Here is a 57404-nt window from a genome sequence, read left to right as displayed (position 1 = left end):
GGAACTTGCCGGTCTTACGCTCGACGGCCAGCCGATTGCGGATCGTGAACGGATGCCGCTTCATCGTTGCCTGGAACTGCTCGTAGCGGTCGTTGGCCAGGCGTACCGGATGGCCGTCAGCATAATAGGCGGCCAGCATGCCGTAGTAGGGAAAGATCGAGTTGTCCTTCGAACCGTAGCCCACGGTATAGGTCGGGTGCAGGAAAAAACGATGGCTGGCGAACGTGCTCGCCGAATGCAGTGCGGCCATGCGCTCGACCAGTTCGCTGGGCGACTGGCTTCCGCAGACCACGTGCATGTCGCCGGCCGACGCATCGAACCAGCAGTTGGCGTTGTCGGCCTCCATGGCGAAATGGTCGATATAGGGGGTGTGATACTCGCCCTCGAAGACCAGCCAGTCGTCGGGCGGGTTATCCAGCTGTTGCGCCAGCGCATCGGCGTGATACATCGCGCGCTCGCTGTCTTTGCCATTTTCCAGCGCCTGCGGCCAGACCGGGTGGCGCTTGCGGAAATCCGGGTACAGCACCGTCTCCTGGAGTGCCGAGAACCGATCTGTGTCGTACGGCGTATCGCCGCCGACGCGGATATATCGGAACGCGCCGTAGGGCGGTTTGTCCGGCAGGTCCGTGGTATCGCCGTAGACCACTACGTTCTCGGCCGCACGCACGCGGCTCTTGGCAATGCTGAAACGATCGAAATCGTGGTAGATCAGCATCGCCACGGGATAGCCCAGATAAAGCGGCGTGCGTCCCTTGGGCAGGAAGAACTCGGGCCCGTAGTAGTCGGGTACCTGGATGTTGTCGCGGGCCATGTCCTCGGCGGTGACCACGCGCTCGGGCGCCAGCCCGGCCTGCTCGAGCGCCGACAGGTCGATACCCTCGAACCGACGGTCGCAGCATGTGGCGCGCACGATGAAGGCATGTGCCTGCGTATCCGGCCAGTGGGGCATGTCGCGTGCGCGGATATCGCGCGCGAACACCTTGCTACCGGTGACCTTGGCCACGCCGTCGAGGCGGAACTGCATCCCGGCCCCCGGTTTCCAGACCCGATCGGTCGGCGTGAGCACCTGCTGTTCGAACAGGGACGCGAACGCGGGACTGGCGAGGTTGGCGACGTAGACGCTCACGCCGGCGACGATCGAGCGCTTGAGAAACTGCCGCCGCGAAGCATTGAAAGTGTGCATGAAGGCTCCCCCGGAGCGATGGATCACGAATTGTTACCGGCGCGAAGGCCCGGCGGTGTTCAGCCGTTGACCAGCGCCGTGGCGATGGCGTTGTGACGCTTGACCAACGACGGAACATCGACGCCGAGCAGTTCGCCCCGATGCACCCGCAACCGGCCGTTGATCAGGCTCAGATCGACCTGGGGCGGCCAGCAGAAGACCAGCGCAGCGAGCGGATCGTGTACCGCCGCGCCCGCCAGCGGCAGGCTGTCAAGACGATAACCGACGATGTCGGCGGCCATCCCCGGTGCCAGATGGCCGATATCGTCGCGGCCGAGTACTTCAGCGCCGCCGCGGGTGGCCAGACGCAGCGCCTGGCGCGCGCTCAAGCCGTCCGGGCCGTTGGCCAAACGTTGCAACAACATGGCCTGACGGGCTTCGCCAAGCATGTGCGAACAGTCGTTGGATGCCGAGCCGTCCACACCGAGCCCGACCCGCGCACCCGCGTCCTGAAGCGCACGGATCGGCGCGACCCCCGAGGCTAGCCGCATGTTGGAACTCGGACAATGGGCGACACCGCAACGATGCTCACCGAGCCGGCCGATTTCGGCCTCGTGCGGGTGCACCATGTGCGCGAACCACACGTCGTCGCCGACCCAGCCGTTGGCCTCGGCATACTCGACGGGCGTCTGGCCGAACAGTTCCCGGCAGTAATTCTCCTCGTCAAGCGTCTCGGCCAGATGGGTATGCAGATGCACGCGATGCGTGCGCGCGAGCGCCGCTGTTTCGCGCATCAGATCGGTGGAAACCGAAAACGGCGAACACGGGGCGAGCACGATACGCGTCATCGCACCGTGGCTGTCGTCATGATAGGTCTCGATCACCCGCTGCGAATCGGTGAGGATGAAATCCTCGTCTTCGACGGCGTGATCCGGCGGTAGTCCCCCACGCGACTGCCCGACCGACATCGACCCGCGCGCGGCATGGAAGCGGAACCCCATCTCGGCGGCGGCGTGAATCTGGTCGTCGACGCGTGCGTCATTGGGCCAGATATAGGTATGGTCAGCGGCCGTGGTACAGCCAGACAACATCAGTTCGGCAATCGCGATGCGGGTGCTCGCATCGATCGCGCGGGCGTCCATGCGGGCCCATATCGGGTAATGGGCGACCAGCCAGTTGAACAGGTCGCTGTCCTGGCCGGCCGGCACGTTACGCGTCAGCGTCTGATAGAAATGATGATGGGTGTTCACCAGGCCGGGTATCAGGATATGGCCGCTCGCATCGATCGTTTCGTCGGCGCCGCCGGTGATCTCGTCGGCCGGACCGATCGCCTCGATGCGGTTGTCCACGATACGGATGCTGGCGTTGTGCAGCAGCGTGTCGCTGTCGTCCATGGTGGCGATGACCGCCGCATTGCGTAGCAGTGTGCTCGTCATGCTGTGCTCCTTGAGAAGGCGTGGGGCCCGAACGGCGGTTCAGCTGCCACGGTAAGTGCTGTAGCCATAGGGCGAGACCAGCAGCGGCACGTGATAGTGCTGATCAGCGTGAGCGACGCCGAAGCGGATGACCACCTCGTCGATGAACGCCGGGCTGTCCAGTGATTCGCGTCGGTCGGCGAAATAGGCCCCCACGTCGAACACGATCTCGTACTGGCCTGCGGTGAACGCGTCGTCTTCGATCAGCGGCCGATCGCATCGGCCGTCGTCGTTGGTCTGTGTCTGAGCAAGCGTGGTGGCCTGCCCGGCTTCGAGACGTCGCACAACGACGGGAATGCCCACGCCCGGGCAGCCGTTGGCAGTATCGAGTACGTGTGTCGTCAGATAACCCATGAATAATCCGTTGTTAGATTCGTGATTCAGACAATCGGCGCCCGACGGCGTCCGTTACGACTTGGCCGGCCCCGCGGCCCGGCTCTGGCGACGTGCCGCCGATTCGAGTTCTTCCTCGGTATCGGACTCGTCGGCCACCGCATCGCCGCCGTTGAGCAGCAGGTTGGTGATCACTGCGGCCACGGCGGTCAACAGGATGCCGCTATGCACGATCGGCGCCGTCCAGTCGGGGAAGATGGCGAAGAAGTCGGGCGCGGCCAGCGGAATCATGCCGAAACCGATGGACACGGCGAACACCAGCTGATTGGTGCGCTGTGACATGTCGGCCTTGTTCATGATGTTGATACCGGCCGAAGCGACCATGCCGAACATCACGAGCCCGGCCCCGCCAAGGACCGGCTTGGGAATGGATGCCACCACGAACGCGGCCTGCGGGAACAGGCTGAGCACGATCAGCACGAAGCCGGAGACCACCGTGACATACCGGCTGGTCACTCCGGTCATGCCCACCAGCCCTACGTTCTGTGAAAACGAGGTATGCGGAAAGCCGTTCAGAAAGCCCGCGATCGCGGTGGCGATGCCGTCGCCGTAAAGCCCGCGGTTGAGCAGACGCCGGTCGACGGGTTTGCCCACCATCTCGCCCAGCGCCAGGCACATGCCGGTGGATTCGACGAGTGTGACGACCATGATGATGCACATGGCAATGATGCCCGAGATGGGAAATTCGAGCATCCCGAAATGCAGCGGTGTGACCACGCCCACCACCGGCTGCGATGCCAGACCATCGAGACTGACCACCCCGAGCGGCAGGGCCACCAGATAGCCGATCAGCAGGCCGATCAGCACCGAGATGTTCACCCAAATGCCGCGTCCGATCCGGTTGATGGTCAGAATACAGGCCAGTACGAACACCGCGAGCCCGACGTTGACGGGCGCGCCGAAATCGCTTGCACCCACGCCCCCGGCGGCCCAGTTGATACCCACGGGAATCAGCGATATGCCGATCGATGCGATCACGGTGCCTGTGACCAGCGGCGGGAAGAACTTGAGCAAGCGGGTGAAAAACGGCACCAGGGCAATGCCGAACACCCCGGAGACCACGGTCGCGCCAAAGATGCCGGCGATACCGACATGGCCGCTGGTCGCCATGGCCACCATGGGCCCGACGGTCACGAAGCTCGAGCCCATCACGATCGGCATGCGGATGCCGAAGATCCAGATCCCGAGCGACTGGATGAGGGTCCCGATCCCGCAGCACAACAGATCCGCCATGATCAGATAGGAAATATCCTCGCGCGGCAGATCGAGCGCGCCGCCCACGATCAGGGCCACCGCAATGGTGCCGGCATACATCACCAATACGTGCTGCACCCCCATTGGCAGCAGCTGCCCGATCGGCAGTTTCCGGTCCGCCGCACAGACGTGCGTGTCGGTGGTCATGGTCTGGTTGTCCTGCATCTAGCTATCTCCTCGTACGCCGGTGGCCAGCGATGGCTCCGAGCGTTTTGCTTTGGTTGACGCCTTCGCCATCTGATGCGGCGATGAGTGCGGGTTCATGACCGTCCGAACTCGGGCGGCCAGTTGACAAAGGTCTTGGGACGCGCCGGGGCGTAGGTGCGCAATTTCGAGGTACTCAGGTTCTGTCGAACCAGGGACTCGGCCAGCGTGACCGCCGCCGCCACCCCGTCGACGACCGGCGCGCCGGTGCGTTCGATCACGCGTGCGCGCAGCTCCGCCATGCCGCCACAGCCGAGACAGATCACCTCGGCGCGATCGTGCTCGACGGCGCTCACGCACTGAGCGGCGATGGCCTCGACGGCGGCGGCCGGATCACGTTCGAGTTCGAGCACGCCCAGGCCGCTGGCACGAACCGATGCACAGCGCGTATCGAGCCCCGCCAGCTTGAGCCGGTCCTCGATCAGCGGCACCGTTCGGTCCAGCGTGGTGACCACCGAATACTTGTGGCCGAGAAACATCGCCGTGGTGGCTGCGGCTTCGGTGATATCCACCACGGGGACCTCAAGCAGTTCCTGCAGGCCTTCCCGGCCGTGTTCGCCGTAGCCGGCTTGAATGACCGCATCGAACGGCTCGCGATAGGCCCGAACCGTTTCCATGACAGCGATGGCCGCCAGATAGCTCTCGTAGTTGCCCTCGACCGAATCGGCGCCGAACAAGGGCGTCAGCGGCACGATCTCGGTATCGGGCCCAGCCACGGCCGCGGCCTGACGACCGATGGCCGCCGTCATGGTTTCGGTGGTATTGACGTTGACAACGAGTATGCGCATTGAAGAGCTCGGCTCCGGAAGATGAAAGGTCAGACGGCTACTCACTGGCCACCGCGATCGACTCGCCGTCGATATCGCGCGGCTGCTGTGATCGGTCGGCGATCAGGGTGTAGATCAATCCGGCCAGACCGGCACCGAAGAACCACGAGAACCCGGCGAGCGCGGCGAACGGCGGCGCCAGTGCCACGGCAAGCGAGATCAGTGCAGCGGGAATACCGGCCGCAAAGGCCCGCGGATTGAAGCCGTGCCGGTAGTGATAGTCGCCGTGCGCGGCCTCGGTATAGAGATCCGGAACATTGATGCACGCGCGGCGCACCAGCCAGTAGTCGGCGATCAGCACGCCGAACACCGGGCCCAGCAGACAGCCGAGCGCGCCGAGGAAATACTCGATCACGATCGGCGAGTTGTAGAGGTTCCAGGGCAGTATCGCCACGCCCAGCAGCGCGCTGACCAGGCCGGCACGCCGGAAGTTCAGATAGCGCGGAAACAGGTTGGCCAGCATATAGATCGGTGCAACGAAATTGGCCACCAGATTGACCGCGATGGTGAGCACGATCAGCGCGCCGGCGGCCAGCGCTAGCAGGCCCGTATCGGGAATGGTCTGAACGATATCGGCCGGGCTTTCGATGATGCGGCCGTCGATACGGAACTGCGCGCCGGCGAGCACGACCACGATCACCGCAAAGAACAGCATGTTCAGCGGAATGCCGAACAGATTGCCCAGCACGATCGACCGGCGGTCCGCCACCGAGCGCGTGAAGTCGCAGAAATTGAGCGCAAAGGTGCCGTAGATGACGACCCACAGCGCAGCGGCCGAAAGGATTTCCCGCCACATCGGCCAGCCGGTCAGGCTTTCGCCGGTCGACCACGCGATGCTTGCCCCGGCTCGGACGAACACCCAGACCGCCAATGCGAGCATGGTCACCAGTATCACCGGCCCGGCAACGGACACATAGCGACGCACCATGCCCATTCCATAGCTCACGATCACGACCTGCACAGCCCACAGGGCGGCAAACGCGCACCAGCCCAGTAATGACAAACCCAGGACATGGTCGCCATCCAGGCGTGCGAGCGCCGGAAATACGGCGAGCAACAGGCCGCGCAGTACGACCGAGGCCAGATACGTCTGGATGCCGAACCACACGATCGCGACCCCGCCGCGTACGACGGCCGCGACCTGTGCCCCCTTGATACCGAAGGCGATGCGACTCAACACCGGGAATGGCACGCCGGTCTTCTGGCCCATGAACCCGGACAGCGTCAACAGCCCGAACAGAACGGCGGCACCGATCGCGAACGCAGCGAGGATCTGCCATACACCCAGGCCCAGCGCGAACAGACCGATGGCGAACGTATAGTTGCCCAGGCTGTGAACGTCGTTGGCCCACACCGTGAACACATGATAGGCCGTCCATTGACGCCCGGCGGCAAGCGTGGGCGCCAGATCCCGGTTGTATAGCCGACGACTGACCCCGGCCGGGCCGGCGCGTCGATTCTCGACCCGGGCCGGTGCGGCACCTGTCGATGAACGGCGGTGGGCGAGGGATTCGCTGTACATCACGGCGGGCCGGCTAGAGCCGCACCTCGACTTCGCCGCCCGGGATCGAGCGCTCGTCGCAGTTATGGCCCGGCCCACCCCGGTCGATGACGATGAAGTCGCTCGCTGCGTCCAGGGCGATCATCGGGTGGTGCCAGACACCCTTGCGATAGTTCACGCCCTGCCGGCCGTTGCTGACAAACGCCTCCAGTCGCTCCCGCCCGGGCAGCTCGCCGCTCGGACCGACCACCACCAGGAAGCGGTGTCCGTTCAGCGGCATGAATATCTGACTGCCCAGCGGATGACGCTCGAGTAGTCGCAGGCCAACCGGCGCCGTATCGGCACGCGAGTGCACCCAACTGATGCTCACCCGGCCATTCTGATCGGCTACATCGATATCCGCGATATCGCGGAATCGCTCGGCCCATCCCTGGTTCATCGCTTCGGATGAATGACCTTGTGTTTCCAGCACATCCCCGTAGGGGGCGAACGCGGCCGCCGTCAGCGGACGGGCCTGCAGTATCAATGGATCGGCCATTGCGGTGGGTCTCCTCCGATAGACACAGCGGCCGCATGAGAACGTTGAATGTCTCATAACGGCTCTTATATTGAATACAATTCGTATCGTGTTTATACCGGACAGTCAATCGAATATTAGATACAATCGTGTCAAGTTCACGTATCGAACGGATCCCGCTGTCTGTATTCGAAGCAAAAATCGGATACAAAGCGCCCGCTCGACGAGTCACACAGGGAGCCCGAACCGATGTCCGACACACCTGCCCTGCCGGGCCACGCGCTTGGCAACATGAACGAAGACCGGTTCGTAGAGGCCTTCGGCGGCGTCTACGAACACTCGCCGTGGGTGGCCCGCGGCGTATGGCAACGACACACGCGCAACCAGATCGCAAGCGCAGACGCGCTGGCCGAAGCCATGCGCACCGAAGTCGAGACAGCGGATGCGGCCACACAGATGGCCCTTATCCGCGCGCATCCTGACCTCGGCGGCAAACTCGCCCTGGCCGGTGGGCTCACCGCCGAATCCGCCCGCGAACAGGCCGGCGCAGGGCTTGCCGGCTGCAGCCCCGAAGAATACGAGCGGCTACAGGCGCTCAATAGCGCCTATACCGAGAAATTCGGTTTTCCATTCATCGTTGCCGTCAAAGGCCTCCAGCGGGAGGACATTCTGGCCGCCATGAGCGCACGCCTGGATAACGACCCCGCTGTCGAACAGCGCCGGGCGCTCGACGAGATCCACAAGATCGCGCGTTTCCGCCTGAACGAGATGTTCTAGGAGGCACCGGCTCGGCGACGCCCGGCATTTGCCTCGAGGGCGCACCGTGGCCGCGCACGTAGCGGCCACGGTGTGACGGCCCTCAGTGAGACGCGTCGTGAGGATGGACCTCGCGCCAGTGACGTGCGATATCGATACGCCGGCAGACCCATACCTGGTCATGCGAGCCGACGTAGTCCATGAACCGGGCCAGCGCTGCGGCGCGGCCCGGGTGGCCGGCCACCCGGCAGTGCAAGCCGACCGACAACATCTTGGGCGCCGTTTCGCCTTCGGCATAGAGCACGTCGAAGGCGTCCTTCAGATAACTGTAGAACTGATCGCCCGAGTTGAATCCCTGGGGCGCGACGAACCGCATGTCGTTCACGTCCAGCGTATAGGGCACGATCAGCTGCGGCTGGCCTGCCACACGCTCCCAGTACGGCAGATCGTCGGCATAAGAGTCCGCGTCGTATAGGAAGCCGCCGTGTTCGGCGACCAGTCGCCGCGTGTTCGGCCCGCAGCGCCCGGTATACCAGCCCAGCGGGCGCTGGCCGGTCATTCGTTCGATCGCTTCGACGGCCAGGCGGATGTGTTCGCGCTCGGTCGATTCGTCGACATACTGGTAGTCGATCCAGCGCCAACCGTGCGAGGCGATCTCGAAGCCCGCATCGACCATGGCGCGCGCGGCTTCCGGGTTGCGCTCCAGCGCCATACCGACCGCGAACACGGTAGCCGGCATGTTGCGCTCGGCGAACAGACGATAAAGCCGCCAGAACCCGGCCCGGCTGCCGTATTCGTACAGCCATTCCATACTCATGTGGCGTACGCCTTCCCGGGCGTCGGTGCCCACCATCTCCGACAGAAAGCTCTCGGACGCGGGATCACCGTGGAGCACGTTGTTCTCGGACCCCTCTTCGTAGTTGATCACGAACTGCACCGCGATCCGAGCGCCGTTCGGCCAGCGGGCGTGGGGCGGATTCGCCCCGTAGCCGACCATGTCGCGAGGGTAATCGTCGTCGTTCGAGTGCGCTCGGCTCATTCCTGCTTGTTCCTTTTCGTCGTTGTATCCTCGGCCGGGCGGACATAAGCCCGGTCGATCGCGGCCAGCCGCGCGTCAGTCGGCCGGGTCGTCGCCGGCGGCAAAGATGTCGCGCAGATCGATCTCGCGATCGCGACGCTCCAGGCCCAGGCGCTCCTCGCACTCGGTCAGGTGGTCGACCATGGTCTTCACACCGAGCGCGATATCGTCGCCGGTCATCGCCTCGAGCAGCACCTCGTGTTCGTCATAGGTACACACAGTGCGCTGCATCGGCTCGTACAGGCCGATGATCAACGAGGTCCGACCGATCAATTCCTTGAGAAACGCCTTGAGCACCTGGTTGCCGGCGATCTCCGCGATCTCCAGATGGAAGGCGCCGGAGTAGCGGATCCAGTGTCGTCGCGAACGCTCCTGATGGGCAGCGTGGTCTTTATGAACGAGCCGGGCCAGACGTTCGCGGCTATCGGGCGTCATGCGTTTCATGGCGGCTTCGACACTCGCCGCCTCGATGATCCGCCGGGCCTGGAACACGTCCCGTGCCTCCTCGACGCTCGGGCTGGCAACCATCGCGCCGCGATTGGGACGAATATCCACCAGTTTCTCACTGGCCAGACGAAACAGAGCCTTGCGTACGACCGTACGGCTGACGGCGAAGATGTCGCCGAGATTGTCTTCCGGCAGTTTCGTGCCGGACGGCAGCCGCTGCTCGAAGATCGCGTTGGCAATGGCCCGGTAGATATCCTGATCGGACCGGCGGGCGCCGTCCGGCGCGGCCACATCGGGCTCCAGCAACGGATTGTCGGACTTGAGGGATTGATTCATCAGCGGTGCATCCTGTTCAGGCCGGGCCGGCTACGAAGGCTGAAGACTACGGCGTGATTCAATTTGTATCAATAATTGCTGTGTTTTGTATACGTTTGATCGACCGATCGGCAGCCAGCGGCCGATCATGGCCGCTCGCGGGTCGGCGACGGTCGCCGGCCGCCGATACGGCGCGTGACCTCCTCGGCGCCTGCAACCACTTCTACGGCCTTGTGCGCCAGATGATCGACAGGCAGGCGATCGATCGGTGCCGATATCGACAGGCCGGCGATCGGTTCGGCGTATTCATTGAATATGGGGGCGGCGATACATCGCATGCCGACATAGCGTTCTTGATCGTCGACGGCCCAACCGCGTGCGCGCACGCGATCAAGTTCGAGCGCCAACTCAGCCGCATCGGTATAAGTGTGGTCGGTGAAAGCCGGCGGAGGCACCCGCGTCAGTTCGGCGCGCAGTGCGTCGTCCATATAGGCCAACAGCACTTTACCGATGCCCGATGCCTGAGGATCGCCGCGCGTACCGGTTGGAATGAACGCCCGGATCGGTGCGCTGGTCTCGATCTGCGCCACATAGACCAGCTCGCCGGTCTCGATCACGGCCATGTTGGCCGTCTCCCCGGTCTGCTCCGACAGGCGACGCATCACCGCGCGTCCGGCCGCCAGGTAATGCGTATGGCGCGCATAGCGCTGGCCCACCCGGAATGCCTCGACCCCGATCGACCAGGTCTGAGTATGAGTATCGAAGGCAACCAATTCGTGGTGGCGCAGCGTCTCCAGCATCCGGTAGGCCGTCGAACAGGCCATGTCCGCGGTGGCCGCCAGTGCGGTCAACGTCTGATGTTCGTAGCGCGCGACCACCGACAACATGTGAAGCCCTCGATCGAGCACCTGTACCGGCGGCGCACCGGCACGGGCGGCGCCCGTGCTCCGAGGACGACCCCGACCGCGTCCGGCTCGGGTGGTGATCACGAGCCTCGCGAGGGGCTGTCGAGTCCGACCTGAGGCGTTGAACCGAGCAGAAAATTTTTCATCGGCGATCGGTAATCCATCACGGGCCATCTCCTTCCCTTTCAAAACAACGTCTTATTGTTTTTCACCTCTCTTTGTACCGTTTATTTGATCATATTGAATCCAATTTGGGTAGCGTTTAGTCTTGACTCCAACGATAGGAGGAGAGACATGGCGACACAGAATCCCGTTTTCATTCCCGGGCCGACCAACATGCCCGACCGTATCCGTCGGGCCATGGATGTACAGACGGTAGACCACCGGGCGTCCGATTTCGCCGATCAGTTCGTGCCGTTGCTGGACGATCTCAAACGTGTGTTCAAGACCACGGTCGGCGAAGTGCTGCTGTTTCCGTCCACAGGCACTGGCGGCTGGGAAGCCGCCGTCACCAACACCCTGTCGCCGGGCGATGAAGTCCTGGCAGCGCGATACGGCATGTTCTCCCAGCGCTGGATCAAGCTGTGTCGCGATCAGGGTCTGTACGTGCATGCGGTGGAAAGCGAATGGGGCGACGGCGTACCGGCCGACGAGTACGAACGTATCCTCAAGGCCGATACCCAGCATCGAATCAAGGCGGTACTGGCCTGCCACAACGAAACCGCAACCGGTGTGACCAGCGATATCGCATCGGTACGGCGGGCGCTCGACAATGCGCAGCATCCGGCCATGCTGTTCGTCGACGGCGTGAGTTCCATCGCATCGATGGACTTCCGCATGGACGACTGGGGCGTGGACATCGCGGTCACCGGTTCACAGAAAGGCTTCATGCTAGGCGCCGGGCTGGCGATCCTCGCGATCAGCCCTAAGGCCATCGCGGCCTGTGCCAACGCTCGGTGCCCGCGCGCCTATTTCGATCTGCAGGCCATGCGCGAAGCCAACCGCAAGGGCAGCTTCCCCTATACCCCGCCGCTGGGCCTGATCCGCGGGCTGCGCGAGAGCGTGACCATGCTAGAGGAAGAAGGCCTGACCAGGGTGTTCGCGCGTCATCACCGCATCGCCGAAGGTGTCCGCCGTGCGGTGGCCGCCTGGTCGCTGCCACTGGTCGCACGCCGCCCCGAACTCTATTCGGACACGGTCACGGCGGTGCGCGTTCCCGAGGGCTTCGACGCCACCGAGCTGGTCAACCACGCCTACGAGCACTACGGGGTCTCCTATGGCATCGGGCTTGGCGATATCGCCGGCAAGGCGTTTCGCATCGGTCATCTCGGCGACATGACCGATGTCATGGCACTGGCGGGAATCGCGACCATAGAAATGGCCATGGCCAACCTCGACTACCCCATCGAACTGGGTCGTGGCGTGGCGGCTGCTCAGGCTTACTACAGCGCGACCCGCAACCGCTGGAAGCAGAGGGTCGCGTGATGACAGGACAAGCCGAACAACCGGAACAAGACATGACGATTCCGACCTATGACGACGTGTGTGCCGCCCACGAACGCATCGCACCTTGGATTCACCGCACGCCGGTGCTGACCAGCCGCACCTTCGACGACCTGAGCGGCGCCACGCTGCTGTTCAAGTGCGAGAACTTCCAGAAAGCCGGCGCGTTCAAGGTACGGGGCGCGACCAACGCCGTGTTCAGCCTCACCGATGACCAGGCCCGACGCGGTGTGGCCACGCATTCGAGTGGCAACCATGCCCTGTCGCTGTCGCGCGCGGCCCAGTGCCGCGGCATCCCGTGCACCGTGGTCATGCCGCATACCGCACCCCAAGCCAAGATGGACGCCGTGCGCGGCTACGGCGGGCAGATCGTGACCTGCGAGCCGAGTCTGGAGGCCCGCGAGCGCACGCTGGAATCGATCACTCAGAAATCCGGCGCGCACTTCGTCCATCCGTACAACGATCCGCGGGTAATCGCCGGTCAGGGCACCTGTGCCCGCGAGCTACTCGAGCAGGCCGGGCCTCTGGACGCGCTGGTCGCGCCCATCGGCGGCGGCGGCATGATCAGCGGCAGTTCGCTGACCTGTGCGAACGTCTCTCCGGCGACGCGTATCTACGCCGCAGAGCCCGAACAGGCCGACGATGCCTACCGCTCGTTCAAGGCGGGCCACATCATCGAAGACGACGCGCCCGACACGATCGCAGACGGCCTGCGTGTCTCGTTACGCCCGCTGACGTGGCATTTCGTATCCCGCCACGTCACCGACGTGCTGCTGGCCAGCGAACGCGAGATCGTCGATGCCATGCGCCTGGTCTGGCAGCGCATGAAGATCGTGATCGAGCCGTCCTGCGCGGTGACGCTGGCGACCATTCTCAAAAACCGCCCGATCTTCGAAAACCGGCGCGTCGGCGTGATTCTGACCGGCGGCAACGTCGATCTGAGCAAACTGCCCTGGATGAGCGTTGGTTGAGGGCGTCGCCGGGTCGTCCCACGCGGCTTGCTCGGCTGTTCCACCCATTGCAATGACAAACAACACAATTCGAGGAGAGACCATGGTCCTGAATATTCCGGCCCAGATCGGCACGCGTATCGAGGATATCGACACGCCCTGTCTGCTGATCGATCTGGACGCCTACGAGCGCAACATTCGCCGTATGGCCGATTTCATCGATGCGCACGGGCTGCGCCATCGCGCGCATGCCAAGACCCACAAATCCGCGGATATCTCGCTCGACCAGATGGCCGCAGGCGCGGTGGGCGTGTGCTGTCAGAAAACCAGCGAGGCCGAAGCGCTGGTGCACGGCGGCGTGCGTGACGTGCTCGTCTCCAACGAAGTGATCAACCCCAATATGATCGAACGTCTGGCCGCCATGGCCACACAGGCCCGGGTCATGGTGTGCGTTGATGATATCGACAATATCGACGATCTGTCGGCGGCCGCGGCACGTTACAACGTCGAACTCGGCGTACTGGTCGAGATCGACGTCGGCGCCGGACGGTGTGGCGTCGCCCCGGGCGAGGCCGCCGTCCCCCTGGCGAAAAAGATCCACGCCGCGCCGAATCTGGTGTTCAAGGGCCTTCAGGCCTATCAGGGCAAAGCCCAGCACGTGCACGACTACGACGAGCGCAAGGCCAGGATCGACGAGGCCGTGGCGGCCACCCGCCGCACCGTCGAACAGATAGCGCAGGCCGGTCTGAGTTGCGAACTGGTGGCCGGTGCCGGCACCGGCACCTACGCCTTCGAGGGCAAGAGCGGCGTCTACAACGAGCTGCAGTGCGGCTCGTACGTGTTCATGGACGCCGATTATCAGCGGATCGCCATGGCTGACGGGCAGCCCATCGACGACTTCGAGAACAGCCTGTTCATCTACACGACCGTGATGAGCAAGACCAAGGCCGACAAGGCGATCTGCGATGCGGGCCTCAAGGCACAGAGCGTGGACTCGGGCGTGGCCGTGGTCTACGGCCGCGACGATATCGAGTATGTCGGCGCCTCGGACGAACACGGCGTGATCGCCGACCCGGACAACGTACTCGCCCTGGGCGAAAAGCTCAGGCTGGTACCGGGCCACTGCGACCCGACCGTGAATATCTACGACTGGTACATCGGCGTGCGCAACGGCGTGGTCGAACGCATTCTGCCCGTCACCGCCCGTGGCATGTGCCTGTAGCAACCGCGATGACGCGGCCGCCGGCCGCGATCGAACCCGGCGCTGATGCGCAACGACCCTATCCATCGACACGCCTGAACCGCTCCGCTCACCGGGCGGCCGCTGCGCGTCGAACCGACACGAGAACCCCATGCTTATAGTGACCGAAACGATGGCGAAATCGCTGATCGGCATGCCCGAAGCATTCGATGCCGTCGAAAACGTATTCTCAGCCATGGCCCGCGGCGAAGCGCGCAACTTCCCCGTGGTCCGGGAGGCGCTCGGCCATGCCGACGCCTTGTACGGCTTCAAGTCCGGCTTCGACGCCAGCGCGCCGGCGCTCGGCCTGAAGGCCGGCGGCTACTGGCCGGGCAACTCGGACAAGGGCCTGACCAACCATCAATCGACGGTCATGCTGGTCGATGCCGATACCGGCCAGCCAACCGCCCTGGTGGCCGGCAATTATCTGACCGCGGCCCGAACCGCGGCGGCCTCGTCGGTGTCCATCCAACATCTCGCCCGCCCGGACGCGCGCGTGCTGGGCATGCTCGGGGCGGGCTTTCAGTCGATGTTCCAGATGCGTGCAGCGCTTCGCCAGCGCGACTTCGAGCGCGTCATCGGCTGGAACCTGCACCCCGAAATGCTTGCCAATCTGGAACGCACCGCCGCCGAGGAAGGCGTGCCCTTCAAAGCGGTGAGCCTGGACCGGCTGGGAGCCGAAGCCGACGTCATCATCACCATCACCTCGAGCTTCGAGGCGATGCTCAAGGCCGAACACGTCAGCCCCGGCACCCACATCGCCTGCATGGGCACCGATACCGTCGGCAAGCAGGAAGTCGACCCGCGGCTGGTCGCCGCGGCACGCCTGTTCGCCGATGAGCCGGCTCAGGCGGTACAACTGGGCGAATGTCAGCATGCCGCTCGTGCCGGGCTGATCGCCGAACACGAGATCACACCGATCGGCGCGGTGATCAACGGCGACGCCATCGGCCGTCGCGACGCGGACGAAATCACCCTGTTCGACGGCACCGGCGTCGGCCTTCAGGACCTGGCCGTGGCCTGCCGGGCCGTCGAGCTCGCCGGTGAACGTGGCATGGCCCGGCATGTCGATCTGGAGAGCTGACATGGACCGGCGCGATCCGAACCGAACCCGACTGCGCGCGGCCGTGCTTTTGGCCGGGCTGGCGGCCGCAACCGCGGCATGGGCCGCACCGACCGCCCGCGCATCCGCCAAACACAACGGCGACGCCGCCGCCGCGCTACCCGACGATGCCGACGCACAGGACAACGACACGGCCGCCGACGCACAGCGCGCCGATGGCGAGGCCTCGACCCTTCGGCAGATGTTTGCGCTGGGCGAGGTCGACGGCAATCTGCGCACGCTCTATTACGCCAATCACAACGCGTTCTTTCTGGATTCGGTGGCCGGCGATCACGATCGTCATACGGCATCGATCGGCGGCAAGCTGGGATTCACCACGGCCGAGCTCCACGGCATCTCGATACGGCTGAGCACTTACGCGCAGCGCAACTTCGCCCGCTCGAGCGATTCCAATGATCTCGACGAAACCGGCTACAACCGGGATCTGGGCCGCGATATCGCCACCCTCGGCGAGGCCTACCTGCAGTATGACGATCACGAGCTGCGTCTGCGCGCGGGCAATCAGGCGCTCTCCGACGTGCCTTTCACTGCGACCTATGACTATCGCATCATTCCCCAGCTCTACCAGGGAGTATCCGCTCGATACGGAGGCCCGGACCGCTACCTGAGTGCGATGCGGATCTATCGCTACAAGTCGCGTATCGCCGATTCCTACGACCGGACCACCAACTACAACGCCGACGCCTTCGAAGCCGCCCCGCCCAACACCCGCAGCGAAACCGACGGTTTCTGGGCGGTAGGCGGCGCCGACAAGGCCACGTTCGGCGCGAGCCAACTCAGCGGCAAGGCCTGGTTCGTCAACTATCTCGACTACGCCGACATGACATATGTCGAGGGCAAGATCGCAGATGGCAACGGCACGATTCGGCCGTTTTTCGGCGCCCAGTTCATTCGCGAGACCGACGATGGCCGTGCATTGCTCGGACGCATCGATCACCACACCTATGGCGCCCAGCTCGGTATCGAGCGCCGTTCGCTGACCGCGACGCTCAATTACGACTATATCCCTCGCGAGCGCGACAGCGTGCTGAACGGCGCGCTGGTCACGCCCTACGCCCACAACGAAGCATCCGGGCCACTGTTCGCCCAACCGTATCTGACCAGCACTCAGGATCTGGGGGCCGGCAACGCCTATGCCGCGGCGATCAAGGGCGCGCCCAGCGAACACACGCTGCTGGGTGCGCGCTACTCGTATATGGATCTCATCCCCGAGTCCGGCGGTGAATCCATAGGCCAGTCCGAGTATCTGGTCTATGCGATTTATAACCTGTCCGGCGCGTTCGAGGGGCTGAGCGTATCCGATTTTTTCGCCTACCAGACACAGAAGACGCAGGATCGCGATTTCTGGGAAAACCGGCTGGCGATCGAGTACGCCTTCTGACCATGTGCAGCGATTGACCTCTGGACAGCGGCGTCATACCGACCCAGACCGACTACCGCAGTCTTTTGATACCTATTTCAGCTCGTTTTGTATACATATTGATATTCGAGTTGTATTCTAAATTCGAACGGACGGGACAATAAGACGTCGGGCATGCCGTATGCGGACACGCCCGCGAACAGCGCGCCCGAGTGACGAACCCGTAGAGGTGAAGTGGATGCAGGCTTATCTGATCGAATTCGGCAACATGCTGCTGCGCTGGCTGCACGTCATTGCAGCCATCGCCTGGATTGGCGAATCGTTTTATTTCGTCATGCTCGACAACGGCTTGAAGAAGCCCGCCGATGCCGAGGACGAACGCCGCGGCGTGGCCGGCGAAATGTGGGCCGTGCATGGCGGCGGCTTCTATCACAACCAGAAATACGCCACCGCTCCGGACAAGCTGCCCGACGATCTGCACTGGTCGTACCTGAAAGCCTATACGACCTGGCTATCCGGTTTTGCTCTGTTCGTGCTGCTGTATCTGACCCAGCCCGAGATCTACCTGGTCAACAACAACAGTCCCTGGTCATGGGCGGCCCAGATGACCGGCTGGCAGGCCAATATCGCCGCGCTGGCGTTTCTGGGCCTGGGCTGGTTCGTCTATAACGAGCTGTGCAAACGCATCAGCCCCACCATGGAACGCGACGGCGTGCTGGGCATCGCGGTCGCGCTGATGATGGTGGTGGTCGCGTATCTGGCCACGCATATCTTCGCCGGGCGTGCAGCGTTTCTGCTGGCCGGCGCGGTGATGGCCACGGCCATGGCGGCGAATGTGTACTACTGGATCATCCCCGGTCAGCGACGCATGGTTGCGGCGATGACCAGCGGCCAGATACCCGATCCGCTGGACGGCAAGCGGGGCAAGCAGCGCTCGGTGCACAACACCTATTTCACGCTGCCGGTGGTTCTGTTGATGCTCAGCAACCACTACGCGTTCATGTATACCGACGCATATGCCTGGGTCGTGATCGTGCTGTTCATCGTCGCCGGCGCACTGATCCGACAGTTCTTCGTATCCATGCATGCCGGCCAGATCCGACCGGTATTCCCGATCGCCGGCGTGGCGTTCATCCTCGCAGCCTTCTGGCTCACGGCGCCGGCCTTCGGCCCCCAAACCGACGACACGTCGGCAAGCGATGCGCCGGTGGCCGGCGCCGGCCACGACCGGTCGCAGGCATCGAGGACGCCCTTTGCCCGCGTCCACCAGATCATCGACACGCGCTGTGTGGAATGCCATGCACAGAACCCGAGCAGCGACAGCTTTGCCGCGCCTCCGGCCGGCATCATGCTGGACAACGAACAGCGCATCCGCGCTCACCGGGCCAAGATCAAGGAAGTCGTCGCCAGCCGATACATGCCGCTGGGCAACATTACCGGCATGACCGACGACGAACGCCAGGCGATCGCCGACTGGATCGACAAGACCGCGCCGTGAGCCTCGTCACGTCAGCAAGCCGGGCGATCGCCCGTCGTGCCTGCCGGCGTACACCCGACGCGCCGCGTAGGCGTGTATTCGATCGAGGATCGCCATCTGCCACCATGGAGAAGCCGTGAGCCAACCCAGCTACTACGCACCCCCGGGCGGCCTGCCGCCGCAGACCCAGAAGCTGACCGACCGAGCGGTTTTCACACCCGCCTACGCGGTACTGCCACGCGGGGTAATGCAGGATATCGTCACCAGCGCGCTGCCTTTCTGGCATGCGACCCGGCTGTGGGTGCTGGCACGCCCGATGACCGGCTTTGCCGAGACGTTTTCGCAATACCTCATGGAAGTTGCCCCCGGCGGCGGCAGCGAACGCCCGGAACTCGATCCGGCCGCCGAGGGCGTGCTGTTCGTGGTCGACGGCGAGTTGTCACTGACGATGGACGACACGGTCCACGTACTCGGCCCGGGCGGGTATGCCTATCTCGCCCCCGGCAGCACCTGGCAGGCGCATAATCACGGCGACGTACCGGTGCGTTTTCACTGGATCCGCAAGGCATACGCCTTTGTCGAGGGCCTCGATATACCGCCGAGCTTCGTGACCAACGAAAACGATATCGACCCCACACCCATGCCGGACTGCGACGGCGTATGGGCAACCACCCGCTTCGTCCCGCCGTCCGATCTGCGTCACGATATGCATGTGACGATTGTCACCCTGCAACCCGGCGCGGTGATTCCGTTTGCCGAAACCCATGTGATGGAACACGGGCTGTACGTGCTGCAGGGCAAGGCGGTCTACCATCTAAACCAGGATTGGGTGGAGGTCGAAGCCGGCGATTTCATGTGGCTGCGCGCCTTCTGCCCGCAAGCCTGCTATGCCGGCGGCCCGGGCCCGTTTAGGTATCTGCTGTACAAGGACGTCAATCGCCACATGCCGCTTCGGCCGTGATGCCGCCAAGCCGCCGTCGGCTTCAGATCGGAAACCGCAGATAGGACCGGAAACTCCCGTGGCGGGCGACGAAGCGCTGGAATTCGCGATCGGCAGTCCTGGCCTGCGATGTGTGGTCGTTGTCCTGCTGGGTGCTTTTCGGCTGTGAACGACGCTCGGTCGTGACTGCGTCGGCCAGACCCTGGGTAAAGAACATGGGCGATCTCCTGTTTCAATGAAGCCGCTGTCGTATCAACGGTGTATGTCCACAAGAGTAGGCGTTCAACCGAGGCTTATCATCCGTCATACGGTCCATACGCCTGTGACACACAGGCATCAATCGGCATACGAGCATGGACAAGGCGACTGAAATGACGATCTTCGTGCATGCGGTGGAAGCCGGAAGCTTCTCGGCTGCCGCACGCCTGCTCGATCTGACGCCATCGGCGGTGAGCAAACAGATACGGCGCCTGGAAGACCGCCTGCGCACGCGTCTGTTTCACCGTACGACACGCCGAATCCGCCTCACCGAAGCCGGGCAGAACTACTATCAGCGCTGCAGCCGGATCCTGCGCGATATCGACGAGGCCGAGGATACCGTCAGTTCCCTGACCGCCGACCCCTGGGGCACGCTGCGAATCGCGGCCACGGTCTCGTTCGGCCGTGTCGAGGTCTTGCCGCTGATCAACGATTTCATGGCCCGGTATCCACAGATCAACGTGACCTTCGAACTCACCGATCGCCATGTCGATCTCGTCAACGAGGGTATCGATGTCGCGATCCAGTGGCGTGAACAGATCGAGGACCCGAACATCGTCGCGCGTCGGTTGTGCGTGAATCGCCGCATCATCTGTGCCGCGCCGGCCTATCTGGAACGCCACGGGGTGCCCCACCGGCCGGAAGACCTGCTGAGCCACAACTGTCTGACGCTGTCCACGCTCGATCAGTTCAACGACTGGGCGTTCGAGGACGCCGAGGTCGGCCACCGCGTGCTGCGTGTCCACGGCAGTTTCCGCAGCAACACCGCCGACGGACTCCACGAAGCCGTACGCGCGGGCGTTGGGCTCGCGCGGCTGTCCAACTGGCTGGTTGCACCCGATATCCGGGCCCGGCGGCTAGTCCCGGTACTGGCCGAGTATCCACACGATTATTCGGCGTTCTACGTGCTCTACCCGCATCGACGCCATCTGTCGCGCAAGGTGCGGGCCTTCGTGGATTTTCTAATCGAGAAATTCACTCCGGTCCCGTACTGGGAACGCACCCAGGCCGCTGGGGGCGACGCCTGATCGCAGCGACCGACTCGTGTTATAAAAAAAGCCAAATCTTATCGCGAAGGATTTCCATGCCGATCAAGACCACCGCCGCGACACTCGTCGCACGAGCCAACGAACGCGTGACTACACTCTCGCCCGAAGAAGTCGCCCGACGCCGGGGCGAGCCGGGGGTGCTCGTCGTGGACCTTCGCGACGTGCGTGAGCGAAAACGCGAGGGCTATATACCGGGCGCCCTGCACGTGCCCCGCGGCATGCTCGAATTCTGGATCGACCCCGAAAGCCCTTACCACAAGCCGGAACTGGCCAACGCGGATTCGCTGATCCTGCATTGCAACAAGGGCTGGCGGTCGGCGCTCGCCGCGGCAACGCTCATGGACATGGGGCTGGAAGACGTGGCACATATGGATGGCGGCTTCGATCGCTGGCAACGCGAGGGATACGAGACGGCCGAACCATGAAGGCCGTCGGCCATCGACGGGTCGCCTCGATCGACGAGCCCGGATATCTCGAAGACATCGAGATCGAAAAACCCACCCCCGGAGCACACGATCTGCTCGTTCGGGTAAAGGCCGTGGCGGTCAACCCGATCGATCTGAAAGTCTATCGGCGGCCGCCCGTCGAAGGCCGGCCTTCCATACTCGGCTTCGACTGTGCGGGCGTGGTCGAAGCCGTTGGCGCGGACGTCGACCGATTCGCCATCGGTGAGGCCGTCTACTATGCCGGCTCGGTGACACGGCCGGGGTGTAATGCCCAGTGGCACTGCGTGGACGAACGTCTGGTCGGGCATAAGCCCGCGCAGCTGGCATTCAGCGATGCAGCCGCCATCGCGCTCACCGGCCTGACCGCTTACGAACTGCTGTTCGATCTGATGCGTATCGACGACCGCGACGCCGCCGGTCAGGGCGTGCTTGTCGTTGGCGGCTCGGGCGGCGTGGCATCGATGGCGATTCAGCTGATCGCGGCGCTGACCGAGCGCCCGATCGTGGCGACGGCCTCGCGCCCGGACAGCGCTGCCTGGGTGCGGCGTCTGGGGGCGCATTACGTGATCGATCATCACGCCGACTTCGCTGAGCAGCTCGATGCCGCCGGCGCGCCGCCCATCGGCCGGGTGATATCCATGCATACCAGCGAAACCACCTGGGCCCGTATCGGCCGCATCATCACCCCCTTCGGCCGGATCGGCTATATCGACGATCCGCACACCCTGGATATACGCGTACTCAAGCAGAAGAGTGTCGCGCTGTACGGCGAGGGCATGTTCAATCGCAGTGTGTTCTGCACGGCCGACATGCAGCGCCAACACGATATACTCGAGCGTATCGCTGAGCTGGTCGAGGCCGGCCAGCTGTCCAGTACCGCCGAACGCCATTTCGGGGCGCTCAGCGCAGAGAATCTGACCGCTGCGCATCGATATCTGGCCGCCGGCCACACGACCGGCAAGGCAGTCCTCGACGGCATCGCTTGAACCTTGCCCGTCTATCGTCGCCAGGCTGCGGCGACAGCGTTTATGATCGCGCAGTCTCAACCGCTGTCGATCGAGTGCCCATGACCCGCTGCCGTCATCCTGTCGCCCTGTCCCCTGTTGCCGCGATATCCGCGCGCGCGGTCGCACCATGAGCGCAGGCGCACTCATCACGCTGCTGGTACTGGCCGGCGCGCTCATCACCCTGGCCAGCACCCGCCTGGCCGCCGATCTGGTACTCATGGGGTCGCTGGTGGTCCTGTTGCTGGCCGGCGTCGTCTCGCCGACCGATGCGCTCGCCGGTTTTTCCAATCCGGGCGTGGTCACCATCGCCGCGCTTTACGTGGTGGTGGCCGGCCTGCGCGATACCGGCGCCACACAACTCATGGCCGGCGCCGTGTTGCGGCGGCCGCGTTCGACCCGACACGCCCAGGCACAGCTCATGCTGCCGACTACCGTCATGAGCGCGTTCTTGAACAACACACCGGTCATCGCGGCCTTGATTCCGGTCGTCTCCGATTGGTGTCGCAAGTATCGACTGCCGGTCTCGCAACTGATGATGCCGCTGAGCTTCGCTGCGATCCTGGGTGGCACCTGTACGCTCATCGGCACGAGTACGAACCTCGTCATCAACGGTTTGCTGGTCCAGCAGGGCATCGGCGGGCTCGGCATGTTCGATCTGGCCTGGGTGGGCCTGCCGGTCGCCATCGCCGGCATCGCACTCATCCTGTTGACCAGCCGCTGGCTACTGCCGGCGCGCGAAGCTGCGCTTACCGAGCTGGACAACCCCCGCGAATACAGTGTGGAGATGCTCGTGGCCGCCGATGGCCCCCTGCCCGGCCAGACCATCGAAGGCGCCGGGCTGCGTCAGTTGCCCGGCATGTATCTGGCCGAAATCGAACGCGACGGTCATATACTGCCGGCGGTCTCGCCGCGCGAGCCGCTGCAGGCCGATGACCGTCTCGTGTTCGTGGGCATCGTCGATTCGGTGGTGGATCTACAACGCATCCGCGGCCTGCTTCCGGCCACCGAGCAGATCTTCAAGCTCGACACGCCGCGACGCGCCCGCGTGCTCATCGAGGCGGTGGTCTCCCACAGCTGCCCGATGCTGGGGCGTACGATTCGGGCCGGCGGTTTCCGCAGCCAGTACAACGCGGTCGTGCTGGCGGTCGCCCGCGACGGTGAACGTATCAATCGCAAGATCGGTGACATCGTGCTCCAGCCGGGCGACACGCTGCTGCTCGAGGCACGGCCCTCGTTCGTCACCCAGCAACGCCATTCGCGGGATTTCTTCCTGGTCAGCCAGATCGAGGACTCGCAACCGCCTCAGCACAACAAGGCCTATGCCGCCCTGGGCGTGGTCGGGCTGCTGGTCACGAGTGTCGCGGTCGGCGTGATCGATATTCTGCAGGCGGCACTGGCCAGTGCCGCCGTCATGCTGCTGCTGGGGTGCTGCACGGCGGCCTCTGCCCGCAAGACGCTGGACTGGTCGTTGCTGGTGGCTATCGGCGCGGCCATCGGCCTGGGCGCGGCCGTTCAGCAGACCGGCCTGGCGAGCACGCTGGCCAGCTATATGGTCGGACTGGCCGGCTCGACACCGACCGCTGCACTGACAGCGCTGTTCTTCGCGACCGTGCTCATCAGCGCGGTCGTCACCAATAACGCCGCCGCGGTGATCATGTTCCCCATCGCCGCATCGCTGGCACAGACGTTCGATGCCGCCGCCATGCCGTTCGCGGTTGTCGTGATCTTTGGCGCCTCGGCCAGTTTTCTAACGCCGATCGGTTACCAGACCAACCTGATGGTGTACGGGCCGGGTGGCTACCGGTTCACCGATTTCATGCGTCTCGGCCTGCCGCTGACGCTCCTGGTCGGCTTGCTCGTAGTCTGGCTGGTGCCCTGGGTCTGGCCGCTGGGACACTAGCCAGCGGGCCGGCAAGCGCCGGACTCGTCCGGACGAAATCCGGCCCGCCCGACGGACGGCTGTCCGCGACAGCGACCTGTCGGTTGTCGCGGTTATGCACACCTTGGCTGTACAAGGATGTGGACAACCTCAGGACAATGGCCCGGATCGCCTGTCGGACAAGGCTTGGGACGGGCCTGGTCAGATACGCACCAGTCGGGCTGCGGGTCGCACGTGTAGCGCTGCGTCGAGCCCCCGGCGCAACGTCGGCGGCCGGCTTGACCAGACATCGCACCGACCACCCGGCCCCTGAAGTGCGACACCCTACGCTGCCTAAAAGCCGCGCGCGCCACCGACGGGGTGAGTGGCGTATCGCATGTCGTCAGGTCAACCCCGGTTGCATCGACGGCGGTTTTGCGCTGCGTCCTGGACGTCCGAATTTCTGCACACAGGCCTTGAGTAACCCTGTGTATAACCACGTTTACAGAGCGGCCGGGCGTTGTATCCGAGCGGCTTACAAGCGTAGTGGTCAGTTAGTGTTCAATGCGCGCCTGCCGACCCCCAGGTTGCGCAAATCGTCCCCTCAACCGTGGGGCGGCCCAGAATTTTCAGAGCTTCTTTGCGCAAAGGCCGGCGAGCCTGCGAGTATCGAGTCAATCTTTTCAGCAACTTGCACGGTCCGCGTGGATAGACGCCATCGAACTCGCGACACGACGAAATCGGCGGACGCGTCACACGCAGGCACGAGCGCCGCCCCTCGGATAGTGATGGGGCCGCGGTCTGTTTGCCGCACTGGACTATGCACAGCAACACGGTATAAGTCTGTGGATAACCGATGATCAGATCGCCTAACCGGTTGCCACGGCTGGGCCGGCCCATCGGTGACGATTTCTTGACCGTTATATGACAGTGCGACCTTCGCAAGCCAGCTGTCCAAAAAAAACCCCGCGGTCGCCTGAGGCAACCGCGAGGTCGAAGCGCAGAAGCGCCTCGGGCGCTTAGGCCGGCGCGTCGCCGGTTTCGCTGGGCGCCGAATCATCGCCCCGGCGACGCTCCTTCAGCTGCTGCGAAGCGCCATCGTGGTCTGCCGAGGCTTCGATGATCCGCAGATTCGCCGCCGGTGCCTTGCCGTCGCGATCCTCGCCGAAGTACACGGTCGAGTGTGGGAACGGAATCTCGATACCGGCGCGGTCGAAGTGGTACTTGACCAACCGGTTGAAGGCTCGGCCGACGCCCCACTGCGTGCCCGGCTTGGTCTTGATCATGATACGGATGTTGACCGAGCTGTCGGCCAGCGCGGTCACCCCCGGCACGGTCATGTCCTCGAGAATATTGCCACCGGCGACCGGATCGGCCTTGAGCTCGGCAAACGCTTCGCGCAGGTAGTAGATGGCGTTGTCGATATCCTCGCGATAGGCAATGCCGTACTCGGTACGGAAGTAGGCCCAGTCACGCATGTAGTTCGACACGACGGTGGCCGAGGAGAACGGCACGATATGGTAGGCACCGTCGATATCGCGAATCGACACCGAACGGATCGTCAGCCGTTCCGCCGTGCCGGTGATCCCGCCTACGGTCACCACGTCGCCCGTGTTCATCGCATTCTCGAGCTGGATGAACACGCCGGTAATAATATCCTTGACCAGGCTCTGGGCACCGAAGCCGATGGCCAGACCGAGCACACCGGCGCCGGCGATGAGGGGGCCGATGTCTACGCCGATCTGTGACAAGGAAATCATCAGCGTCATGGTGATGATCACGATCGCCAGTGCATTCCGGAACAGCTCGAGCAAGGTCTCCTGACGCGCGGTCGGCTTGCCCGTGCCCGTGTTGGGATTGAGCCGGTGTTCGATGACGCTCGCCGCCACCAGCCAGATCAGCGCCGCCGCGACCAGCACGATCAGTACACGCGTAACGGTCGAAACGACGGCCAGCCCGGCATCGGACGCCAGCCAGGCGCCAAGATCGAAAAGCTGCCAGGCGTTGGCCACCACGAGTGCGAAGACCAGCAGGATCAGCAGCCGAATCACCTTCAGCGCGTTCGGCACATAGGAGTTGACCCGCGCCTCGAGCATGGGCAGCTTCTCTCGGACGCCGTCCGAGAACGTGACCCGCTTTCCGATCGCCTTGGACAACAGGCCCGAAATACCGAAGCCGACCGCTGCGGCAAGCAGGGTCTGCAGCGTGGCCGAAATCATGAACGGCAGCGCATCGGTCGGATCGATCTGGCTGGAGACGAACAGCGTGGTGAAGTAAGCGATCGCCAGCAGGATCCAGACCTTGGCCATGATCCTGAACAGGACCGCGAAGAAGCCGACGGACGCGGCTTCCGCGCTCCGGTTGAGCCGCTGGCTGAACAGGCGGCGGTTCTTGAAGATCACGCCGAGCGCATAGACGTACGCCCCGCCCATGACCAGGAAGCTCACGATCGCGCCCATGAAGAACGACAGCTGGGCGTTGACGATGGGCACGAGCACCAGCGTCGAATAGCCGATGATGCCCACGAACCAGCGCAGACGGATGCTCCACCAGCCGGCAACCGAGCTGGGAATATTGAGCAGACGCAGGTTCTCGTAGCGAGCGGCAAATACCGCTCGGATCGCAACCTTGGTGAGCTCGATCAGCACGAACGCATTGATGAACAGCGACTCGCGCGTGCCCATGCTGCCGGACTCGCCAAAGGCATACAGCCCGGCCAGATAGCCGGCGCCGCCGGCCAGCAGCACTACGGCCACGTCCACGATCAGTGCCATCAGAATCGCGCTGCCGCGACGCACGATGACCCCGACCCCGGTTTCCGCCCGCTGGGAAAACCGGCCGATCATCGCAAACAGGCTCGCTGCCAGGATGCGGAGCACGAAGAACGCGACGACGGTCGATACCGCCACCAGTGCAAACGTGATGACCGCGTTGAAGAAGGCGGTCGCGTCGAACGTCGGGCCGGGACCGCTGTCTTCGTTGATCGTGGTGATCATGCCCCAGGTGGTGGCCAGCCGTGTGCCGATCGTCTCGGCCCAGTCCGAGGTCGTCTGGGCAAAGCGTCGGGCGAACGACACCCGCTGTTCGCTCGCCGCGGCCTGCTCGACCGCTGCCGTGGGCGCATCTTCCGGCGGCGCCTTGTCGAGTGCAGCGTCGTCTTTGGCGTCTGCCGGCGCCGGCGCGCCGGCGTTTTCGGCAGACGCCTTGTCGCCCTGGGCTTGCGGTGCAGCCTGGCGCAGCTGCTTGACCAACTGCTCGCGGGTCGCCTCGTTTTCGATCAGGTCGGCGAGGCGATCCAGCTCAAGTGGCTTGGTGCTCGCCTGACTACCGCCACCACCGGCCGAGTCGGCGGACTGTGCCACGGCCAGCGGCGAACAGACGAGCAGCGCCAGACAGGCTGTGAGAACGAAGGCACGCAGAGCGTTGAACGGATCTCGCGGTGTTCGCGCTCGATTCATGATGCGTTTTCCTTGACGGTATGCTTGGTTACCAGCCGACGAGCTCACTCGAAGCCGGTCCTGCGGGATTCGATGACCGCACATGATGCCGGCACAGAGCGCGAGTGACAAACCAGTGGTGCCGGGATCGGCCGCGCCCTGTTTCACGCAGGGTTCAGCCAGCGGCGCGGATAGTCGTTGTATCACCCACCCGGCCGAGGCGTGTCATGCGTATCACCCTGTTGTGTCTGCTGGCGATTGCCGCGCTGCTTTCGGGCTGCGCGAGCAGCGGCTACGGCCCCGGTTACGGCCGGGTCTATGCCAGCGATGATGCTTATCGCGGTTACCCCGCCTACGGCTACCATCGTTACGATCGACGCTCCGGTCGGATCTACGACGAACGCGCCTATATCGAACGCCAGCGCTATCAGGAGCGCGCCTACCGCGCACGGCTGGAAGCCGAACGCAGGCGGCATTCGAACCACGATGGCGACCGGCGCTGGGCACATGACAAGCACGACCGGCATACCGACCGCCGGCATTACGATCGTCGTCGTGCCGACGATCGCCACAGCTCCAGGCGCGAGCCTCATGGTCGTCGAGTCTCGCATGGCGAGTTCGAAAGCCCGCGTGGTTCATCCCATCGCGAGCGGGCCCGCCCCGATCACGGCCGCGGCGACCGGCGCGCGCGACGCCGGGATTGATGGAGCACACACGCGGTCGAATCGAGGCTCCACGCGGCGCCCGGCACGACGCGCTATTCGCCGAGTCCTGCCTCTGGCCGACATAAAAAAGCCGCTGCCCGTCGGACAGCGGCCGGGAGGTCTCGGCGAGTACCGATCAGGCCGTGGCGTCGAGCGCCTTGGCGAAGATGTCCACGCCCTCGTCGATCTGTTCGCGGCTGACCACCAACGGCGGCAACCAACGCACTACCTGCTTGTCGGCGCCACAGCGCAGCAGTAGCAGACCGTGTTTTTCACATGCCTTGGCGACCTTGTCGGCGCGGCTGCCGTCCGGCTGGCCATCCTTCTGGAACTCGGCGCCGATCATCAGGCCCTTGCCGCGCACATCGCCGATACAGGCATGCTTGTCGGCAAGCATGTCCAGCCGCTCCTTGAGATGCGCGCCCTGGGCGCCGGCATTCTCGACCAGCCCTTCCTCTTCGATCACGTCGAGGGTGGCCAGCGCCGCCGCACAGGCGACGACATTGCCGCCATAGGTGCCGCCCTGCGAACCCGGCAGACCTTTTTCCATGATCTTGCGCGGCGCCGCACAGGCCGACAGCGGGAAGCCGCTGGCCAGGCCCTTTGCCGTGACGACGATATCCGGCTTGACGTCGTAGTGGCTGTGCGACCAGAACTTGCCGGTACGGCCGTAGCCGGCCTGCACTTCATCGGCGCCCAGCAGCATGCCGTGCTTGTCGCAGCGCTCGCGCAGGCCCTGCATGAACCGGGTGTTGGCCGGCACGAAACCGCCCTCGCCCTGGATCGGCTCGATCAGCATGCCGGCGGTGTCGCCGGGGGCACTGATGGTCTGCAGGATATAGTCGAGTTCACGCAGGCAGAAATCGGTGGCCTGCTCTTCCGACCAGCCGTAGCGGAAGGCATTGGGAAACGGTGCGACCACGACGCCGCCCATCAGCGGCTGCAGGCCGGCGGTATAGGCCGTACCCGAGGTGGTCATCGATGCCGAACCCATGGTGCGGCCATGAAAACCACCGTGGAAGACCACGATATTGGGCCGCCCGGTGGCGTGCCGCATCAGGCGCATCGCCGACTCGGCGGCTTCTGTGCCGGCGCTGGCATAGAAGATGGAGTCGATATCCCCCGGCATCTTGTCGGCCAGACGCGCCGACAGTTCCTGGATGGGCTTGTGCATGATGGTCGTGTACTGACCGTGAATCAGCTTGCCGACCTGCTCCTGGGCGGCGGCGACCACCTTCGGGTGACAGTGGCCGGTGCTGGTCACGCCGATGCCGGCGGTGAAGTCGAGATATTTCTTGCCGTCGGTATCGAACAGGTAGCAGCCTTCGCCGCGATCGACATGCACGTCGGTGGCCTGCTTGAGCAGGGGCGACAGATTGCTCTTGCTGCTTCCCATCATGACGGGTCTCCTGGGGCTATCGGTTGGAATTGCGCGCGAGCCTAGACGCGATGGCCGCGCGTTTCAATGCACAGGGCGATGACGCCGGCCAACTGCCGTACGCCACACGAAAAGATCACAGTGCGGCGACGATCGCGTCGCCGATCGCATCGGTTGCGCGCCGATCGCGGCCGTGCTCGGCCAGATCGGCGGCGACCACCTCGCGCAGCGTCTGGCCGGCACGGGCCGCGGCCGGGTCTTCGACGCCCATCCATTCCAGCATCATGGCCGTGGTCAGCAGCATGGCGGCCGGGCCAGCCAGATTCTGGCCGGCGATATCCGGCGCGCTGCCATGGGTGGGTTCGAACATCGGCGGACGCGAACGATCCGACGGGTTGATGTTGCACGACGGCGACACGCCCATGCCACCGTTGAGCACCGCCGCCAGGTCGGTGAGGATATCGCCGTGCAGGTTCGATGCCACCACCACGTCGAACATCCAGGGGTGGCTGACGAACTTCATGCAGGCCGCGTCCACCAGTTCGTGGTGGGTGTCGACGTCGGGGTAGTCCTTGGCGATGGTCGCGAACATGTCGGTATACATGTCGCCCCAGAAACGCTGGGCGTTGCGCTTGGTGACCAGACACACCTGACTGGCCTTGTCGTGCTGCCCGAAGGTCCGGGGCCGCGCTTCGGCTGCGCGGTCCTCGGCGCGGGCGCGCGCCTGCTCGAAGGCATGCCGGATGATGCGGTCGGTCGCTCGATGAGTGAACAACGCCACCTGGGTGGCGATCTCGTTGGGCGTGCCCACCGCCAGCCGGCCGCCCTGGTTGACGTACTCGCCCTCGCTGTTTTCACGGATCACGAGCATGTCGATATCGCCTGCCCGCTCGTCGGCCAGATACTGCGGCGCCCCCGCCATCGGCCGACACGGGCGCTCGCAGCACCATTGGTCGAACCCCTTGCGGATCTCGAGCAACGGGCCGAGCGATTCGGCGTCGGACAACAAATAACGGTCGGGATCGCTGCTCGGGCCTGGATCACCGAGCGCGCCCAGCAAAATCGCATCGAACCCGGCCAGCTGATCGAGATAGTCGGCCGGTGCGCTTTCGCCGTGCGCCTGGTGCCAGGCATGCGAGGGCCAGTCGAAGGTGGTGCACTCGATCGACAACGCCGGATCGGCGGCCACCAGCGCCTCCAGCGCCCGACTTGCCTGGGCGACCACTTCCGGGCCGATACCGTCGCCGGGCAGAACCGCGACGCGCCATTGCTTGGTTTGTTCGTTCATGACGCAGAGGCTACCACCGCAACGTCGCCGGGCCTACAGCGGCCGCCGATCCGGTGCGCGCGGCCCATGTTCGTGCCCGAATGGCGCCGAGACAAGGCGCTGATTTGAGCGGCCGGCACATCGCCGGATCCGGCCGGCCAACGGTAGAGCCAGTTGTGCACGTCCGGCATTTTGCGCCCGATCAGCCGCGCAGCACGCCGGCGCCGCCGTCACGACCGGACCCGAGGGCGCCATACGGCCGGCACGCGGCGCGCCGACGTGTTCAACTCGCCGGACGACCGCTACATTGACAGGCCCGCGAACCGGAGAGACCCGATGAATCACAAGTACGTGCTCGCCATCGACCAGGGCACGACCAGTTCCCGTGCGATGCTGTTCGACCATGCCGGCGCAATCGCCGGCGTCGCCCAGCGCGAGTTCGAACAGATATTCCCGCAGCCCGGCTGGGTCGAACACAATCCGCGCGACATCATGACCAGCGTGCTCACCACGCTCACCGAACTGATCAACAACAGCCAGGTCGATGTCGGGGACATCGCGGCCATCGGTATCACCAACCAGCGTGAGACCACCGTCGTCTGGGACCGCGCCACCGGCCAGCCGGTCCACAACGCGATCGTATGGCAATCGCGCCATTCCGCCGAAATCTGCGACGCGATGCGCGCGGCCGGCCATGCCGATCTGATCCACGCACGCACCGGGCTGGTGCTGGACGCCTATTTCTCGGCGACCAAGCTCAAGTGGCTGTTCGAGCACGTGGACGGACTGCACGAGCGCGCCGTCGCCGGCGAGCTGGCCTTCGGCACCATCGACAGCTGGCTGGTATGGAATCTCACCGGCGGCGACGTCCATGTCACCGATGTCACCAACGCCTCGCGCACGCTGCTGTTCGATATTCGCAAACGCGCCTGGGATCCGGAGCTGCTGGCCCTGTTCGGCGTGCCCGAGTCGATGCTGCCCGAGGTGCGTTCGTGCAGCGAGATCTATGGCCACGTCCAGCCCAAGTATCTGTTCGGCCACGAGGTACCGATCGCCGGCATTGCCGGTGACCAGCAGGCGGCGCTGTTCGGCCAGGCCTGCTTCGAACCGGGCATGGCCAAGAACACCTACGGCACCGGTTGTTTCACCCTCATGAACACCGGCAGCGAGGCCACCGATTCCGCCAACGGGCTGCTCACCACCATTGCCTGGGAACTGGACGGCGATCTCGAGTACGCGCTCGAAGGCAGCATCTTCGTGGCGGGCTCGGTGGTGCAATGGCTGCGCGACGGGCTGCGCATGCTGGGCAAGTCGAGCGACTCCGAAGCGTATGCCGAACGGGCTCGCGACAACGACGGTGTCTATCTGGTGCCAGCGTTCACCGGCCTGGGCGCGCCCTACTGGGACAGCCATGTACGCGGCGCCATGTTCGGGCTGTCGCGCGGCACGACCAAGGAACACCTGATCCGTGCGGCCATCGAGGCCATCGCCTACCAGAGCTGCGATGTATTGATCGCGATGCAGGCCGACGCCGGCCTGGCGCTGAGCGAGCTGCGCGCCGACGGCGGCGCCATCGCCAACGATTTCCTGGCCCAGTTCCAGGCCGACATGCTCGGCGTCGATCTGTTGCGTCCGCAAATCAACGAGACCACGGCCCTGGGCGCGGCTTACCTGGCCGGGCTGGCGGTCGGTTTCTGGAAATCCCGCGACGAAATCGCCGACCTGTGGGCGATCGAACACCGCTTCACCCCGGCCATGCCCGTCTCCGAACGCGAACGCCTGTATGCCGACTGGCAGCGCGCGGTGAAGGCGACCGTGGGCTTCCGGGTGGACTGACCGCGGCCCCGGTCGTGTCAGCGTCGGCGTGCGCGGAAGAACGCGCGCAGCAGCTCGGCGCTTTCGCCGGCCAGCACACCGCCGTGATGGATCACCCGGTGATTCAGACGTGGCTCGTCGAACACGGAGAAGATCGAATGCACCGCACCCGCCCGAAAGTCGTCGGCGCCGTAGACTACGCGCGCGACACGCGCATGCCCGATGGCACCGGCGCACATCGCACAGGGTTCCAGCGTCACGTATAGACACGCCCCGGGCAGACGATAGTTTCCGGCATGCGCACACGCGTCGCGGATCGCCTGGATCTCGGCGTGTGCGGTCGCATCGGCCGCACCGATCGGCCGGTTCCAGCCCCGGCCGATCACCACTTCGTCGCGGACCACCAGCGCGCCGACGGGCACTTCGCCCTCGGCGTTGGCGCGCCGGGCAAGCGTCAGCGCCTCGGCCATCCAGGCCCGGTCGATTTCATCGGTGGTGATCAAGACAATGCCCTGTCCCGGGTTGGCCGGTATGTCATATCGCGTGTGTTGCGTGTCATCAGAGCCCACCCGCAGCGCCGAGACAAGGCCCGGCATGTCACCGATCGTCGGCCGTCGTCGAGCATGCCGCCGGCCCAGCGGCACATCGGGCATGCGTGTGCCAGTCAGGGGGACGTGCCGCCAGCTTCAAGCGCTGCATGACCTGGCGGCGTACCGGCCATCCTCGCCACGTTGTGCCCGGCATGGAACACCTATCGTTTCGCCAGCGCTGTGCATTCCCAGGAAACAAGGTGTCGACCCATGACAGTGAGACCATATATGCACCGCGTCGAGACGCAATACATGCCCGCGCATGGACGGCTTTGAGGATCGAAACCTTAAATCATCCTTTAGTCGCAAGCCGCGAATGGTTTGAAGTTTCGCCCTGCAAAACATAACTTGTCTTTGTATACCGTTTAACAAGCCAACTTATTGGAAGCACGACAAATTACCCGCTTATTTAGCGTGTCATACGCATGCAAACTGATAGCTCTACGACCCAACATACTGACTGGTATAGCAATAAATAGTATACAAGGTATTAACAGATGCTTGACATCATGTCGGGTGCTGCCTATAAGCCTTGTGCTCGGCCCGCAATTTTCGGTCGCATCGTCATACCGGCATGTATCGATATCGCAGGTCGAGAAGGGGAGTTTTCTATCCACGGGGTCGTCATTGGTGATGGGCCCGCACCGTCTGGCTCAACCAATCGACGAGTACCGGCGGCACCATTCTTGGGGAGTACATCTCATGAACAGTTTTGGTCCTCGAATCGTTCTCGGTTCGACGCTGTCTGCCGCCACGCTGCTGGGCTTCGCCCTGCCGGCACAGGCAATCGACTTCAAGATCTCCGGTCAGGTCGACCGTGCCATGATCGCCGCCGACAATGGCGAGGATTCGGACATCGGCTTCGTCGACAACGTCGGCTCGAACTCCCGTTTCCGCTTCACGGGCGATCAGGCGCTCGACAACGGCATGACGCTCGGCTTCGCCTACGAAATCGGCCTCAACGAAAATACTTCGACATCGTTCGATGTCAACAACGGCGGCGGCGACAACGGCGACTTCCTCGACAATCGTCTGGCCAACATCTACCTCGAAGGCAACTTCGGTCGTCTGACGTTCGGCAAGCTCGACGGCGCGGGCAACGGCTCCTCCGAGCTGAACTATTCCGGCGCTATGTATCTGGGCGGCGGCAACGCTGCCTCCTTTTACCATGCCGGCATCAGCTTTCTGGACAATGACGGCAACACGATTACCAACCTGAGCGGCGCGCTCAATCCATTCGATTCCCTGTCGCGCCAGAATGCCGTGCGCTACGACACGCCGAGCATCGGCGGCGCGGTTTTGTCGGCCAGCCTAGATAATGGCCACGCCTATGAACTCGCCGGTCGCTATGAGAGCGATTTCGCTAATGGGGGCAAGTTTGGCTTAGTCGGTGTCTATCTCGACAGTCAGTCGCAAAGCCGCGATATCGAACCCGACGGCACCGTTATCAACGACGGCGCGCGTTTCCAGGAGGCCGGCGGATCGGCTTCGCTGCTGCTGCCCTCGGGCCTGAACTTCACCGGCTCCTACAAGCACCGGAACTACAAGAACGGCGACCCGAGTGCCGACAACTACTATGCCAGCGTCGGCTATATCATCGACAAGCATCACTTCGAACTGAGCTATAATCAGACCAACGATCTGCTCAACGACGGCAGTGAAGCGAGCGGCTACGGTCTGGCCTATGTATACAACTGGATGAAGAGCGTCGAGCTGTACGCTTCGTACCACTTGTACACGCTGGATAATGCTGACTTCACGAATAAGGACGACGCTGGCAATGTTGTTTCAAGTGGGTCCGACGTCGACGCCCAGGACATCAATGCCCTGTACCTCGGCACCCGCCTGAAATTCCTCTAAAAGCTGGAACGATCCGAGTATGAAACAACGCGTGACCCGAACCACATCACGCCTTGCCGCGGGCAGCATCGCATCTGCGATGCTGCTCGTCGGTTGTGCGGGCGTGCATACCCAACCCGCCGATTACGACAACCTGGCGGGCTCCGGCGACCGCATGGCCGAAGGCCCCGGTCTTCTGGCGCCCGACGATCAGGGCTCGTATGACGACGGGGTCCGCGTCTATTCGTCCGATCGTTCCCAGCCGGCGCTGATCAACCGCGGCAATACCCAAACGGCCGACTCGTCGGCCACCCCGGTGGCGGCTCAGCCGCAGCCGATGCCCGAGCCGTCGGCAGCCCAGCGTCAGGACTTTCAGGATTTCCAGGACTACAAGCGTTTCCGGAACATGTCCAAGGACTCCCCGGAATACCAACGCTTCAAGGACTGGCAGGAATGGAAACAGTATCAACAATGGCAACAGAGCCAGCCCGACCGCTAGGTTTACGCTGAACCTGCCGTTATCTGTTCAGGCCCGGCATGCATGCCGGGCCTTTTTTTGTCTTTTTTAGTCAGGAATTGTGGCGATCGCGCGTACCGGGGTAACCCAGGGCCATAATGGCGGCACGCGCGTGATCGATCGGATGTCCGCAGCGTGCCCCATTTCCGATTCCCCGGCGTGCTGCTGCACTTGCGACCAGGCAAACTTCCAGCCCCCGGTTGAGGGCTGTCGACACAGCGTCGACTAGGCCGCTTCACGCAGATGCCCGTGCCGACGAGATGCGGCTCCAGAACGATTTCAGGTTCGGATCGTTCGGGCCGGTCTCAGACAAGCTGCCCGGGCCGGCGCGGTACGCCGGTCACCCCCCTCGCCGACGTGCGTCCATGTCGCCGCGCGACGGGGCGAATACGCACGAGCATGACCTGACCCTCGAGATTCCCGAACCAAGTTCTGTACTTGATCGAGTTCCGGTCTGTGCGTCGGATTGCGCGATCCAGCCACCCCGCGGTGCGCCCCTCGCCCGGCACGCTCGTCGATTGTCTCTTCTGGCGCAGCCGGCGAAAGGGCCTTCCCGACACGCGCGCTGAAGCATCGCACGCGGGCTCGCACGCGACGATCGACCACGACGGGAGCCGCTCAGCTGGCCGGCCGACACGACCGACCACGCCCGTTGACCGACGTGCCATGAGCCGTAACAACAACACCCCGGCGGCGGTTGGGACTGCGGGGAGCGACGCCATACCGACAGCCACCCGATCTTCGAGCCGACCGGGCCGACTTCCCGTGCCGCGACCGGGACCGCGGCCGTCACGCCGTCCCGGCGACCGTCCCCGGATCGTTGCCGGCCCGATACCGATGAAAGAACACGACCGCGGCCATGAGCGCGATGCCCAGGGCATCGGTCCAGCCGCCCGGCTTGATCATCAGGAGCGCGCCGGCCAGCATCACCAGCCGCTCGGACCAGTACATGCGGATCTGCAGGTAGCCCTGGGTGGCGGCGACGAAACCGAGCATGCCGGCCAGCGCGGTGGCGATCACCCACGCGCCGTTGTACCAGCTGCCCACATCGATGAGCAGCAGCTGCGGGTTGAAAAAGAACATGAACGGCAGAATCGCCGTACGCAGGTCATAGATGAATCCCTGAACACCGGTGGCGATCGGGTCCGCGCGCGATATGGCGGCGGCCGCATACGCGGCCAGGCCCACCGGCGGCGTGTCGTCGGCCAGGATGCCGAAATAGAACACGAACAGGTGCACGGCCACCAGCGGCACGTCCATGCCCGCGGCTTGCGACAGATTCACGATCACCGGGGCGACCAGTGCGGCCATAACGATATAGTTGGCGGTAGTGGGCAGGCCGATGCCCAGAATCAGCGAGGTGATCGCCGACAGAATCAGCACGATCCAGACATTGCCGCCTGAGAGCACGTCCAGCACCTGGGTGAGCCCGTAGCCCAGATTGGTCATCGTGACCATGCCCACGATGATGCCGGCGGCCGCTGTGGCGATGGCGATGGTGGTCATGTTGCGGGCGCCGAGTTCCAGACCTTCGACCACCAGGCGCACGCCCTGCCAGAGACCGCGGGCGATTCCGCCCTTGCCACGCAGACCCTTGACGGCCTCCTGCACCAGAATCAGGCCCATGAGCGCGAAGGTGGCGTTGAGTGCACTGCGTTCGGGCGTCAGCTGCACCCACATCAACTCGTAGAGCAAGAAGGCCACCGGCAGCAGATAATGCACGCCCCTGATGAAGGTCGGCCAGAACGGGGGCAGCTCGGCGCGCGGCATGCCCTTGAGACCGAGCTTGAGGGCTTCCAGATGCACCACGTACAACAGGCCCAGATAGGTCAGCACCGCCGGTACGATCGCGTGAATGACCAGCTGTGAATAGGGCATGTTGATGAAGGTGGCCATGATGAAGGCCGCCGCCCCCATGATCGGTGGCATGAGCTGACCGTTGACCGACGCCGCGACCTCGGTCGCGCCCGCCTTGACCGGCGGATAACCGATCTTCTTCATCAGGGGAATGGTGAACGTGCCGGTGGTCACGGTATTGGCGGTGGACGAACCCGAGATCACGCCGGTGAGCAGGCTGGCCACGACCGACGCCTTGGCCGGGCCGCCGCGGAAGGTGCCCAGACCGCTGTAGGCCAGATCGACGAAGTACTGACCGGCGCCGGCCTTGTCCAGCAGTGCGCCGAACAGCACGAACAGGAACACGAACGTCGCCGACACCTGGATCGGGGTGCCCCAGATGCCCTCCGTGGTGATATAGAGCTGCTGGATGACCTGCGGCCAGTCGTAGCCGTTGTGCAGATACAACACATCCGGCGGCGTCAGCGGGATGATGCCGGCCGGGCCGGTGATGCCGTAGATCACGATGATGCCGGCGATGATCGGCAGCGCGAAGCCGATGATCCGGCTGGCGGCGATGGTCAGGAAGACAATCAGTGCAGAGCCGACCCAGACATCCCGGGTGGTCGGCAGGCCGCCCTGGATGACTACGATATTGTAGTAGTCGAACAGGATATACAGCGCGGTGGCGACGCTCGCCGCGGCCAGAAGCCAGTCGTACCAGGGGATGCGGTCGACCGCCCCGCCCTTGCACGGATAGGCCAGGAAGGCGAGCGCAAAGCCGAACGCGAGATGGATGGAGCCGATCTTCTGCGGATTCAGGGTACCGAAGTAGCTCGCGTAGAGCTGGAACAGACTCCACGCCACGGCGATGATCACGAGCAGCCAGCGCTGCCAGACGATGTTCGGTTCGCGCCCGCCGTATTCGCCCTTGACGATGTCTTCGGCTTCGGTGCTTACATGCTCGCTCATCTTGCTGTTCATCCCCGTCCGAGAGTGCCAAGCAAAAAGACCCCGACCAGCGCGGCCGGGGTCCGGTCATTCAACCCAGCGTCCTGTCGTTCGAATCAGGACGGGGGCATCAGGTCATCCGTGATCTCGATATCGTGCTGCTTGAAGAATTTCACGGCGCCCGGATGCAGCGGGATGGACATGCCCTCCAGGGCGGTGTCCAGGGTGAAGTACTTCTTCAGGTTCGGGTTCTGGATATCGTTGTAGAACGCCTTCTGGCTCTTGGAGAACACGGTTTCCATGAACTGATAGACCGCGTCTTCCGACAGATCCGAGGAGGTCACCAGCATCGCCTTGAGCGTGACGGCGGTGGCGTCTTCATCCATGCCCGGATAGGTGCCGCCGGGAATGTCGATCTCGGTATAGAACGGGTACTTGGCATGGAGCTGCTCGATCTTGGACGGGTCCACCGACACCAGGTTGATCGGCGCCGTCTGCGCCGCTTCGGTGATCGCCGACGCACCCAGGCCGACGGTGTAGAACATGGCATCGATCTGACCGTCGCGCAGCAGGCCGACGGCGGATCCCGCGCTGCCGCGCACCGGCGCCTTGAGATCATCGATCGACATGTCGAAAGCACCGAACAGGTTCTTGACATCCTGCTCCGTACCCGAGCCGATATCCCCTACATAGACGCGCTTGCCCTTCATGTCGGCAATCGTCTTGATGTCGGAATCCTTGCGGGCCAGGATCTGGATGGTTTCCGGATACAGCACGGCCACGCCACGCAGATTCTTCACCGGCTTGTCCTGGAAGGCCTCGACGCCGGTGCCGTTGTAGGCATAGTAGGCGACGTTGTTCTGGCTGATGCCCATCTGCAGCTGGCCTGCGCCCACGGCACGATCGTTGAACACCGAACCGCCGGTCGAACGCGCGTTGGCCCGCACGTCGGTGCCGGCCTCGTTGAGAATCTTGGCCATGCCGACCGCGGTCGGATAGTACAGACCCGTGGTCGAGCCCGAGCCGATCGTGATGAAGGTCTTGGCCCCGGCCAGCGCGACAACGCCGAAGACCAGCGTCGCCGCGATGACGATTCTGAGTGTTTTCGAAATCATGGTGTTAGGTACCCCCGCCCATGTGATGGTAATAAAGCCTCGCCGCAACGCGGCGCGTTTTTCGAGTCTAGTCCAACCGGTGGCGCGGCAAAAGGCGCCATACGTCTAATGAGCCGCCACCGGCCGGGCCACGCATTGTGCTCGGGTTACAGCAATCACCGTGCCAGTGCCGGCGTCGGTGCCATCGCTTGATTGAGACCGTCACGCACGCATGTTCGCTGTTGTGTTGTTTCATTCGTCATCACAGGAATTCGTATGCAGATCGATTTCAAGGACAAGACCGCGCTCGTGACCGGTTCGACGGTGGGCATCGGCCTGGCCATCGCCGAAGGTCTGGCCGAAAGCGGCGCAACGGTCATCGTCAACGGCCGTACACAGGCGCGTGTCGATACGGCTCTCGAGACCCTCCGCGCAAGACAACCGCACGCGGTGTTCCGGGGTGTGGCCGCCGATCTTGGTACGGCCGATGGCTGCCGTGAGTTGGTCGACGCCGAGCCGAGGGTCGATATTCTGGTCAACAATGTCGGTCTGTTCGGCCCGCATGATTTCTACGATATCCCCGACGACGAGTGGCAGCGGTTTTTCGATGTCAATGTGATGTCCGGGGTGCGCCTGAGCCGAGCCTACACGCCGGCGATGGTCGAGGCCGGCTGGGGCCGGGTCATCTTCCTGTCGTCCGAATCGGGCTTGAATATACCCGCCGACATGATCCATTACGGCTTTACCAAGACCGCCTATCTGTCGATCTCGCGCGGTCTGGCCAAGCGTCTCGCGGGCACCGGCGTAACCGTCAACGCTGTCCTGCCGGGGCCGACCCTGTCCGAGGGTGTCCAGGACATGCTGCACGACGGCCAGCAGGACAGCGGCCAGTCGATGGAGGCGTTCGCCGCGGAATTCGTGAAAAAGGAACGACCGAGTTCGATTATCCAGCGTGCGGCCACGGTCGAGGAAGTGGCCAACATGGTCATCTATGCCGCTTCGCCGCTGGCCTCGGCGACCACCGGCGCGGCGCTGCGCGTCGACGGCGGCGTGGTCGACAGCATCGCCTGATGCCGCGATCGCCCCGACGGTCGGCCGACCTGCGGGGCGATCTCCTCAGGGCCGGGTATCGACGATGTAGTCGTCGCCAGCGATCAGCGGCAGATCGGCCTCATTGGCTTCAGCCACGTTGACCGTGTAGCGGCCGACGGGTGCGGTCGTCTGGCCGGGTCGTTCGGCGTGACGCCGGGCGGCCTCCTGAGCGGCCTGTTCCGGCGTCTCGGCATCCACGAGATGCTCATCGCCGTCTATCTCGCAGACAAAACGCATGATCATGCAGCGGCCATCCTTGCAGTCGAATCGATCGGATCGGGCTCGATTCTAGGGTCTGGCCGGATTTCGTGCGAGCCCGTATCCGCAGACCGGCTCATGCGTCGCCGGATGCGGCCGTGCGGTGAGCCCGCCGCACAACGAGACGTCGCCAGCCCGGGCCTCGACCGAATATGGCGGTGAGGCGGCGGCGTACGCACCCATGCCGCGCGTTGACGGGCCACTGACAGACGAGGCCGACCGGCGATCGCCGCCGTGGGCGGTTCATCGTCGCCACGTGGCCACGGGACAGCGTTCAGGCAGAATGAACAAGGCCCGCCCACTGCTTTTTCCCATGCCCATGAACCGTCCTTCCCTCGACGATCTCCAGCGTGCCCGGTCGCGTATCGCGCCGTGGATCCATCGCACACCGGTGCTAACCAGCGAGACCTTTGACCGGATGAGCGGTGCCTCGCTGTTTTTCAAATGCGAGAACTTCCAGAAGGCCGGGGCGTTCAAATCGCGCGGCGCGGTCAACGCGGTATTCTCACTCACCGACGACCAGGCCCGCCGGGGCGTGGCCACCCATTCCAGTGGCAACCACGGCATGGCGCTGGCGCGCGCCGCGGCCTGTCGCGGCATCGCTTGTACCGTGGTCATGCCGCGCACCGCGCCCCGCGCCAAGATCGATGCCGTTCGCGGGTACGGCGCCGACATCGTGTTTTGCCAACCCACGAACACGGCCCGCGCCGAGGCCGTGGCCGACGTGCTGGAAAAAACCGGCGCGGAGTTCGTGCACCCTTTCGACGATAGCCGCGTGATCGCCGGCCAGGGCAGCTGCGCACTCGAGCTGCTCGAACAGGTGCCCGACCTGGATGCGGTGATTGCGCCGATCGGCGGCGGTGGGCTGATCAGCGGCACCGCGATCGCATGTCGCGGTATTCGCCCATCGCTGTCCGTCTATGCCGGCGAGCCAGCCAACGCCGACGATGCCTGGCGTTCACTGGCCGCCGGGCGGCGTCTGGTCGAGGATGCCCCCGACACCATCGCCGATGGGCTCAAGGCATCGCTCGGCGAGCTCACCTGGTCGATCGTCTCGAGCGAGGTGGACGCGATATTCCGGGCCAGCGAAGCACAGATCGTCGATGCCATGCGCCTGACCTGGGAGCGGATGAAGATTGTCATCGAGCCTTCCTGCGCGGTGCCGTTGGCCGCCGTGCTCGCCCAACCCGAGCCGTTCGCCCACCGCCGCGTCGGCGTCATCCTGACCGGCGGCAACGTCGACCTGGCCTGTCTACCCTGGCAGCACACGACAACGACTACGCCGAAGGGATGATTGCAGGCACGGGGGGCCGGGGCTCGATAATTGCATACTGCAAGCGATTATCCGGACTTCGAGCACCTTCATGACCGAACCCGACGAAACCTACCGCCCTTTTACCCTGTGGGCCCGATTCCCGTTGTGGCAACAGATCCTGGCCGGTCTTGTGCTTGGCGCCATTGTGGGCGCTCTGCTGGGCGAACGGGCCGCCTGGCTGCAACCCCTGGGCGATCTGTTCATCAACGCGATCAAGATGCTGATCGTGCCCCTGATCTTCTCGACGCTGGTCGTCGGCATCACCGCCATGCGCGACCCGCAGAAAATGGGTCGGATCGGGCTGCGCACCATCGCGCTGTATCTGCTGACTACCGCCTTCGCCATCGCCATCGGCCTGGCGGCATCGACGCTGTTCCAGCCGGGCGCCGGCGTGGAAATGAGCGTGGACGCGCCAGTCGATGCCCAGGAGGCACCCACGCTCACCAAGATCCTGGTCGGACTCATCCCCACGAACCCGGTCGAGGCGATGGCCAGCGCCAATATCCTGCAGATCATCGTGTTCGCGATCGGCCTTGCGATTTCGCTGGTGCTCATCGGGGAAAAGGGCGACCCCGTGGTTCGCCTGTTCGAAAGCTTTGCCGAGGCCATGTACAAGCTCACCGAAATCGTCATGGCGTTCGCGCCGATCGGCGTGTTCGGCCTGATCGCCGCCGTGGCCGGCGAGCACGGGCTCGATGTGCTCTTGCCGCTGATCAAGGTCATCGGCGTGGCGTATCTGGCCAGCCTGGTGCACGTGCTGGTCGTCTACAGCGGTCTGCTGGCCGGCATCGGCCGACTCAATCCGGTGCGTTGGCTGCGCGGGAGTCTCGATGCGCTGATCGTGGCCTATTCGTCGGCGTCGTCCTCGGGCACATTGCCGGTGTCCCTGCGCTGTGCCCAGGACAACCTCGGCGTCTCCCGCGGGGTGGCCTCGTTCGTGTTACCCGTGGGTGCGACCATCAACATGGACGGCACCGCCATCTATCAGGGCGTGGTGGCGCTGTTCATCGCCCAGATGATGGGTATCGACCTGTCCTGGACCGACTACGGCATGATCATTCTGACCGGCACGCTGGCTTCCATCGGCACCGCGGGTGTACCGGGCGCCGGGCTGGTGATGCTTTCGATCGTGCTCTCGCAGGTCGGCCTGCCACTGGAAGCAATCGGCATGGTCGCAGCCATCGATCGCATTCTCGATATGGCACGCACCAGCGTGAACGTCGCCGGCGACCTGATGGTGACCACACTGGTCGGCCAGAGTGAAGGCGAGCTGGATCGTGCCGTATACGACAGGCCGTTCAAACGCTGATTCGCGGGCGGCGGGGCGTCCTGTGCCGACCGCCCGCCGCTGTGGAATTATCGGCCCGTACGCCTCACCACCGTCCAGATACAGAGCCCGCGCCGGGAAGCGGTCGCTTGCTTGCGGCGGATTGTCGTCGGCCGCCCCCTGACAGAACCTGTCATTAACGGCGCCGGGGCGACCATCGCCAGGGCGCCCCGTTCGCACAGGCAATGGCAGGGTCACTGTCCCGAGGGCCGTCTCGGCACGGACAGTTCACGGGCCCGGAGCGGCTCCGGCCCGATGGTTCATAATACAGCGACTCGTGCGGCCGGCCTCGGGGCCGTGCCCTGCCGACACGAACCTGCGCATTTGCCCGCCGATCGACGGTCCCGACCGGTATCAACTGCGCAACGGCTGGCCGACACTCAACGACCAGGGAACTCTTCATGGATCGCGATACGCATCGGGCCGGCCAGGGGCCCGGAACATCTGATGACTGCCGCTGCAGGGCATCACCTCATGCCTGTGCTCACCCGCGAGTCTGTGATTGCCTATGCCCCGCCCGACCGATAAAGCCGGCGCAGTCGTGCGGATGAATGCATGGCCCGGCCGGGGAACGGCCACGTTCGTGTTTTACCACCTGAACACCTGCAACCCCGCAGACGCGCACGACTCGGACCGGCGATGTGACGACACCTGCCCAATGCGCGTCTCCGACGGCGCCGGGCAAGCGGTTTGAACAGCCTCCGCTGGCCGCGCGATACGCGCTTGCTACTGGCTGCGCGTGGGGCTCGCAGTATCGGCCAGGGGGCGCTGATCGTCGGCTTCGCGCTGTATCTGGATGCGCTGGGCTGGCGCGCCCCGGCAATCGGCGCCCTGTTCACTGCCGGCCTGCTCGCCGATGCGCTGCTGGTGAGTGTGTCCGGCCCGTTGAGTGACCGCTTCGGCCGCAAACGCTTCCTGCTCGTCTACGAAGTACTTCACGGACTGTCGGCGACTACTGCGCTGATGACCGCCGATCCGCACTGGCTGATTCCGGCTGCGCTGGTGGGCGGATTCGGCCGCGGCGCCAATGGCAGCAGCGGCCCCTTCGCCCCGGTCGAACTGGCCTGGCTATCACAACCGCTGGCAGCGGTGGATCGCGGCCGGGTCTACAGTGCGAACATGGCCATCGGCTTTTCCGGCATGGCGGTCGGCGCCCTGCTCAGCGGCCTGCCTGTTCTGCTCGACCCCTGGCTGAGCGGCGCGGCCGCGTTCCGCCCGCTGTTCGGTCTGTCTCTGGGCGGTGCGCTTTGTTGCCTGATCCTGCTCGCATGCGCCGGTGATATGCATCGGCCCCGGGCCGTGACGAGAGCGCCCGACACACCGCCGGATACCGCGACCCACCGCGCCGAAAACGCCCTGCTGCGACGGCTGTTCGGCATCAACGCGCTCAACGGGATCGCGATTGGGCTGGTTGGCCCCTTGATGGCCTACTGGTTCGCGGTTCGCTTCGGGCGTTCGCCGGCCGATATTGCGCCTGTGATGGCGCTGGCCTATCTGGTGACCGCCGTCTCGTCCGTCTGGGCCGGACGCCTGGTTCGCACGACTGGCATCGTCAATGCGGTGGTATGGATGCGCGGTGCCGGGCTCCTGCTGCTGCTCGCCCTGCCCCTGATGCCGACCTTCTGGATGGCAGCCTGTGTACATATTGCGCGCTCGGCGCTCAATCGCGGCACCGCTGGCGCGCGTCAGGCGCTCACGGTGAGCTTGGTGCGCGCCGAACGTCGCGGCGTGGCCACCAGCACGGCCAGCATGGCGATCCAGTTGCCGCGCGCGGCCGGCCCGCTGGCCGCGGGACTGTTCTTCGGCGCCGGCTACCTGAGCGCCCCGTTCTATGTGGCCGGCGTGTTCTTTGGCAGCTATCTTTACTTATATCGTCGGGTTTTTGCCGCCCATGACCCCAATCGACGTCGCCCCGCCCGATGAATAAAGCGCCGCGGCCATTCAGTTCCGACGATAGCGTCCGATACAATCGACAGAGTTCCACGACCGAGAGCGTTGAAATCACGCGACCGTCCTACGCGACCCATCTCAAGCCGATCCGCTGTCAGGGGTATGCGCGCGGGATTGAGTATCCGTATCATCGAAGGAAACCGCAGCCGTCATCATGAGCGTCGTCCATTCCGATGCCAGCCCCGTACGGAGCCGACGTAGCCTGTTCAACGGCTTCCAGCTGACCAGCGTCTTCCAGCCGATCTTCGGGCTCAGTCATCGCCGGGCGGTTGGTTACGAAGCGCTGCTGCGTGCCACCGACAACCGCCAGCTACCGGTCTCGCCGCTCGCGCTGTTCGACAGCCTCAGCGCCGATCGCACGGCCACGCTCGAACTGGACGACACCTGCCAGGCGCTGCATGTACACAATTTCGCACATATCGCGCCGTCGAACCGGTGGCTGTTTCTCAATATCGATCCCACGACCATCGCCGAGCGGCGGTATATGGACGGGCGTCTGCACGACGCGCTCAACGAAATGGGCCTGCCGCCCAGCATGCTCGTCATCGAAATTCTCGAAGCCGGCATCGATGACGAGTCGCTGCTCCAGGAAGCGGTGGCATACTTCCGTGGGATCGGGGCGTTGGTGGCGCTGGACGACTTCGGCAGCGGCCACTCCAATTTCGATCGCATCTGGCGGCTCGCACCGGATATCGTCAAGCTCGACCGATCGCTGATCGTCGAAGCAGGCCAGCACCGCTCCGGGCGGCTGCACCGGATACTGCCCAATCTCGTAGCCCTCATCCACGAGGCCGGAGCGCTGGTACTCGCCGAAGGGGTGGAGACCGAGGAGCAGGCGCTGATAGCCATGGACGCCGACGTGGATTTCGTTCAAGGATTCTATTTCGCCGAACCCAGTGCCCGGATCGACCGGACCCCGCTGATCGCCACCACCGCGCTTGAATCGCTGACTTCACGTTTCGTGGAAACGGCACAGGTCGAGGACCGACGTGAACGCCAGGCGCTGGCACCCTACGTGGATGTGTTTCGCGCCGTCGCCGATGCCATTGCCCGGGGCGAGCCGCTCGCCCGGACATGCCAGTCCCTGCTCCGCCTGCCGCGCACTGCCCGCTGTTATCTGCTCAACGAAAACGGCGACGAACTCGTGCATTTTTCCAACGCGCCCGCGGAACGGTCGGACGCCGGACCGATCGCCAACACCAGCGGCGGTACGTGGTTCCGTCGCCATTATTTCCGCGATGCGATCAGCGACCCGAGGCGGCACAAGATTTCGCGACCGTATCTGTCGGGCACGGGGACCAACATGTGCATCACCCTGTCGATCGCCTACCCGGCCGACCCGCAGCGCGTGTTCTGCTGCGATATTCACTGCTGAGCCAGCCGAGGGCCACGTCTGTCTCGGTGTTCGACGGCCATCCGATATCGGCGCCGCTGCTGGTGTTCGATTCCGGCGTGGGCGGGCTGTCCATCCTGGCTCATATCCGCCGTCAGCTGCCGAAACTGCCGGTGGTCTATGCGATGGATACGGCCGGCTACCCCTACGGCGAACGGGACGACGCCGACCTGCGTGCCCGCATACCGGATGTGCTCGCACGGCTGACCGACCGGTACCGGCCACGCATGGTGGTCGTGGCCTGCAACACCGCGTCGACGATCGCACTCGACGCCGTGCGCCAGCGCCTGAGCGTACCGGTCGTGGGCACCGTACCGGCGATCAAGACCGCCGCCGAGCGCACGGCCTCGCGCGTCGTCGGCATCCTGGGCACCGCTGCGACCGTTCGCCAGCGCTATACCGACGACCTGGCCAGACGCTTCGCATCCGGCTGTCGTGTCGTGCGCCACGGCGCGCCGGCATTGGTCGAGTATGTCGAAGCCCGTCTCGCCGGGCGCGGCTACGATACGCACGCACCCCTCATGGCGCTCGCCGGCCTGCTCGAACAGCCCGACGGCGAACGAATCGATACCGTGGTGCTGGCCTGTACTCATTTTCCGCTGGTACGCAGTCCGCTTGAAGCGGCCTGCCCGCGGCCGCTGGCCTTCGTCGACTCGGGCCGGGGCATCGCCGCGCGGGTCGCCGCCCTGATCGGCGACTGCCCCGCGATGGAAGCGCCTCGCCGGCCGGACGTGGTCGTGACCACGGCTGATATCGAGCCGCTGAACGACGTTCGCCCCCTGCTCGCCCGCTATGGGCTGGCGCGGCTGGAATCCTGTCGGGTGGGCGCCTGACTGCCAGCGGCCCGCCGTCGGATCAGTCGGTCTCGATCCGACGGATCATGTACTGCATGGCCGACGGGCCGCTGGCCGCCCCTGCCTGGGCGGACTGCGGGTGGCTTTGATAGGCCAGCCCCATCGCCACTGCGGGCATGCACACCGAGGCGGCGAGCAGTACGACCATGATCGATTTCGAGAACGTGTGGTAGATGGCCGACATCGCCAGGACCTCCTTGATTGAGTCATTCGATAAACCACGGTTGATTGCCTTGCCCAGGTTCCCGGGCATGCACCCGGCCCGATATTTGTATCGTGCAATCAACTGCCGCGGATGTTGATCCCGGCGGCGGGTGTTTCAAGGCCCTCAGGAGGTTTTTTTCAAGCATCGCACTGCCCGCCAGGGCAAGGCCAAGCGATATGAGATGGCCTGCACGCGCGCGGATCGGGCGCACGCGGCGCCGAGGCCGATCAGAACGATAGACGTGAAACGATCATGCGCAGGCCCGCCCCGGTGAGCAGCGTACCGATACCACGCTCGATCCAGGCACCGAAGCGACGATAGAGCGCGCGTGCCGGGGCACTGGCGAACAGACGGGCCACCAGCGAATACCAGGCCACTTCGATCGCAAAGCCGCCGATCAGTATCGCGGCCTTGGCCCAGGCCGCAGTCCCGACCGGGATCGCGACCGAATACAGGCTCAGAAAGAACGCGATGCCTTTCGGATTGGACAGATCCACGAGCACGCCGATACGAAAGCTCTGCCAGAGGCTTGCGGATTGCTGCTGTGCGCCGGCCGGGGGCTCGGCGTCCGTCGAGCGGGCCGCCCGCCAGGCCGACACGCCGAAATAAACGAGATAACAACCGCCGGCGATCTGAATCGCGCCGGCCAGCCAGCCGATGCGTTCGATCATGACCGCCAGGCCCGCCATGGTCAGCCCGGCATAGAACGTTGCGGCCACGCCAAAACCGAGTGCGGCCGAGTAAGCGCGAGCCGGCCGGCCCGATATCGCCATGCGTGTGATCAGGGCAAAACCGGGGCCCGGGCTGATCACCAGGCCCGCGTACAGGCCCAGGGTTGTGAGTACCACGAGCAGATCGGAATTCATCGATTGTGCCTGTCCGGTCGGTCGATATGGGCCGTACCGGCGCGAGTTTACGACGCAGGGGCCGATGTGGTCACGACGTATCCAACGCCACCTTAATAATTACTTTTAGAACTATAAATCGGTTTTCTAATTCTTTTATGTTTTTCATGGTCGAGCATAACGTTCGTATCCGGGGATCGCGTCGCGCTCCCGTCGTCTGCATCTTTCGAGCGTTCAACCATGCAAAAACTCTTACTGTTCGGCATCGCCGGCTTCATCGCCCAGCTCGTGGACGGCGCCATCGGCATGGGCTACGGCCTGACCTCGTCGTCGATATTGCTCGCACTGGGCGTCACACCGGCCGTGGCGTCGGCCTCGATCCATCTGGCCGAGATCGCGACCACCGCCGCCTCGGGCACCTCGCACTACCGTCTGGGCAACGTCGATACCCGCCTGGTCCGTCGCATGCTCTTGCCGGGCGTTGTCGGCGCGTTCTCGGGGGCCTGCTTTCTGAGCTGGATCCCCGGCACCCTGATCAAGCCGTACGTCTCGATCTTCCTGCTGGGCCTCGGCATCTTCATCCTGGCGACCTATCTTCGCGAACGCAGCACAACGCCGGCGAGCTCGGAGCTGCCGCGCTGGAAGCTGATCCCGTTGTCGCTGGTCGCCGGGTTCTTCGACAGCGTCGGCGGCGGCGGATGGGGGCCGATCTCGACACCGGTCTTGATGGCGCACAAGGGCATCGAGCCACGCAAGGTAATCGGATCGGTGGATACCTCCGAGTTCGCGGTCACCATTGCCGGCACGCTCGGTTTTCTCGTCGCCCTCGGCGTCGGCCAGATCAACTGGACCTGGGTCGCGATCTTTGCCGTGAGCGGCCTGTTCGCCGCGCCGCTGGCCGCCTGGCTCGTACGGATCATGCCGGCACAGATACTGGGCGTGGTCATCGGCGGCGCGATCGTGCTGATCAATCTCAACACGCTGACCCAGTCGTTCGATGTGCAGATCGTGTTTCGACAGGCGCTACTGATCGGTGCGCTGCTGTTCTGGGTAGGCGCCTTGCTGGTGATACTGCGTCGACACCGGCAACCGATCTACGGCGACAGCCACTAGGGCCAAGAACGTGACACGGCCCGGCGGAACGGCGAGCACCGTGAATGGTCGTCCGGCCGGGCCGCCTAGAGCATGCGCGAGAGCAGGTCGTCGTGGCGCCAGATCCGGTGGTATAGCGCGCCGAGCACGTGGGTGATGACCAGCGCGAGTATGGTCCAGCTGATCCAGCCGTGGATGCTGGACAGCACGGGCGCGAGGTCCGGCGCCTTGCCGATCGGGCTCCACACCGGCAGCAGACCGAACCACTCCAGCGGAAAACCGTGCGCGTTGGTGGCGAGAAATCCGCTGATCGGCATGGCGATCAAGGCCAGATACAACGCCCATTGCACGCTGTCGGCCAGACCCGCCTGCCAGCGCGGCATGGCCGGGCGTGGCGGCCTGCGGGTGAGAAAACGCACACACAGTCGAGCCAGCATCAGCCATAGCACCGTGAAGCCTAACGACTCGTGCCATAGATAGAACGAAGTCTTGGCATCGTCCTTGACGTACTCGATCACCGCGCCGAGCGGCCAGACAGCGAATACCAGCACCGCCACCAGCCAGTGGAAGGCGCGAGCGAGCGGGTGATAGCCCGTAGTGTCGTCATGCGTCATGATCTGCCTCCTGTCAGTATCAATCTACGCGAATCCGTCGCCGAAGGATCCATCCGGGGCCGTCCGTCGTATGCGCTTGCGTTCGATCCGTCGATCGATCAGGCATGCCTGGGCCCGGTCATCCCGGACCGCGCGGCACGAATTCACCCGTCGACAAGGAACGCGCCGTTGCAGCCGATCATATCGATACGAGACCTGTCCAAGACCTACGACTCCGGATTCCAGGCGCTCAAGCACGTAGATCTGGATATCCCGGCCGGCCGGATCTTCGCCCTGCTGGGCCCCAACGGGGCCGGCAAGACCACGCTGATCAGCGTGATCTGCGGCATCGTCAACCCCAGCGCAGGTCAGGTGCTGGCCGACGGCTACGACATCATCACCGACTATCGGGCCGCGCGTTCACGCATCGGTCTGGTGCCACAGGAACTCAACGTCGAGGCCTTCGAGACGGTATGGGCGACGGTGAGTTTCTCGCGCGGACTGTTCGGCAAACCGAAAAACCCTGCCCATATCGAGAAGGTGCTGCGGGATCTGGCCCTGTGGGACAAGCGCAACAGCATGATCATGACGCTGTCCGGCGGCATGAAGCGACGCGTGATGATCGCCAAGGCGCTGGCGCATGAACCGTCGATCCTGTTCCTGGACGAACCCACCGCCGGTGTCGACGTCGAACTGCGCCGCAGCATGTGGGAGGTGGTGCGTTCGCTGCAGGCGCACGGCGTGACCATCATTCTGACCACGCACTATCTTGAAGAGGCCGAACAGATGGCCGACCGTATCGGCGTGATCAACGCCGGCGAGATCGTGCTGGTGGAGAACAAGGACGAACTCATGCGTCAGCTCGGCGAAAAGCGCCTCACGCTGCATCTGCAGGACACCCTGGAGACCGTGCCGGACGCGCTGGCGCCACACGACCTGGCGCTCACCGACGCGGGCCAGGCCCTGATCTATACCTATAACGCCAACGACCGACGGACCGGTATCAACAGCCTGTTCCGCGACCTGGACGCCGCGGGCGTACGCCTGCGCGACGTCGACACCCAGCAGAGCTCGCTCGAAGAGATCTTCGTGGGGCTGGTGCACAACCGGGACGACGCATGAACTTCAACGCGATAGCCGCCATCTACAAGTTCGAAATGGCCCGGACCTGGCGCACCCTGTTCCAGAGCGTGGTCTCGCCGGTGATCTCCACCTCGCTGTATTTCGTGGTCTTCGGCTCGGCCATCGGCTCGCGTATCACCGAGGTCCAGGGTGTGAGCTACGGCGCATTCATTGTGCCCGGCCTGATCATGCTCTCGCTGATGACCCAGAGCATCTCCAACGCGTCCTTCGCGATCTATTTCCCGAAGTTCATCGGCACCGTCTACGAGCTGCTTTCGGCGCCGATTTCGTATGTGGAGATCGTGATCAGCTATGTCGGCGCGGCGGCGACCAAATCCGCGGTCCTCGGGCTGATCATCCTCGGCACATCCACGTTCTTCGTACCCCTGCAGATCGCACATCCGTTCTGGATGCTCGCCTTTCTGGCGCTTACCGCCATCACCTTCAGCCTGTTCGGCTTCATCATCGGTATCTGGGCCGACAACTTCGAAAAGCTGCAGGTGGTGCCGCTGCTCATCGTCACCCCGCTGACCTTTCTGGGCGGTACGTTCTATTCGATCGACATGCTGCCGCCGATCTGGCAGAAGATCACGCTGCTCAACCCGGTGGTCTATCTCGTCAGCGGTTTTCGCTGGAGTTTCTATGACGTGGCCGATGTCAGCGTGGGCCTGAGCCTGGGCATGATCGCGGTGTTTCTGGCCGCGTGCCTGGCTCTGATCGCCTGGATATTCAAGACCGGCTATCGGCTCAAGTCCTGAGGCGTGACCCGCCGCCGGTCGGCCGGCGTGCAACGGGCTGTTGCCGTTCCGTGCGAGCGCCGCGTTGAAGTCCTCAAATCGTCACGGACAAGACTTGCAACGCCGTCCGGGGCGATTTGAGGCCCAACCCTTCGGGACAAAGGCTGTTTTGCGGCAATACGCGCCACGTGCTGGCGCCCCGCCTTGCCGCACGACAGTCTTTCGGCGCGGCCTCACACGAAACGGTAACAGCCCCTAGCGGCGACCCGACAGCCGCTTGCCGTTGAGCACCACGGTGCCCTCGATCCGGGATTTGGCGAGCTTGACCGGCCCATCGATCCGTGTGGTTCCGCGGTAGGTGCCACGCGTATGCGCGACCTTGTCGGAGCGCTGGCGCATCACGCAGTCACGATAGATCGGCCCGACACTCCAGGGCAGCACGCCCTCATGATCGAGGATAAAGCGGCACCGGTCGAACAGCACGTTGGTCGCATGCGCCAGATCGGCGATCAGCTGTTTGCGCAGATAGACATGGCCGGTCGGCGACAGCGCCGGGTCGTCCACAAAGCGACAGGCCTCGAACCGTGTCGCCTGGGCCGGGTCCTTACTGCCATACGCGTTGACGACTGCACCGACGAACAGACAATCGTCAAACCGGTAACGTGGCTTCTTCGGCCAGGCCGACCACGATGTGGTACCCACGAAGGTGCAGTCGTCGAAACCCACATCCGCGCTGTCGCCCGTATCGGCGACCATTCCCACGCCGGTATTGTCGGCAAAACGACAGGAGCGGAAATTGAGGCCGCGCACACGCTTGCCGCGCTCTGCCTCGATATCCACCCCGGCCCCCGGCGCGCTGAACAAGCCGGCCCGCCCGGTCCGGGTGAATCGGCTGTTTTGAATGTCATACCCGCGACCGCCCACGATGCTCATACCCTGACGGGCGTTGTAGTCGGCGACCAGCCCGTCCAGCCGTCGGCTCACCCCGGGCGTCGCCCGATCCACACCGTCGATATAGAACCCGTCCAGCGCATGATGATGGGAATGCACGTTGTGCACCGACTCGCCTCCACTGTTATTGCGCAGCGACAAGCCATGGCATTGGATCTGCCAGCCCTTGTCGCCGTACTTGCCGCCGATCACGTGGGCGCCGAGATTGCCGTCGAGTTCCAGATCCGAGATCTCGACCGGGCCGCTGCATTGCGCGGCCTGAATCATGAATCGATAAGGGCTGAGAACGCGCCGGCCGTGCTTGTCGCCATGCCGGCCGGTCAGCGGTTGCCCGTCGAGATCGAATACGCCGAACCGCTGACCGTCGGCACAACGCAGACGCGCCCCGTTGCCGCGCACGATCAGCGGCTGCGTACAGCCGCTGAAGGCCAGCAGCCCAGCGGCGGCGAGCCGGCCCTTGGCATCTATGCGCTGAACGCCTACCAGGTATGTGGTGGCACGCAGCTCGACCTGACCGCCACCCAGAGTATTCACGCGTTCCGCCAGGGCGGCGAACGCGTGACTGTCGTCGGTGGTACCGTCGCCGCGCGCACCGAACATCTCGGGCGTAAGCTTCGGCTGCGAGCCGATCGCTCTCGCCGCGCGCGCCACCCCGCCCAGGGCGAATGCGGCCACGCCGGCCTGAATGAAGCGTCGTCGATCAATCACCGGTCGCGACCGGCCTTTTACGACGTGGGCGTACCCGTGTCATGCATCCGGGCTTGCGTACCAGTCATATAGACGCACCGTGACATTCGGATTGGCCTGGTTGACCAGCGTCTTGAATCGTTCGATATCTTGGCCGCGGTAGTGATACGGATACACCGTGGCCGGCGCGAACTCGGCCACCGCATCGGCCGCCTGCTCCACACCCATGGTATAGGGCAGATTCATGCACACGAACGCCAGGTCGATATTCTCGAGCGCGCGCATTTCATCGGTGCCTTCGGTGTCGCCCGATATATAGATCCGTTTGCCGCCCATGTTCAGCACGTAGCCATTGCCCCAGCCTTTGGGGTGCCGTGAATCGGGCGTTTCGGGCAGGTTGTACATGGGCATGGCATCAACGGTCATGCCGTGCGTATCGATACGGTCGCCGTTGGCCATAACGCGGCGTGTCTTTCCATGGGACATGTCCAGTCCATCGGCGACCGCCTGCGGCATCACCATCAGCGCATCGCCGGTATCCAGCGCGTCGAGCGTATCAGTATCCAGATGATCGCCATGACCGTGGGTGATCAGCACCAGGTCCGGCGCACCGAGCCCGGCATACCGTTCGGCCGGGCCTACCGGATCGACATAGATCGTGTGGCCGTTCCAGCGCATCACGAAACTTGCATGATGGACCGGATACAACGTGATCGGGCCGTCGGCGGTGGCCAGCGCCTCGATCCCCTGCGCGGGCGGGCCGGCCATCGCCGGTATCGCTGTCGCCAACAGACCCAATAAAGCAAGGCTGCGTAGTAAGCTCATGTCCGGAACCGATGAATGCAGATATTCGACATTACCACTCTTCCATGATTCGGGACGATCGACGATGCATATACGACTCGTACTGGCCGCCGCCCTGGCGATGATCTCGACCACCCTGACGGCCGGCACCTTCAATACCACCGGAGGCAGCAACAACGGCCGTGCGATCGACCCCGCCGCACCGGCCAGCCAGCGCGCACTGCCCGAGGCGACGCAGCAGCGGGACTCGGCGCCGGCCGAGCTGCGTGGGAAATCCACGTCCGACAACGCAACGCGTCGTTTCGCGCCTAACACCATGCGTACGCCGCGCGCGGACAGCGATCGCCGGAGCGACCGCCTCAGCCGCGAGATCGAGCAACGGCGACAAGACATGGGCAGCGATCGATGAAACGGGTCACATCACCGACACCGGGCTTCGCCGGACCGGTATGGGTCCGGCAGGCGATCGTATTCATGCATGCAACCCGGCCCGAATCCGCCGCCGGCCGCCGCCCGTGGGCTGGCTTGTGTTACGACATGTGTGCCCCTTTAGCCGCAACTGCGCGTGCGCTCTCGTTCGATCTATCGACCTTTTAGATGCCGAGGACCAGCCGCCGAAGGTCGGCCGGCTGGCTCGCCCACGGGACGATCCAGCCACGGTCCGCACACTCTCGACGATCGCACGTCCATCCCGCCACACGCGGCTCGCGAAGAGCCTTCAGCCAGACACCGTACGGCAGGCAACGACGGTTACGTGTCGAACGACCGGGTCAGGCTGTCCCGCCTCGCGCGATGGCCTCGAGCCGACGGATACGCTCCGCGGTGTCGGGATGGGTAGAGAACAATTTGCCGAACTTGCCACCGAACAACGGATTGACGATGAACATGTGCGCAGTGGTCGGATTACGCTGGGCGCTGTCCATGGGATGAGCATGATTGCCCTGCTCGAGCTTGCGCAAGGCACTTGCCAGGCCCATGGCGTTGCCCGATATCTCGGCCCCGCCGGCGTCGGCGGCGTACTCTCGAGAACGGGACACGGCCATCTGAATCAGGCTGGCCGCTAGCGGCGCGAGAAAGATCATGGCCAGACTGCCGATCAGCCCGCCGTTGTTATTGTCGCGACCACCGCCGAAGATCATGGAGAACTGGGCGATATTCGCCAACATGGCGATCGCACCGGCAAACGTGGCGGCAATGGCGCTGATGAGCGTATCGCGATGCCGCACGTGCGCGAGCTCGTGGGCCAGCACGCCGCGCAATTCATCGCGATTCATGATTCGGAGCAGCCCGGCAGTGGCTGCAACAGCCGCATGCTCGGGGTTGCGTCCGGTTGCAAAAGCATTCGGGGTGTCCGAGGCCATGATATAGACCGCGGGCATCGGAAGGCCGGCTCGCTGGGACAATTCCCGCACCACACGGTACAACTCCGGCGCCGAGGCTTCGTCCACCGGCCGAGCGCCGTGCATCTTGAGCACGAGCTTGTCCGAATACCAGTAGCTGCCGAAGTTCATCACAGCCGCGAAACCCAGCGCGAGCACCATGCCCGCATTGCCGCCGATCATGCGGCCCACCAGCACCAGCAACACGGTCAGGCCGGCCAGCAGGGCCGTGGTACGAATCATGTTCATTCAGCGCTACCTTGATTGAAGTCTCTCCATGAGACCATTCATAGCGCCAAAAATTGCCGACACAAGAACGATAGTTCGAGACGCTACCGGCGCGACAAAAAAAAGCGCGCGTCCAGTCCGGACGCGCGCTGTATGCGAGCGGTCTGAACTACTTGTTCAGCTTGTCGCGAACCTTGTCCTTGGCCTGGCCGACCTTGTCCTGGGTCTTGCCCTTGTTCTTCTGGGCTTTGCCCTCGGCTTCCTTCTGCTCGTCGCCGGTCAACTTGCCGACACCTTCCTTGATGGTGCCCTTGACCTTGTCGGCGGTGCCTTTCTTGCGATCTTCATCAACCATTGCATGGCTCCTAAGAAACGATGATGCCGGCCATCTTGGCCGCGACATACCACGCCCGCTATCGAGCATCGTCCCGCGGCAGCCGGCTATACCGTTCTACGACCGGGCACCCCTGCGCACAATCCGCATTACTACGCGTATCCCACAACCGTCAGGTGTGTCTGTCAGTACGCCCGCGTCGTCGCGCGGGTTTTGCTAGGCTCGACGGACCAATCGGACCGGACGATCGCACATGATGACCCGCTACCTGCCCCCGTTACTTGCCGCCGCCGTGGTTCTTGCAGGCTGTACGACCCTGCGCGAAACCGACCCGGAGCAGACTGCCCGCCAACAGCTGCTGTTGTCCACGGCAGCCGATCATGCCGCATCGCAGATCAAGCCCAACCTGCCCGCCGGAAACACGATCTATGTCGATACCAGCCTGTTCGGCACGAGTGAGGACTACAAGAACCTCTATGCGCTGAACAGCGTCAACGCCGCGCTACTGCGACAGGGCTACAGCCTCACCGACGACGTCGACCAGGCCGACGCGATACTCAAGATCGCCAACGGCGCCCTGTCGATCGACAACACGTCCAAACTGTTCGGCATTCCGAGCGCGAGCGTACCGATCCCTCTGACCGGCTCGCTCAAGACACCGGAGCTCGCACTCTGGAAAAGTGAGGAACGCACGGGCGTGGCCAAATTGCTGGCCGTGTTCTACGACGCCAAGACGGGCGCACCGCTGGACGCAGGCATGCCCGT

52 protein-coding genes (2 of these 52 running past the window's edge) are annotated in these 57404 nt (G+C 64.1%); 27 read left to right on the top strand and 25 right to left on the bottom strand.

What is annotated here, in order from left to right:
- The 7 genes from T31B1_RS15260 to T31B1_RS15230 form a co-directional block, all read right to left on the bottom strand.
- A protein-coding gene (locus tag T31B1_RS15260; protein ID WP_353250389.1) for a xanthine dehydrogenase family protein molybdopterin-binding subunit crosses the window boundary here: on the bottom strand, positions 1 to 1183 show its start. It extends 1646 nt beyond the left edge of the window; the window shows 1183 of its 2829 coding nt (coding positions 1-1183); the start codon lies at positions 1181 to 1183; the stop codon falls past the left edge of the window.
- A gap of 59 nt (positions 1184 to 1242) precedes the next feature.
- Entirely contained in the window at positions 1243 to 2598 is a 1356-nt protein-coding gene (locus T31B1_RS15255; RefSeq protein WP_353250388.1) for an 8-oxoguanine deaminase, read from the bottom strand.
- A 39-nt stretch (positions 2599 to 2637) separates the two neighbouring features.
- Entirely contained in the window at positions 2638 to 2991 is a 354-nt protein-coding gene (uraH, locus tag T31B1_RS15250; protein WP_353250387.1) for a hydroxyisourate hydrolase, read from the bottom strand.
- Between the two features lie 54 nt (positions 2992 to 3045).
- Positions 3046 to 4449 (bottom strand): nucleobase:cation symporter-2 family protein, encoded by a 1404-nt coding sequence (locus tag T31B1_RS15245; protein WP_353250386.1) that lies wholly within the window; start codon positions 4447 to 4449, stop codon positions 3046 to 3048.
- Between the two features lie 95 nt (positions 4450 to 4544).
- Positions 4545 to 5276, bottom strand: a complete 732-nt coding sequence (locus tag T31B1_RS15240; RefSeq protein ID WP_353250385.1) for an aspartate/glutamate racemase family protein — start codon at positions 5274 to 5276, stop codon at positions 4545 to 4547.
- A gap of 37 nt (positions 5277 to 5313) precedes the next feature.
- Positions 5314 to 6837 (bottom strand): NCS1 family nucleobase:cation symporter-1, encoded by a 1524-nt coding sequence (locus T31B1_RS15235; RefSeq protein ID WP_353250384.1) that lies wholly within the window; start codon positions 6835 to 6837, stop codon positions 5314 to 5316.
- 13 nt (positions 6838 to 6850) lie between these two features.
- Positions 6851 to 7354 carry an ureidoglycolate lyase gene (locus tag T31B1_RS15230; RefSeq protein WP_353250383.1) on the bottom strand — a complete coding sequence of 168 codons (504 nt, stop codon included), beginning with the start codon at positions 7352 to 7354 and terminating at the stop codon, positions 6851 to 6853.
- A gap of 228 nt (positions 7355 to 7582) precedes the next feature.
- Between T31B1_RS15230 and uraD the strand changes: the two genes are divergently transcribed.
- Complete coding sequence (gene uraD / locus T31B1_RS15225; RefSeq protein WP_353250382.1) at positions 7583 to 8110, top strand: 2-oxo-4-hydroxy-4-carboxy-5-ureidoimidazoline decarboxylase; 528 nt, start codon at positions 7583 to 7585, stop codon at positions 8108 to 8110.
- Positions 8111 to 8192: 82 nt separating this feature from the next.
- Here the strand turns inward: uraD and puuE are convergent, their stop codons facing one another.
- The 3 genes from puuE to T31B1_RS15210 all read right to left on the bottom strand — a co-directional run bounded on the left by puuE (position 8193) and on the right by T31B1_RS15210 (position 10918).
- Entirely contained in the window at positions 8193 to 9128 is a 936-nt protein-coding gene (puuE, locus tag T31B1_RS15220; RefSeq protein WP_353250381.1) for an allantoinase PuuE, read from the bottom strand.
- A gap of 75 nt (positions 9129 to 9203) precedes the next feature.
- On the bottom strand, positions 9204 to 9950 hold the full coding sequence (locus tag T31B1_RS15215; RefSeq protein WP_353250380.1) for a GntR family transcriptional regulator: 747 nt from the start codon (positions 9948 to 9950) through the stop codon (positions 9204 to 9206).
- Positions 9951 to 10075: 125 nt separating this feature from the next.
- Entirely contained in the window at positions 10076 to 10918 is an 843-nt protein-coding gene (locus T31B1_RS15210) for an IclR family transcriptional regulator (protein WP_353250379.1), read from the bottom strand.
- A 210-nt stretch (positions 10919 to 11128) separates the two neighbouring features.
- Here T31B1_RS15210 and bhcA point away from each other — a divergent pair, with 210 nt between their 5' ends.
- From bhcA to T31B1_RS15175, 7 genes are all read left to right on the top strand, one after another.
- A complete protein-coding gene (gene bhcA / locus T31B1_RS15205; protein ID WP_353250378.1) occupies positions 11129 to 12319 on the top strand; it encodes an L-aspartate--glyoxylate aminotransferase BhcA in 1191 nt (396 codons plus the stop codon).
- A gap of 32 nt (positions 12320 to 12351) precedes the next feature.
- Positions 12352 to 13308 carry a beta-hydroxyaspartate dehydratase BhcB gene (bhcB, locus tag T31B1_RS15200; protein WP_353250377.1) on the top strand — a complete coding sequence of 319 codons (957 nt, stop codon included), beginning with the start codon at positions 12352 to 12354 and terminating at the stop codon, positions 13306 to 13308.
- Positions 13309 to 13390: 82 nt separating this feature from the next.
- Positions 13391 to 14509, top strand: coding sequence for a DSD1 family PLP-dependent enzyme (locus tag T31B1_RS15195; RefSeq protein WP_353250376.1), 1119 nt, complete (start codon positions 13391 to 13393; stop codon positions 14507 to 14509).
- Positions 14510 to 14639: 130 nt separating this feature from the next.
- The gene (bhcD, locus tag T31B1_RS15190) at positions 14640 to 15611 is read left to right on the top strand and encodes an iminosuccinate reductase BhcD (protein WP_353250375.1); all 972 of its coding nucleotides are present in this window, start codon (positions 14640 to 14642) and stop codon (positions 15609 to 15611) included.
- Position 15612: 1 nt separating this feature from the next.
- Entirely contained in the window at positions 15613 to 17031 is a 1419-nt protein-coding gene (locus T31B1_RS15185; RefSeq protein ID WP_353250374.1) for an OprD family outer membrane porin, read from the top strand.
- 217 nt (positions 17032 to 17248) lie between these two features.
- Entirely contained in the window at positions 17249 to 18508 is a 1260-nt protein-coding gene (locus T31B1_RS15180; protein WP_353250373.1) for a urate hydroxylase PuuD, read from the top strand.
- Between the two features lie 115 nt (positions 18509 to 18623).
- Entirely contained in the window at positions 18624 to 19448 is an 825-nt protein-coding gene (locus T31B1_RS15175; protein WP_353250372.1) for a bifunctional allantoicase/(S)-ureidoglycine aminohydrolase, read from the top strand.
- 22 nt (positions 19449 to 19470) lie between these two features.
- Here T31B1_RS15175 and T31B1_RS15170 read toward each other — a convergent pair whose 3' ends face one another.
- On the bottom strand, positions 19471 to 19644 hold the full coding sequence (locus T31B1_RS15170; RefSeq protein WP_353250371.1) for a hypothetical protein: 174 nt from the start codon (positions 19642 to 19644) through the stop codon (positions 19471 to 19473).
- Between the two features lie 136 nt (positions 19645 to 19780).
- Between T31B1_RS15170 and T31B1_RS15165 the strand changes: the two genes are divergently transcribed.
- From T31B1_RS15165 to T31B1_RS15150, 4 genes are all read left to right on the top strand, one after another.
- On the top strand, positions 19781 to 20713 hold the full coding sequence (locus T31B1_RS15165; protein WP_353250370.1) for a LysR family transcriptional regulator: 933 nt from the start codon (positions 19781 to 19783) through the stop codon (positions 20711 to 20713).
- A gap of 56 nt (positions 20714 to 20769) precedes the next feature.
- Positions 20770 to 21159, top strand: coding sequence for a rhodanese-like domain-containing protein (locus T31B1_RS15160; protein WP_353250369.1), 390 nt, complete (start codon positions 20770 to 20772; stop codon positions 21157 to 21159).
- Entirely contained in the window at positions 21156 to 22166 is a 1011-nt protein-coding gene (locus T31B1_RS15155) for a zinc-binding alcohol dehydrogenase family protein (protein WP_353250368.1), read from the top strand. Before T31B1_RS15160 ends, T31B1_RS15155 begins: the two co-directional genes overlap by 4 nt.
- A 148-nt stretch (positions 22167 to 22314) precedes the next feature.
- Entirely contained in the window at positions 22315 to 24087 is a 1773-nt protein-coding gene (locus tag T31B1_RS15150; RefSeq protein WP_353250367.1) for an SLC13 family permease, read from the top strand.
- 977 nt (positions 24088 to 25064) lie between these two features.
- Here the strand turns inward: T31B1_RS15150 and T31B1_RS15145 are convergent.
- Positions 25065 to 27503, bottom strand: a complete 2439-nt coding sequence (locus tag T31B1_RS15145) for a mechanosensitive ion channel domain-containing protein (protein WP_353250366.1) — start codon at positions 27501 to 27503, stop codon at positions 25065 to 25067.
- 206 nt (positions 27504 to 27709) lie between these two features.
- Between T31B1_RS15145 and T31B1_RS15140 the strand changes: the two genes are divergently transcribed.
- Complete coding sequence (locus tag T31B1_RS15140; protein WP_353250365.1) at positions 27710 to 28186, top strand: hypothetical protein; 477 nt, start codon at positions 27710 to 27712, stop codon at positions 28184 to 28186.
- Positions 28187 to 28322: 136 nt separating this feature from the next.
- On the opposite strand, the gene T31B1_RS15135 is transcribed toward T31B1_RS15140, so the two are convergent.
- Positions 28323 to 29585 carry an aspartate aminotransferase family protein gene (locus T31B1_RS15135; RefSeq protein ID WP_353250364.1) on the bottom strand — a complete coding sequence of 421 codons (1263 nt, stop codon included), beginning with the start codon at positions 29583 to 29585 and terminating at the stop codon, positions 28323 to 28325.
- Between the two features lie 115 nt (positions 29586 to 29700).
- Positions 29701 to 30852 (bottom strand): isocitrate/isopropylmalate dehydrogenase family protein, encoded by a 1152-nt coding sequence (locus T31B1_RS15130; protein ID WP_353250363.1) that lies wholly within the window; start codon positions 30850 to 30852, stop codon positions 29701 to 29703.
- Between the two features lie 315 nt (positions 30853 to 31167).
- On the opposite strand from T31B1_RS15130, the gene glpK reads away from it, so the two are divergent.
- The gene (glpK, locus tag T31B1_RS15125; RefSeq protein WP_353250362.1) at positions 31168 to 32667 is read left to right on the top strand and encodes a glycerol kinase GlpK; all 1500 of its coding nucleotides are present in this window, start codon (positions 31168 to 31170) and stop codon (positions 32665 to 32667) included.
- Between the two features lie 17 nt (positions 32668 to 32684).
- Here glpK and tadA read toward each other — a convergent pair whose 3' ends face one another.
- Complete coding sequence (gene tadA / locus T31B1_RS15120) at positions 32685 to 33146, bottom strand: tRNA adenosine(34) deaminase TadA (protein WP_353250692.1); 462 nt, start codon at positions 33144 to 33146, stop codon at positions 32685 to 32687.
- 723 nt (positions 33147 to 33869) lie between these two features.
- Between tadA and T31B1_RS15115 the strand changes: the two genes are divergently transcribed.
- Together T31B1_RS15115 and T31B1_RS15110 are read left to right on the top strand one after the other, a co-directional pair.
- The gene (locus T31B1_RS15115; RefSeq protein ID WP_353250691.1) at positions 33870 to 35096 is read left to right on the top strand and encodes a porin; all 1227 of its coding nucleotides are present in this window, start codon (positions 33870 to 33872) and stop codon (positions 35094 to 35096) included.
- A 19-nt stretch (positions 35097 to 35115) separates the two neighbouring features.
- The gene (locus T31B1_RS15110; protein ID WP_353250361.1) at positions 35116 to 35574 is read left to right on the top strand and encodes a hypothetical protein; all 459 of its coding nucleotides are present in this window, start codon (positions 35116 to 35118) and stop codon (positions 35572 to 35574) included.
- 807 nt (positions 35575 to 36381) lie between these two features.
- On the opposite strand, the gene T31B1_RS15105 is transcribed toward T31B1_RS15110, so the two are convergent.
- Both T31B1_RS15105 and T31B1_RS15100 read right to left on the bottom strand, forming a co-directional pair.
- Positions 36382 to 38400 (bottom strand): TRAP transporter permease, encoded by a 2019-nt coding sequence (locus tag T31B1_RS15105; protein WP_353250360.1) that lies wholly within the window; start codon positions 38398 to 38400, stop codon positions 36382 to 36384.
- Positions 38401 to 38495: 95 nt separating this feature from the next.
- Entirely contained in the window at positions 38496 to 39494 is a 999-nt protein-coding gene (locus T31B1_RS15100; RefSeq protein ID WP_353250359.1) for a TAXI family TRAP transporter solute-binding subunit, read from the bottom strand.
- A 255-nt stretch (positions 39495 to 39749) separates the two neighbouring features.
- Here T31B1_RS15100 and T31B1_RS15095 point away from each other — a divergent pair, with 255 nt between their 5' ends.
- On the top strand, positions 39750 to 40544 hold the full coding sequence (locus T31B1_RS15095; RefSeq protein WP_353250358.1) for an SDR family NAD(P)-dependent oxidoreductase: 795 nt from the start codon (positions 39750 to 39752) through the stop codon (positions 40542 to 40544).
- A 45-nt stretch (positions 40545 to 40589) separates the two neighbouring features.
- Here T31B1_RS15095 and T31B1_RS15090 read toward each other — a convergent pair whose 3' ends face one another.
- Positions 40590 to 40808 carry a hypothetical protein gene (locus tag T31B1_RS15090; RefSeq protein WP_353250357.1) on the bottom strand — a complete coding sequence of 73 codons (219 nt, stop codon included), beginning with the start codon at positions 40806 to 40808 and terminating at the stop codon, positions 40590 to 40592.
- A gap of 334 nt (positions 40809 to 41142) precedes the next feature.
- Here T31B1_RS15090 and T31B1_RS15085 point away from each other — a divergent pair, with 334 nt between their 5' ends.
- From T31B1_RS15085 to murI, 5 genes are all read left to right on the top strand, one after another.
- Positions 41143 to 42117 carry a pyridoxal-phosphate dependent enzyme gene (locus T31B1_RS15085; protein ID WP_502951020.1) on the top strand — a complete coding sequence of 325 codons (975 nt, stop codon included), beginning with the start codon at positions 41143 to 41145 and terminating at the stop codon, positions 42115 to 42117.
- A 70-nt stretch (positions 42118 to 42187) separates the two neighbouring features.
- Positions 42188 to 43447: a dicarboxylate/amino acid:cation symporter gene (locus tag T31B1_RS15080; protein ID WP_353250356.1), complete on the top strand. Its 1260-nt coding sequence runs from the start codon at positions 42188 to 42190 to the stop codon at positions 43445 to 43447.
- A 708-nt stretch (positions 43448 to 44155) separates the two neighbouring features.
- The gene (locus tag T31B1_RS15075; protein WP_353250355.1) at positions 44156 to 45388 is read left to right on the top strand and encodes an MFS transporter; all 1233 of its coding nucleotides are present in this window, start codon (positions 44156 to 44158) and stop codon (positions 45386 to 45388) included.
- Positions 45389 to 45569: 181 nt separating this feature from the next.
- A complete protein-coding gene (locus T31B1_RS15070; protein WP_353250354.1) occupies positions 45570 to 46790 on the top strand; it encodes an EAL domain-containing protein in 1221 nt (406 codons plus the stop codon).
- A 26-nt stretch (positions 46791 to 46816) separates the two neighbouring features.
- On the top strand, positions 46817 to 47641 hold the full coding sequence (gene murI, locus T31B1_RS15065) for a glutamate racemase (RefSeq protein ID WP_353250353.1): 825 nt from the start codon (positions 46817 to 46819) through the stop codon (positions 47639 to 47641).
- A 22-nt stretch (positions 47642 to 47663) separates the two neighbouring features.
- Here murI and T31B1_RS15060 read toward each other — a convergent pair whose 3' ends face one another.
- Positions 47664 to 47846, bottom strand: coding sequence for a hypothetical protein (locus T31B1_RS15060; protein ID WP_353250352.1), 183 nt, complete (start codon positions 47844 to 47846; stop codon positions 47664 to 47666).
- A 248-nt stretch (positions 47847 to 48094) separates the two neighbouring features.
- On the bottom strand, positions 48095 to 48733 hold the full coding sequence (locus T31B1_RS15055) for a LysE family transporter (RefSeq protein ID WP_353250351.1): 639 nt from the start codon (positions 48731 to 48733) through the stop codon (positions 48095 to 48097).
- A gap of 219 nt (positions 48734 to 48952) precedes the next feature.
- On the opposite strand from T31B1_RS15055, the gene T31B1_RS15050 reads away from it, so the two are divergent.
- Positions 48953 to 49825 carry a sulfite exporter TauE/SafE family protein gene (locus tag T31B1_RS15050; protein ID WP_353250350.1) on the top strand — a complete coding sequence of 291 codons (873 nt, stop codon included), beginning with the start codon at positions 48953 to 48955 and terminating at the stop codon, positions 49823 to 49825.
- Positions 49826 to 49890: 65 nt separating this feature from the next.
- On the opposite strand, the gene T31B1_RS15045 is transcribed toward T31B1_RS15050, so the two are convergent.
- Positions 49891 to 50418: a cytochrome b gene (locus T31B1_RS15045; RefSeq protein WP_353250349.1), complete on the bottom strand. Its 528-nt coding sequence runs from the start codon at positions 50416 to 50418 to the stop codon at positions 49891 to 49893.
- A 168-nt stretch (positions 50419 to 50586) separates the two neighbouring features.
- On the opposite strand from T31B1_RS15045, the gene T31B1_RS15040 reads away from it, so the two are divergent.
- Positions 50587 to 51519, top strand: a complete 933-nt coding sequence (locus tag T31B1_RS15040) for an ABC transporter ATP-binding protein (RefSeq protein ID WP_353250348.1) — start codon at positions 50587 to 50589, stop codon at positions 51517 to 51519.
- Positions 51516 to 52277, top strand: coding sequence for an ABC transporter permease (locus tag T31B1_RS15035; RefSeq protein WP_353250347.1), 762 nt, complete (start codon positions 51516 to 51518; stop codon positions 52275 to 52277). The genes T31B1_RS15040 and T31B1_RS15035 overlap by 4 nt, the downstream gene beginning before the upstream one ends.
- 234 nt (positions 52278 to 52511) lie before the next feature.
- Here T31B1_RS15035 and T31B1_RS15030 read toward each other — a convergent pair whose 3' ends face one another.
- Both T31B1_RS15030 and T31B1_RS15025 read right to left on the bottom strand, forming a co-directional pair.
- Positions 52512 to 53915, bottom strand: a complete 1404-nt coding sequence (locus T31B1_RS15030) for a hypothetical protein (protein ID WP_353250346.1) — start codon at positions 53913 to 53915, stop codon at positions 52512 to 52514.
- A 39-nt stretch (positions 53916 to 53954) separates the two neighbouring features.
- Positions 53955 to 54662, bottom strand: a complete 708-nt coding sequence (locus T31B1_RS15025) for an MBL fold metallo-hydrolase (RefSeq protein ID WP_353250345.1) — start codon at positions 54660 to 54662, stop codon at positions 53955 to 53957.
- 121 nt (positions 54663 to 54783) lie between these two features.
- Here T31B1_RS15025 and T31B1_RS15020 point away from each other — a divergent pair, with 121 nt between their 5' ends.
- Positions 54784 to 55107, top strand: coding sequence for a hypothetical protein (locus T31B1_RS15020; protein ID WP_353250344.1), 324 nt, complete (start codon positions 54784 to 54786; stop codon positions 55105 to 55107).
- A gap of 361 nt (positions 55108 to 55468) precedes the next feature.
- On the opposite strand, the gene htpX is transcribed toward T31B1_RS15020, so the two are convergent.
- Together htpX and T31B1_RS15010 are read right to left on the bottom strand one after the other, a co-directional pair.
- A complete protein-coding gene (gene htpX, locus T31B1_RS15015; RefSeq protein ID WP_353250343.1) occupies positions 55469 to 56326 on the bottom strand; it encodes a zinc metalloprotease HtpX in 858 nt (285 codons plus the stop codon).
- A 148-nt stretch (positions 56327 to 56474) separates the two neighbouring features.
- Complete coding sequence (locus tag T31B1_RS15010; RefSeq protein WP_353250342.1) at positions 56475 to 56660, bottom strand: CsbD family protein; 186 nt, start codon at positions 56658 to 56660, stop codon at positions 56475 to 56477.
- Positions 56661 to 56892: 232 nt separating this feature from the next.
- Here T31B1_RS15010 and T31B1_RS15005 point away from each other — a divergent pair, with 232 nt between their 5' ends.
- Positions 56893 to 57404: the 5' portion of a DUF6655 family protein gene (locus tag T31B1_RS15005; RefSeq protein ID WP_353250341.1), read on the top strand. 100 nt of this gene lie beyond the right edge of the window; 512 of the gene's 612 nt are visible here — the first part of the coding sequence; its start codon is at positions 56893 to 56895; the stop codon falls past the right edge of the window.

This window comes from Salinisphaera sp. T31B1 (genome assembly GCF_040361275.1).
GTDB lineage: Bacteria > Pseudomonadota > Gammaproteobacteria > Nevskiales > Salinisphaeraceae > Salinisphaera.
The sequence above is the reverse complement of the archived record's forward strand: the minus strand, read 5'-3'. Positions and strand labels throughout refer to the sequence as shown.

What these genes read in the sequence shown, in the direction of transcription:
- T31B1_RS15255 (WP_353250388.1), bottom strand. Translation starts at nt 2,598, where the DNA reads ATGACGAGCACACTGCTACGCAATGCGGCGGTCATCGCCACCATGGAC.
- uraH (WP_353250387.1), bottom strand. Translation starts at nt 2,991, where the DNA reads ATGGGTTATCTGACGACACACGTACTCGATACTGCCAACGGCTGCCCG.
- T31B1_RS15245 (WP_353250386.1), bottom strand. Translation starts at nt 4,449, where the DNA reads ATGCAGGACAACCAGACCATGACCACCGACACGCACGTCTGTGCGGCG.
- T31B1_RS15240 (WP_353250385.1), bottom strand. Translation starts at nt 5,276, where the DNA reads ATGCGCATACTCGTTGTCAACGTCAATACCACCGAAACCATGACGGCG.
- T31B1_RS15235 (WP_353250384.1), bottom strand. Translation starts at nt 6,837, where the DNA reads ATGTACAGCGAATCCCTCGCCCACCGCCGTTCATCGACAGGTGCCGCA.
- T31B1_RS15230 (WP_353250383.1), bottom strand. Translation starts at nt 7,354, where the DNA reads ATGGCCGATCCATTGATACTGCAGGCCCGTCCGCTGACGGCGGCCGCG.
- uraD (WP_353250382.1), top strand. Translation starts at nt 7,583, where the DNA reads ATGTCCGACACACCTGCCCTGCCGGGCCACGCGCTTGGCAACATGAAC.
- puuE (WP_353250381.1), bottom strand. Translation starts at nt 9,128, where the DNA reads ATGAGCCGAGCGCACTCGAACGACGACGATTACCCTCGCGACATGGTC.
- T31B1_RS15215 (WP_353250380.1), bottom strand. Translation starts at nt 9,950, where the DNA reads ATGAATCAATCCCTCAAGTCCGACAATCCGTTGCTGGAGCCCGATGTG.
- bhcA (WP_353250378.1), top strand. Translation starts at nt 11,129, where the DNA reads ATGGCGACACAGAATCCCGTTTTCATTCCCGGGCCGACCAACATGCCC.
- bhcB (WP_353250377.1), top strand. Translation starts at nt 12,352, where the DNA reads ATGACGATTCCGACCTATGACGACGTGTGTGCCGCCCACGAACGCATC.
- T31B1_RS15195 (WP_353250376.1), top strand. Translation starts at nt 13,391, where the DNA reads ATGGTCCTGAATATTCCGGCCCAGATCGGCACGCGTATCGAGGATATC.
- bhcD (WP_353250375.1), top strand. Translation starts at nt 14,640, where the DNA reads ATGCTTATAGTGACCGAAACGATGGCGAAATCGCTGATCGGCATGCCC.
- T31B1_RS15185 (WP_353250374.1), top strand. Translation starts at nt 15,613, where the DNA reads ATGGACCGGCGCGATCCGAACCGAACCCGACTGCGCGCGGCCGTGCTT.
- T31B1_RS15180 (WP_353250373.1), top strand. Translation starts at nt 17,249, where the DNA reads ATGCAGGCTTATCTGATCGAATTCGGCAACATGCTGCTGCGCTGGCTG.
- T31B1_RS15170 (WP_353250371.1), bottom strand. Translation starts at nt 19,644, where the DNA reads ATGTTCTTTACCCAGGGTCTGGCCGACGCAGTCACGACCGAGCGTCGT.
- T31B1_RS15165 (WP_353250370.1), top strand. Translation starts at nt 19,781, where the DNA reads ATGGACAAGGCGACTGAAATGACGATCTTCGTGCATGCGGTGGAAGCC.
- T31B1_RS15160 (WP_353250369.1), top strand. Translation starts at nt 20,770, where the DNA reads ATGCCGATCAAGACCACCGCCGCGACACTCGTCGCACGAGCCAACGAA.
- T31B1_RS15155 (WP_353250368.1), top strand. Translation starts at nt 21,156, where the DNA reads ATGAAGGCCGTCGGCCATCGACGGGTCGCCTCGATCGACGAGCCCGGA.
- T31B1_RS15150 (WP_353250367.1), top strand. Translation starts at nt 22,315, where the DNA reads ATGAGCGCAGGCGCACTCATCACGCTGCTGGTACTGGCCGGCGCGCTC.
- T31B1_RS15145 (WP_353250366.1), bottom strand. Translation starts at nt 27,503, where the DNA reads ATGAATCGAGCGCGAACACCGCGAGATCCGTTCAACGCTCTGCGTGCC.
- T31B1_RS15140 (WP_353250365.1), top strand. Translation starts at nt 27,710, where the DNA reads ATGCGTATCACCCTGTTGTGTCTGCTGGCGATTGCCGCGCTGCTTTCG.
- T31B1_RS15135 (WP_353250364.1), bottom strand. Translation starts at nt 29,585, where the DNA reads ATGATGGGAAGCAGCAAGAGCAATCTGTCGCCCCTGCTCAAGCAGGCC.
- T31B1_RS15130 (WP_353250363.1), bottom strand. Translation starts at nt 30,852, where the DNA reads ATGAACGAACAAACCAAGCAATGGCGCGTCGCGGTTCTGCCCGGCGAC.
- glpK (WP_353250362.1), top strand. Translation starts at nt 31,168, where the DNA reads ATGAATCACAAGTACGTGCTCGCCATCGACCAGGGCACGACCAGTTCC.
- T31B1_RS15115 (WP_353250691.1), top strand. Translation starts at nt 33,870, where the DNA reads ATGGGCCCGCACCGTCTGGCTCAACCAATCGACGAGTACCGGCGGCAC.
- T31B1_RS15110 (WP_353250361.1), top strand. Translation starts at nt 35,116, where the DNA reads ATGAAACAACGCGTGACCCGAACCACATCACGCCTTGCCGCGGGCAGC.
- T31B1_RS15105 (WP_353250360.1), bottom strand. Translation starts at nt 38,400, where the DNA reads ATGAGCGAGCATGTAAGCACCGAAGCCGAAGACATCGTCAAGGGCGAA.
- T31B1_RS15100 (WP_353250359.1), bottom strand. Translation starts at nt 39,494, where the DNA reads ATGATTTCGAAAACACTCAGAATCGTCATCGCGGCGACGCTGGTCTTC.
- T31B1_RS15095 (WP_353250358.1), top strand. Translation starts at nt 39,750, where the DNA reads ATGCAGATCGATTTCAAGGACAAGACCGCGCTCGTGACCGGTTCGACG.
- T31B1_RS15090 (WP_353250357.1), bottom strand. Translation starts at nt 40,808, where the DNA reads ATGATCATGCGTTTTGTCTGCGAGATAGACGGCGATGAGCATCTCGTG.
- T31B1_RS15085 (WP_502951020.1), top strand. Translation starts at nt 41,143, where the DNA reads ATGAACCGTCCTTCCCTCGACGATCTCCAGCGTGCCCGGTCGCGTATC.
- T31B1_RS15080 (WP_353250356.1), top strand. Translation starts at nt 42,188, where the DNA reads ATGACCGAACCCGACGAAACCTACCGCCCTTTTACCCTGTGGGCCCGA.
- T31B1_RS15070 (WP_353250354.1), top strand. Translation starts at nt 45,570, where the DNA reads ATGAGCGTCGTCCATTCCGATGCCAGCCCCGTACGGAGCCGACGTAGC.
- T31B1_RS15060 (WP_353250352.1), bottom strand. Translation starts at nt 47,846, where the DNA reads ATGTCGGCCATCTACCACACGTTCTCGAAATCGATCATGGTCGTACTG.
- T31B1_RS15055 (WP_353250351.1), bottom strand. Translation starts at nt 48,733, where the DNA reads ATGAATTCCGATCTGCTCGTGGTACTCACAACCCTGGGCCTGTACGCG.
- T31B1_RS15050 (WP_353250350.1), top strand. Translation starts at nt 48,953, where the DNA reads ATGCAAAAACTCTTACTGTTCGGCATCGCCGGCTTCATCGCCCAGCTC.
- T31B1_RS15045 (WP_353250349.1), bottom strand. Translation starts at nt 50,418, where the DNA reads ATGACGCATGACGACACTACGGGCTATCACCCGCTCGCTCGCGCCTTC.
- T31B1_RS15035 (WP_353250347.1), top strand. Translation starts at nt 51,516, where the DNA reads ATGAACTTCAACGCGATAGCCGCCATCTACAAGTTCGAAATGGCCCGG.
- T31B1_RS15025 (WP_353250345.1), bottom strand. Translation starts at nt 54,662, where the DNA reads ATGGCCGGCCCGCCCGCGCAGGGGATCGAGGCGCTGGCCACCGCCGAC.
- T31B1_RS15020 (WP_353250344.1), top strand. Translation starts at nt 54,784, where the DNA reads ATGCATATACGACTCGTACTGGCCGCCGCCCTGGCGATGATCTCGACC.
- htpX (WP_353250343.1), bottom strand. Translation starts at nt 56,326, where the DNA reads ATGAACATGATTCGTACCACGGCCCTGCTGGCCGGCCTGACCGTGTTG.
- T31B1_RS15010 (WP_353250342.1), bottom strand. Translation starts at nt 56,660, where the DNA reads ATGGTTGATGAAGATCGCAAGAAAGGCACCGCCGACAAGGTCAAGGGC.